Here is a 55,653-nt window from a genome sequence, read left to right as displayed (position 1 = left end):
GGAACAGCTCGCCCGGGCCCGCGAGCTCGCGGTGGACGCGCTGGACGGGGGAGCCGAGCTGAAGCGGGCGCTCGTCGAGGCCCTGGACGCGTCACGTGCGGCAGACGCCGCCTTCCTCGCCTGGGCTACACGCCATCTCGACGGCGGCTGCGGCGGGCCGATCGCCGAGGACGACGACTACCGCCTCGGCCTGTCCCACTCCGAGGAGGCCCAGGCCGCGAAGCGGCGCTTCGTCGACGTGTGGCGCCCGATCGCCGCCACCCACGGCCTGCCCGAACGCCAGGTGGACGACATCTGACCGGTCGGCGCTCCCTCGGCCGGGGCATGCCGGGGAGACCGCTCAGGACGCCGTCAGGTTTCCGCGCCGCGGCCTGTTCGGCGCGACACAACCCGACAGGGAGCCTCATATCGCTGCGATGGTGGGGAAAAGGCGCATTGGCTGACGCCGATGCGGAAACCCGATCCGTCCTTAGGAGAGCGCCGATGTGGGGAACCCCCGTACCCGAGCGGAACGCCGAGGCGGCAGGCCGCGAGCCGTCCCCGAGGAGGGCGCCGATGGCGGTCTCCGCCACCCTGGCGGTGAACGAGGAGGTCGCGCGGCGGCGGCGGGCGGGGCTGGACACCGTGCCGCTGGGGTTCGGGGAGGCCGGGGTGCCGGTGCATCCGCTGCTCAGCGCCGAGCTGGCGCGGTGGGCGGGGATGGCGGCCTACGGGCCGTGCGAGGGGGTTGAGGAGCTGCGGGTGGCCGCGGCCGGGTACTGGGACAGACGCGGGCTGGCCACCGACCCGGAGCAGGTGGTCGCGGGGCCGGGGAGCAAGGCGCTGCTGTGGGCGCTGTTGGGCGCGTGCGGAGGGGCGGTGGCGCTGGCGCGGCCGAGTTGGGTCAGCTACGCGGCGCAGGCCGCGCTGCACGGGCTGCCCGCCCACCTCGTCCCCACCGTGCCCGGCCAGGGCGGGGTGCCCGACCCCGAGCGGCTGGAGGTCACCGCCGTGCGCGCGCGCCGCGACGGGGTTCCGCTGGGCGCGGTCGTGCTGACCCTGCCCGACAACCCCACCGGAACCCTCGCCGAGCCGGGCGTCGTGGCGGCCGTCTGCGAGGTGGCCCGGGCCCACGACCTGCTGGTGGTCTCCGACGAGATCTACCGCGACCTGCTGCACGACGAGAGCGCCGCGTTCACCAGCCCGGCCGAGCTGGCTCCCGAGCGGGTGGTCCTCACCACCGGGCCGAGCAAGAACCTCGCCCTCGGCGGCTGGCGCCTGGGCGTCGCCCGGTTCCCCGCGACCGACGAGGGTCGTGCCCTGCGCGAGACGGTCGTCGCGGTGGGCAGCGAGGTGTGGTCGGCCCCCGCCCATCCCGTGCAGCGGGCGGCGGCCCTGGCGTTCACCGAGCCGCCCGAGCTGCGCGACAGGGTGCGGGCGAGCGCGCGCCTGCACGCCCGCGTCGCCGAGGCCACCGCTGACGTCTTCACCGCCGCCGGGGCGGACGTGCCGCGTCCCCAGGCGGGTTTCTACCTCTACCCCGACATGACTCCCCTGCTCGGAAACCTCGGCATCACCGGTGATCCGGCCGGGATCACGGACACCACGGTCGCGTCGACCCTGCTGGCCGGGCACGGCGTGGCCACCCTGCCCGGCTCGGCCTTCGGGGACGACCCCGCCCGCCTGCGGCTCCGCATCGCGACCAGCCTGCTCTACGGCGACGACTCCCAGCGTGAACAGGCGCTGCGCGGCGACGACCCGGCCAGGCTCCCGTGGATAGCGGCCCACCTGGACCGGCTGGCCGAGGTCCTGTCGGGACGCCCGCGCGCGTAGGAGCGGGTGTCGCCTCGGCCTCAGGGGTGGCCGACGACGAGCCGTAGCGCGCCCTGGAACTCGGGCTGGGTGCGCAGGTGGCCGTGGCGGGCGTCCCAGGTGCCGTCCTCCAGGTCGCGGCGCAGGTGCTCGACGGCGCGGGCCGCCGCGGCGTCGCCGACGACGCCCCAGGCCGACTGGGACGCGCGGACCTCGGGGTCGAGGAAGCGTTCGGGGCGGGCGTAGTAGGCCTCGGTGAAGCCGTCCACGCAGTCGATCGGGACCGGCACCGGGCGGACCTCGGCGGCGGCGCCGACGAGGGAGGCGATCGTGTCGATGGGCGGGAAGCGGCGGCCGTCGACGACGAGCAGCTCGGGGAGGTACTCGGCCAGCCACAGCAGGCCGAGGGCCGCGCCGTCGAGGGTGAGGACGACCACCGGGCCCCGGCTGACGCGGCGCAGCTCGCGCAGCCCCCGGGCGGCGTCGGGCCACTGGTGGACGGTGACCATGGCCATGGCGGCGTCGAAGGCGTCGTCGTCGAACGGAAGATCCTCGGCGACGGCCGAGACCGCCGGCGCGAGGTGGCGGGGGCGCTGGGCTCGCATGGCGGCCGAGGGCTCCACCGCGACCACGTGGCGGTCGACGGGCTCGTACGAGCCCGCACCGGCGCCCACGTTGACGACCGTGCGGGCGTCGCCGAGAGCGGCGTGGACCCGCGCCGCGATGCGGGGGTCGGTGCGGCGCTGGATGGCGTACCCGTGGCCGTGCCGTTCGTAGTCGAAGTCTCCCGCGAGCGAGTAGGCCAAGGGTGTCTCTCCGTTCGATACGGCATCGGGGACCCGAAACGAACACCGAGCTGGTACAAGATCGACTCATTATGGCATTGGGAGTGTTTTCCGTATTGTCGGGCGCCCGGGCACCGACAATACGGAGAGATCACGGCTGCGGGCGGCCGGAACGTCGTCGCAGGTGGGAGCCCGGGCAGGGTGCCTCGATCCCTGTGTCGCCTGACCAGGACCGGCCATTCACGGCGCGGCTCCGGGCGGGGGCACGTCCTTGGCGGGAGTGCCAAGTACTATCGCTCAATGACCGAAATGACCGAAACCTCGCCCGGTTGGTTGTCTCCCGAAGAGCTCCGGCAGGCACGTGCGCGGCTGCCGATCCTCTACATCGACGCCGTGCCCGTGCGCGTCGACGAAGCCGGCGTGGTCACGCATATCGGCCTGCTGCTGCGCATCGGGCCGGACGGGGCGGTGAGCCGCGCGCTGGTCTCCGGCCGGGTGCTGCTGCACGAGCGTGTCCGGGACGCGCTCATGCGCCACCTGGAGAAGGATCTCGGCCCGACGGCGCTGCCGCGCATCCCGGCGTCCCCGCAGCCGTTCACCATCGCCGAGTACTTCCCCGACGAGGGCGTCACGCCGCACCACGACCCCCGGCAGCACGCCGTGTCGCTGGCCTACGTCGTGCCGGTCGCCGGTGACTGCCGTCCCCGCCAGGACGCTCTCGACCTGGTCTGGTTCACGCCCCAGGAGGCCTCGTCTCCGATGGTGCAGCAGGAGATGACCGGCGGGCAGGGCGTCCTGCTCAAGCAGGCGCTCGCGCACGTCGGCTGCCTACCCTGACCCGCCGGGCCGGGACGGTCGTCACGGGTGCCCCAGACGTCGCGGGCCCTGGCGGGCGGCGAGTTGACCCGCCGGGCCACAGGTGGGCATGGTGAGGTGGTGACCACCGATGAGGTGCGGGACGAGGTGTCGCTCACCAATCTCGACCAGCCGCTGTTCGACGGGGCCGGCGCCACCAAGCGCGATCTGGTGGACTATCTGGACGCCGTCCGCGACCGCATCGTGCCGGTGCTGCGGGAGCGGCCGCTCTCGGTCGTGCGGGTGCGTCAGGGGCAGGACCCCTTCATGCAGAAGAACGTGCCCAAGTACACGCCCTCATGGGTGCGCACCTTCCCGATGTGGGCGGAGGCCTCGCGGCGCGAGGTGTCCTACGCCCTGTGCGACGACCGGCGCACCCTGCTGTGGTTCGCCAACCAGCGGGCGGTGGAGTACCACCCCATGCTGGTGCGCTCCGGCCGTCTCGACCGGCCCACCCACCTGGTGCTCGACATCGACCCGCCGGACGCCGACGCGTTCGGCCTGGTGATCGCCTCGGCCCACCTCGTCCGGCAGGCGCTGGCCGACTGCGGGCTGGAGGGGGCGGTCAAGACCAGCGGCGCCAAGGGCGTGCACATCTTCGTGCCGGTCGACGAGCACGAGAAGGTCGAGGACATGGCCGCCGCCACCCGGGCGATCGCGGCGCGCGCCGAACGGCTCGACCCCGTGCTCGCCACCACGGCGTTCATCCGGGAGGACCGCGGCGGCAAGGTGTTCCTGGACTCCACCCGCGCCGGCGGGGCGACGGTGGTCGCGGCCTACAGCCCGCGCGTGCGGCCGGGCGTCCCGGTGTCGTTCCCCGTGGCCTGGGACGATCTCGACCAGGTCGTCCCCGCCGACTTCACGATGCGCACCGCGCCCGGGCTGCTCGGCGAGCGCGACCCGTGGGCCGAGCACATGCCCGAGCCGCGACGGCTGCCGCCCGACCTCGTCGAGGAGGGCCACACGATCCCGGTCGCCCGGGTGCAGGCCATGCACGAGGGCAAGCGGCGCGCCCGGGCCCGCCGCGGCTGACCGCTCCCGCGCCGCCCGGGTCCCTCTTTTCGAAGAGGTCGCCGAACATCTTGACGAGGGCCGCGGCCCGGGGCCGCGAAGTGTCGGTGGCGGCGGCTACCGTCGAGGTGCGATGCGTATCCACGACATGACGGCGGGCCTGATCGGCAGGGAGCACCCTGCCGCGCTGCTGCGCGCCGAGGCCGAACGGGCCGCCGAGAGCCACGGGGGGCTGGTGCTGGTCACCGGCGAGGCCGGCATCGGCAAGACCACGCTGGTCACCAGCGCGGCCGACGAGGCTCGGCGGCTGGGGGCGCTCGTCCTGGGCGGCTCCTGCTGGGATTCCGACAGCGCGCCCGGCTACTGGCCGTGGGTGCAGGTCCTGCGCGGGCTGCGGCGCGGCGCGACGCCCGCCGAGTGGGCGGCGGCCGAGGAGGTCGGCGGCGGCAGCCTCGCCGCCCTGCTCGGCGAGGCGTCGAGCGCCGAGGCCGTCGACGGCTTCCCGTTGTACGACGCGGTGACGAGCGCGCTCGTGTCGGTGTCGCAGAGCCGGCCGGTCATGGTGGTCCTCGACGACCTGCACTGGTCCGACGTCGCCTCGCTCAAGCTCCTGCGGTTCGCCGCCCAGCACACCTGGTTCGAGCGGCTGCTGCTCGTCGGCACCTACCGCGACGTCGAGGTGGAGGCCGCCGACCACCCGCTGCGCCCGCTGCTGCCGCCGCTCGTCGCCAAGGCCACGACGATCTCGCTCACCGGCCTCGATCGCGACGACGTCGGCGCGCTCATGGCGCGCACGGCGGGCGACGAGCCGTCCGCCGATCTGGTGGCCGAGGTGCACCGGCGCACCGGCGGCAACCCGTTCTTCGTCGAGCAGACCGCGCGGCTGTGGCGCAGCGGCGGCTCGGTGACGGCGATCGCGCCGGGTGTGCGCGACACGCTGTTGCGACGGCTGTCCCTGCTGCCGAAGCCGGTCGTGGAGATCCTCACCGCCGCCTCGGTGCTCGGCCGCGAGTTCCACCGCCAGGTGCTGGCCGCCTTGGCCGCGGCTCCCGTCCCGCACGTCGACCGCCTGCTCGACCAGGCCATGGCGGCCCGGCTCGTCGCGGCGAAGGGCGGGGGCGTGTTCGCCTTCGCCCACGATCTCGTGCGCGAGACCCTGTACGACTCCCTCGATGACGCGAAGCGGCCCCGGTGGCACGCCGGCGTCGTGCGGGCGCTGGACGCCTCGGCGGAGCTCGGCGGGCGGCTGCTTCCCGCCGACCTGGCCCGCCACGCCCACCTCGCCGGCGAGCACCTCGACCCCCAGGTCGTGGTGAAGCACCTGCTGGCGGCGGCGCGTGACGCCGGCAGGCGCCTGGCCACCGAGGAGGCCATCGGGCACTACCGCCGGGCGCTCGCCGCCACCCCGGCCGACGCGCCGCGCCGACGGGTCGAGGTCGCCCTCCGTCTGGCGCACGAGCTGCACGTGTGGGCCGACCGCGTCGACGGGCGGCGCATCTTCGGCGAGGCCGTCGCGATCGCCCGGCAGCTCGACGACCCCCGGCTGCTCGCCCGTGTCGCCCTGTCGATCCACCGCACCTACGACGAGCACCTCGGGCCGGCGGGCACCGAGGTGCTGGTGGAGGCGCATGCCAGGCTCGTGGGCGGTGACGCGCCCACCGAGGGCCTGCTGGCCCGCGACCGCCTGGCGCAGGACCTGGCGATCCATCTCGCCGTCCAGGCCCGGAGTGAGGACGACGACGAGGCGCTGGCGTTCGGTCTGTGGGCGCGGCACGACACGATCTGGGGGCCGGGCACCGCGTCCGAACGGGTGGCGCTCACCGAGGAGCTGCTGGCCGTCGCGCGCCGCGGCGGCGAGGTCGAGATGGAGACCATCGCGGCCGCCCTGCGGTGGGTCGCCCTGCTCGAGCTGGGCGACCCTCGTTACCTCGACCAGTTTCGCGACTACATCGTGCTCGGTGAGCGCAGCGGCGTGCCGCGTGTCGGTCTCTCCCTGGTCATCGACCGCAGCATCCTGGCCGGCCTCATGGGGCGCTTCGAGGAGGCCGAGCACCTCGTCGAGGAGGTGCTGACGCACGGCCAGGTGCACGGCCACGAGCACCTCGAGTTCATGATCGATCATCACCGCTGGGCGTTGCGGCTGATGCAGGGCCGCTTCGACGAGCTGGACGCCGTGCACCTGGAGCTCCGGCGCACCCGGCATCCGTGCCCCGACCTGCTCGTGGCGATCGCCGAACTGCGCATGGGGAACCTCGACGCCGCGCTGCGCCACCTCGCGGAGGTCACGGCCGCCGGCAAGCCGGGCGATCGGTCGATCCAGCCCCTGTGGCTGTGCTTCCAGGCGGAGGCGGCCGCGGCCTCGCGTGATCCCCGGCTGTGTGAGATCGCACGCGCCGAGCTGCTGCCGCACTCCGGCGAGTGGGCGGTCTCCCTCTACGGGTGGGACATCCGCGGCCCCGTGGTCCTCTGGCTGGCGGTCCTGGACGCCGCCCAGGAGCGCTGGGACGAGGCCGTCGCCGGCTTCACCGCCGCCTGGCACTCGGCCGACCTGCTGAGGGCACGCCCCTGGTCGCTGGAGGCCAGGGCACGCCTGGCCGAGGCCCTGCTGGCACGCGGTGGCCCCGGCGACGCGCAGGAGGCTTCGCGGCTCCTGGAAGCCGCGGAGCCCGAGGCCGCCGAGCTGGGAATGCGCTCCCTCCTAGCCCAGATCCGCCGAACCCGCCACCTCCACGCCTCCCCCACCCTCCCCGTCCCCGGTGACCCCCAGCGCCCGGCTTCCCGTGACCCCGTGCTCCCGGCCGCCCGCGGTCTCGCCGTCCCCCCGCCCCTCGAACTCCCACACGCGGCTTCCGGTGACCTCTCGGTGCCCGCATCCCCCGGGCCCGCGCTCCCGGCCGCCGGTGACGTCGCCGCATCCCCTGAGCTGGGGTTCCTGGCCGCCGGTGACCTCGCCGTCCCCGCCACCTCCGCGCCATCGCACCCGGCATCCGGGGAGGTCGCCGTCCCCGTATCCCCTGGTCTGCCGTCCCCGGGCCGAACCCCCGGGCCGGTGACACTGCCGAAGATCACGCACGTGCCGGCGGTGGACGGTCCCGGGGCGGACGGCTCCGCGTCGCGGGGTGGGGGCGCGATCAACGAGTTCCGGCGGGACGGGGCGGTGTGGTCGCTCGGGTTCGGGGGGCGCACGGTTCATCTGCCGGACGCCAAAGGCCTGCGCGACCTGCACATCCTGCTCAGCCTCCCGGGGAGCGACGTTCCCGCCGTCCGGCTGCTCGACCCCCGTGGCGGGGAGGTCGTCGTGGCCGCACGGCGCATGGGTGGCGACCCGGTGCTCGACGACGAGGCGAAGGCGCGGTATCGGGCGCACCTGTCGCGGCTCGACGAGGAGATCGACCGCGCGGCCGAGCAGGGGGACGACCGCAGGGCGGCGGAGTTCGACAGGGAGCGCGAGGCTCTGCTCGCGGAGCTGCGCTCGGCGTCCGGCCTCGGCGGCCGCGACCGCCGCCTGGGCGACGAGGCCGAACGAGCCCGCAAGACCGTCACCGCCCGCATCCGCGACATCCTCCGCAAACTCGACACTCTCCACCCCGCCCTGGCGGCCCACCTCCGCGCCACCGTCTCCACCGGCGCCACCTGCCGCTACCAACCCCCTGACAAGACCTCCTGGCGCCTGTAGACAGGCCGACACGGCCACCGTGCCCGCGCGACGATGGGGATGGCGTCGGGCGAGGGTCGCCCTCAGAAGGCGCGCCGAAGGCACCTTTTCGAGAATGCGGCCCGGCTTGCACGAGATGAGTGCTCGAGAAGGCTGGGGCGCACGTCAGAAGCACGCGTCCTTTGACGTGACAGGCCGAGAACCGACTTCCCCGCGCACCACCTCCCACCGGCCCGGCGCCGGGACGTCGCATCGGATGGAGGGAGCGGTGATCCCCGCCCGTGGGGTCGGGCGGGGATCGGGTCTCGGGCTACTTGCGGTTGTAGAGGCGCATGGTCAGGGCGCCGAAGATGACGATCAGGAGGGCGCCGGAGGTCAGGACCCAGGTGATCTCGCCGTTGTCGGGGGTGCCTGCCATCAGGGAGCGGACGGCTGCGACGAGGTGGGCGACGGGGTTGACGCCGACGAAGGCCTGGAGGAAGCCCGGCATGGTCTCGGGGCTGACGAAGACGTTGCTGAGGAAGGTGAGCGGGAACAGCACCAGCATGCTGACGCCCATCACGGACTTCTCGCTGCGCAGCATCAGGCCGAACATCGTCCAGATCCAGGAGAACGCGAACGAGAAGCCCACCAGCAGCGCGATGCCGGCGATCACCCCGGCGGGACCGCCCGCCGGGCGGAAGCCGAGGATCAGGCCGACCGTCAGGATGACCGTGGAGGCGAGGGTGTAGCGGAGCATGTCTCCGAGCAGGTAGCCGACCATGGTCGACGGACGCCAGATCGGCAGCGTGCGGAAGCGGTCGAACACCCCCTTCTCGATGTCGCTGTTGACCGCCACGCCGGTGTACATGGTGATCATCACGACGCTCATCACCATGATGCCCGGCAGCACGAACTGCAGGTACTCGGTCGTCGAGCCGGCGATCGCGCCGCCGAACAGGTAGGTGAACATCAGCGTCATCATGATCGGGAACGCGGTGACGTCGAAGAGCTGCTCGGGCACGTGTTTGATCTTCAACATGGCCCGCCAGCCGAACGTCATCGACGCCGACAGCGCGCTCGGGCGCGGCGGGCGCGCCCCCGGGGCCAGGACGGCGCCGAGCGCCTCGGGGGCGGGGACGTAGACGGTGCTGGTCTCGGCGGTGATCGCGCTCATGCTGCGGCCTCTTCCTGCGCTGCGGTGGTACGGAACGTGATGGTCTGGAGCGCCGTGCCGCTCATGCGGCGGTCTTCTCGGCGGGGCGGTCGGTGAGGGCCAGGAAGACCTCGTCGAGGCTGGGCTGGCCCAGGGAGAAGTCGCTGACGGCGATGCCGGCGGCGGCCAGCTCGGCCAGGGCTCGGGAGGCCTGCTCGGCCGCCACGTGGTCGGCGCCGTCGCCGGGGACGCGGGCGGTGAGGGCGCTCGGGTCGGCGTCCAGCAGGACGGGGGCGTTCAGCTCCTTGGCGAGCAGCAGCTCGGCTTCGGAGCGCTGGGACGGGTCGCGCAGGCGAACGTGCACCGAGCCGGCGCCGACGGAGGCCTTGAGCTGGCCCGGGGTGCCCTCGGCGATGAGCCTGCCGTGGTCGATGACCGCGATGCGGCCAGCCAGCCGGTCGGCCTCGTCGAGGTACTGGGTGGTGAGCAGCACGGTCGTGCCGTGGGCCACCACGATGCGCACGATGTCCCACACCTGGTTGCGGCTGCGCGGGTCGAGGCCGGTGGTGGGCTCGTCGAGGAACAGCACGTCGGGGGTGTTCAGGATGCTGGCCGCGATGTCGAGCCGCCGGCGCATGCCGCCGGAGTAGGTCTTGACCTGGCGGGCGCCTGCGTCGGTGAGCCCGAACGCCTCAAGGAGCTGGGCGGCCCTGTCTCTGGCGGCCGGCTTCCTGTGGCCGAGCAGCCTGCCGAGCAGGACGAGGTTCTCCCAGCCGGTCATGTCCTCGTCGACCGAGGCGTACTGGCCGGTCAGGCTCACCAGGCCGCGGACGGCGTCCGGTTCGCGGATGACGTCCCTGCCGAAGATGCGGGCCTCGCCGCCGTCGGGGCGCAGCAGGGTGGCCAGCATCTTGACGGCGGTGGTCTTCCCGGCCCCGTTCGGGCCTAGCACGCCGTACACGGTGCCCGCGGGCACCCGCAGGTCGAGGCCGTCGACGGCGCGGTTGCCGCCGAACGCCTTGACCAGGCCGGAGGCCTCGATCGCCAGGCCGGTCTTCTCGCTTTCACGCATGTCTGAGGTCCTTCTTCGCTTTCAGGGGGTCAGGAGACGTAGGGCCGGGCGGCGCGGGCCGTTCGCAGCGCCAGGCCCCACCAGGTGAGCTGGTCGAGCAGCGTCGCGGCCGCCTGCAGCTGGTCGTCGGTGCCGCACGGCACGCCGGCGTCGTCGACGCCGGCGCCGAGCAGGTTGAGGCGAAGGCTGTCGCGCATCGTGACGGCCTGCAGCTCGGTGAAGACGCCGCGCAGGTGCTCGACCGCGTACACGCCATCGGACCGGCAGCCGTAGGCGACGAAGCCGACCGGCTTCGCCTGCCACTCGTCGTAGGCGAACTCGATCGCCTGCTTGAGGGAGGCGGGGAAGCTGCGGTTGTACTCGGGGGTGACCACCACGAACGCGTCGGCCCTGCCGACCTGCCCGGCGAAGTCGCGCATCGAGGGCGTCGGCTCCTCGGGGTACCTGCCGGGGAAGGCGTAGTCGGCGAGGTCGACGAGGTGGACGGCGAGATCGGCCCGCCGCCGCGCCCGGCCGGCGAACCAGCGGGCGATGGTCTCGCCCGCCCGCCCCTCCCTGGTACTCCCGACGATCACGGCCACGCGAAGCGGCGGCGGAGCCTGTGCGGCCGGCATCGTCGCCCCCTTTCGCCCGTTCGGATCGGTCACCCCTCAGGCGCGAGATCCGGCCGGGCATCCGCTAGATCGGATCTAGCGGATCCCGACCGGCACGAGACGGACGCGGGAGGACACGGCGCGTCCGCGAGGTCTCCCCTCGCAAGGACCGGTCCTCAGCCGCGGAAGGGGCGCGACGGGGCAGGGCGACCGGCGGCGTGCGGGATTCGGTGAGGGCGTGACCCTCGCGACGGCCGAGCCGCGTTACGGCGCCGGGGCGGCGGGGGGTGGGGAGATGGGGAGGGTGAGGATCATGGTGAGGCCGCCGGCGGGGGTCTCGTCGGGGGTGAGGGTGCCGCCCATGGCCTGGGCGAGGCCGCGGGAGAGGGCCAGGCCGAGGCCCACGCCGGTGTGGTTGTCGCGGTCGCCCAGGCGCTGGAAGGGCATGAAGACGCGGTCGTGGTCCTCGGGCGGGATGCCCGGGCCGCGGTCGACCACGCGGATCTCCACGTGCCCGCCGAGCCGGCTCCCGGTCACCAGCACCTCCCGGCCCGCGGGGCTGTAACGGGCCGCGTTGGAGATCACGTTGACCAGCACGCGTTCCAGGAGGGCCGGGTCGGCGAGCACCTCGGGCAGGCCGGGCGGGATGTCGCCGCGGATCGGGACGCCGGTCGGGCCGAGGTCGTCGATCGCCCGGGGCACGATCTCCTCCACGGCGACCGGTTCGAGCGACACCCCGAGCACGCCGGCCTGCAGGCGGCTCATGTCGAGCAGGTTGGCCACCAGGCGGCCGAGCTTGTCCAGGGACTCGTCGGCGGTGGCGAGCAGCTCGTCGCGGTCCTCGCGCGACCACCGGACGTCGCGGCTGCGCAGGCTGCCCACGGCGGCCTTGGCCGAGGCCAGCGGGGTGCGCAGGTCGTGGCTGACGGCGGCCAGCAGCGCCGTGCGCATCTTGTCGGCCTCCGCCAGCGGCTTGGCCCGCTCGGCCTCCTTGCGCAGCCGCTCGTGCCGCAGCGCGACGGCGGCCTCGGTGGCGAACGCCTCCAGCACCCGGCGGTCGGCGGCCTCCAGCAGCCGTCCCCGGGCGGCCAGGACCAGGGTGTCGTCGATGACCACGTCGGTGTCGGCGGCGGACGGGCAGCCGCAGGGGGCGCCGCCGGAGGTGGCGACGATCCGCCACGCCTCGGGATCGGAACGGTCGTCGGGGCCGGCCTCGGGGCTGCGTTCGAGCAGCGCCACCGAGGTCAGCCCGAAGGTCTCGCGCATGCGCCCCAGCAGGGACGGCACCGCGGCCTCCCCGCGCAGGACGTGCCCGGCCAGCGTCGAGAGGATCTCGGCCTCGGTGGTCGCCCTGATCGCCTCGCGCGTGCGCCGCGCCGCCAGGTCGACGATCGCGCTGACCGCGGCGGCGACCAGCGCGAACGCCGTCAGGGCGAAGATGTTCTGCGGATCGGCGATCGTCAGGTTGCCGTACGGCGAGGTGAAGAAGTAGTTGAGCAGCAGCGAGCCGCCCACCGCGGCGGTCAGGGCCGGCCACAGGCCGCCGGCCAGCGCCACGCCCACCACGAGCAGCAGGAACAGCAGGATCTCGCTCGGCAGCGACAGCGTCTCGCGGAACGGGGCCAGCACGACCGTGAGCGCGGGCAGGCCGAGCAGGGCGAGGCCCCAGCCCCACAGCCGGCGCCGGCGGGTCAGGGCGGCGCGCGACCGCGAAGGCCGCCCGCGTCCCCTCCGCGCCTCGCCGTGGGTGATCACGTGGACGTCGATCGACCCCGACCGTGTGATCGTCTCGACCCCCACGCCCCGGGACAGGATCTGGGCCAGCCGCCCGCGCCGCGACGCCCCCAGCACGAGCTGGGTGGCGTTGACGCCGCCCGCGAAGTCCAGCAGGGCGCGCGGCACGTCGTCGCCGACCACCTGGTGGTAGGTGCCGCCGAGGCTCTCGACCAGCGCCCGCTGGCGCGTCAGGCCCGCCGGGTCGCCGCCGCCGAGGCCGTCGGCCCGGGTGACGTGCACGGCGAGCAGGTCGGCGCCCTTGCCCCGGGCCGCGACCCGGGCCGCGCGCCGGATCAGCGTGTCGCCCTCGGGCCCGCCGGTCAGCGCCACCACGACCCGCTCGCGCGTGTCCCACGTGGAGCCGATGCCGTGCTCGGCGCGGTAGCGGTCGAGCTGGTCGTCCACCTCGCCGGCGACCCAGAGCAGCGCCAGCTCGCGCAGCGCGGTGAGGTTGCCGACGCGGAAGTAGTTCGACAGCGCCGCGTCGACCTTCTCGGCCCCGTACACGTTGCCGTGCGCCATGCGCCGGCGCAGCGCCTCGGGCGACATGTCGACCAGCTCCACCTGGCCTGCCCGGCGCACGACCTCGTCGGGCACGGTCTCGCGCTGCGGGACGCCGGTGATCGCCTGGACGACGTCGTTGAGCGACTCCAGGTGCTGGATGTTGACGGTGGAGACGACGTCGATGCCGGCGTCCAGGATCTCGTCGACGTCCTGCCAGCGCTTGACGTTGCGCGAGCCGGGGACGTTGGTGTGCGCCAGCTCGTCGATCAGCGCGACGCGCGGCGCCCGGGCGATGACGGCGTCCACGTCCAGCTCGGTGAACTCGGCCCCCCGGTGGACCAGCGTCCCGCGCGGGATGATCTCCATGCCTTCGAGCAGGTCGGCGGTGCGGGGGCGGCCGTGGGTCTCCACGAGGCCCACGACCACGTCACGGCCGCGTTCGCGCGCCCGGCGGCCCTCGCAGAGCATCGCGTACGTCTTGCCGACCCCGGGGGCCGCGCCGAGGTACACACGGAGCCTGCCGCGTGGCATCGCGGCGATCACCCCCTGTCGAGTGCCAGATTGAGCCGGAGCACGTTGACCGCAGGCTCGCCCATGAAGCCGAGGCCGCGGCCGGTGGTGTGCTCTTCGATCAGCGTAAACACCCTGGCGAGGGCGATGCCCCGCTCCCCCGCCACCCGGGGCGCCTGCAGCCTGGCGTAGGCCACGGAGATGTCGGGGTCGAGGCCGCTGCCGCTGGCGGTGACCGCGTCCGCGGGCACCACCGGGATGGGCGCCGAGCCCCGGACGGGGACGGTGCGGCCGGCCGCGTAGTCCTCGCCGGGCCTGCCGCACTCCACCGCCACGCCCTGGTAGCGGGCGAGGAACGGCGCGGCCGGGCAGGCCTGGTTGACGCTGACCGCGCGGGTGGGGGTGCCGGTGGCCGGGAAGACCTTGAGCACGGCGCCGACGCCGTCGGGCGTGCAGTACGGGCGTGCGCCGCTGACGCCCTCCAGCCGGCCGATCGCCGCGGAGCGGGCGCAGACCTGGGTGAGCAGCGACCGCGAGCCCTCCCTGGCCGCGTCGTCCGCCCCGGCCGGGTCGGGCAGGGTGTCGACGACGTCCTCGGGGCCGAGGTTGCTCGCCGCGGTGGCGAGCATGTCGTAGCCGGCCGCCGACGGCCGGCTCTGGAAGTACCTCCTGACCGGTTCGCCCCGCTGGTCGGTGAACGACTGGCCGACGACGGCGCTGCCCACCTGCCTGCCGCCGCTCGACAGAAGGGACCCGTCGGCCCTGCCGCCGAAGAAGGCCTGGGCGACGCCGGTAACGGCCAGCGGGTAGAGCACGCCGGTCAGCAGGGTCAGCACGATGACGGCCCTGAGTGCGGCGAGATGGCCGCGGAGCCAGCTTGGCAGACGTTCCATTACGACATCCCCGGGAGGAACTGGATGAGTAGGTCGAGCAGCTTGATTCCGGCGAACGGCGCGACGATGCCGCCGAGGCCGTAGACGTACAGGTTGCGCGTGAGCAGGGTGGACGCGCTGGAGGGCCGGTACCGCACGCCGCGCAGGGCCAGCGGGATGAGCGCGATGATCACCAGTGCGTTGAAGACGACCGCCGAGAGGATCGCCGACTGCGGGCTCGACAGGCGCATCACGTTGAGCGTGTCCAGGCCCGGGTACACCGCCGCGAACATCGCCGGGATGATGGCGAAGTACTTGGCGACGTCGTTGGCGATGGAGAACGTGGTCAGCGCGCCCCGGGTGATCAGGAGCTGCTTGCCGATCTCCACGATCTCGATCAGCTTGGTGGGGTTGGAGTCGAGGTCGACCATGTTCCCGGCCTCCTTGGCGGCCGAGGTGCCGGTGTTCATCGCCACGCCGACGTCCGACTGCGCCAGCGCGGGCGCGTCGTTGGTGCCGTCGCCGGTCATGGCGACCAGCCGTCCGCCCTCCTGCTCCCGCCTGATCAGGGCGAGCTTGTCCTCGGGCGTCGCCTCGGCCAGGAAGTCGTCGACCCCGGCCTCGTCGGCGATGGCCTTGGCGGTCAGCGGGTTGTCGCCGGTGATCATGACGGTGCGGATGCCCATGCGGCGCATCTCGTCGAACCGCTCGCGCATGCCCTGCTTGACGACGTCCTTGAGGTGGATGACGCCCAGCACGCGCGCCCCGGCCCCGCCCACCTCGCCGACGACCAGGGGGGTGCCGCCGCTGGCGGAGATGCCGTCGACCAGGTGGCCGACGTCGCCGGTCGGGTGGCCGCCGTTCTCGCGGACCCACTTCATGACCGCGGTGGCCGCGCCCTTGCGCACCCGCCGGCCGTCCACGTCGATGCCCGACATGCGGGTCTGCGCCGTGAACGGCACCCACTCGGCGTGCGCCAGCTCGCCCGGCTCGCGTTCGCGCAGCCCGTACGCCCGCTTGGCGTACACGACGACCGAGCGGCCCTCGGGGGTCTCGTCGGCGAGGCTGGCGAGCTGGGCCGCGCCGGCCAGCTCCTGGGCGCTCACGCCCTCGACGGGGACGAAGTCCGACGCCTGCCGGTTGCCCAGGGTGATCGTGCCGGTCTTGTCCAGCAGCAGGGTGCCGACGTCGCCGGCCGCCTCGACCGCCCGGCCGCTCATGGCCAGCACGTTGCGCTGCACGAGGCGGTCCATGCCCGCGATGCCGATCGCCGACAGCAGCGCCCCGATGGTCGTGGGGATGAGGCAGACCAGCAGCGACACCAGCACCACGCCGCTGACGCCGTCGCCCGTGAGGGCCAGGGAGTCCGGGACGCCCGGGTTCTGGGCCTTGGAGTAGATGGCGAGCGGCTGCATGGTGATCGTCGCGACCAGGAAGATGATCGTGAGCGCGGCGAGCAGGATGTTGAGCGCGATCTCGTTGGGGGTCTTCTGCCGGTCGGCGCCCTCGACCAGCGCGATCATGCGGTCGATGAAGCTCTCGCCGGGCAGCTGCGTGATCTTCACGATGATCCGGTCGGACAGCACCCGGGTGCCGCCGGTCACCGCCGAGCGGTCGCCGCCGGACTCGCGGATGACCGGGGCCGACTCCCCGGTGATCGCCGACTCGTCGACCGAGGCGATGCCCTCGACGACGTCGCCGTCACCGGGGATGATCTCCCCGGCCTCCACGACCACGAGGTCGCCCTGCCGCAGGTCGGCCGCGCCGACGGTGTCCCAGGCGTCGTGGTCGCCCGCGTTCCTCAGCCGCCGTGCGGTGGTGTCGCGTCTGGCGGCGCGCAGCGTGGCGGCCTGCGCCTTGCCGCGGCCCTCGGCCACGGCCTCGGCGAGGTTGGCGAAGATCGCCGTCAGCCAGAGCCAGACCACGATGGCCCAGGCGAAGAAGGACGGGTCGAGGATCGCCAGCACGGTGGTGAACACGGCGCCGATCTCGACGATCAGCATGACCGGGTTGCGCCACAGCGTGGCCGGGTTCAGCTTTCTGACGGCTTCGGGCAGGGATCGGACGAGCTGCCGGGGGTCGAGCAGGCCGCCGCCGACCCGGCAGTCCTTCTCGGGGGCTCCCGGTGATTTCACTGCTTGGGATGACATCTCAGGAAAGTCCTTCCGCGAGCGGCCCGAGCGCCAGCGAGGGGAGGAAGGTCAGGGCGACCAGGATGAGCGTCACGCCGACGACCATCCCGACGAACTGCGGCCGGTGGGTGGGCAGCGTGCCCGCCGACTCCGGCACCGGAGCCTGCGCGGCCAGCGACCCGGCCAGCGCGAGGATGAAGATGATCGGCAGGAACCGGCCGAACGCCATGCACAGGCCGAGCGCCACGTCGTACCACGGCGTGTTGACGGTGACGCCGCCGAACGCCGAGCCGTTGTTGTTGGACGCGCTGGTGAAGGCGTAGAGGATCTCCGAGAGGCCGTGCGGGCCGCCGTTCAGCATGGCCGCCAGGCCCGCCTGGTTCCCCATCGCCACCGCCGTGCCGACCAGCACCAGCACCGGGGTGACCAGGAAGTACAGCGACGCCAGCTTGATCTCGCGCGCCCCGACGCGCTTGCCGAGGTACTCGGGCGTCCGGCCTACCATCAGGCCCGCCACGAAGACGGTGATCACGGCGAGCACGAGCATGCCGTACAGGCCCGTGCCGACTCCGCCGGGCGCGACCTCGCCCAGCATCATGTTGAACAGCGTCATCATGCCGCCGAACGGGGTGAAGCTGTCGTGGAAGGAGTTGACCGCGCCCGTCGAGGTCAGCGTCGTCGCGGCGGCGAAGGTGGCCGAGCCGGGGACGCCGAACCGCACCTCCTTGCCCTCCATGGCCGCGCCGACGGCCTGCGGCACCGTGGCCGTGCTGGTCAGCTCGAACACGTTGGTCAGCACGACGCTGGCCAGGGCGATCGTGGCCATGACGGCGACGATGGCGTAGCCCTGCCTGACCTGCCCGACCATGCGGCCGAAGGTGCGCGGCAGCGAGAACGGGATCACCGTCAGCAGGAGGATCTCGAACCAGTTCGTCCAGGTGGCGGGGTTCTCGAACGGGTGCGCCGAGTTGGTGTTGTAGAAGCCGCCGCCGTTGGTGCCGAGCTCCTTGATGGCCTCCTGGCTCGCCACCGGGCCGCCGGTGACGACCTGGGCGCCGCCCGTCAGGGTGGTCACCTCGTGCGGCCAGAAGAGGTTCTGCACGACGCCGCCGGCCACGAGCACCAGCGCGCCGGCGAACGCGATCGGCAGCAGGACGCGTACGGTGCCGCGGACCAGGTCGACCCAGAAGTTGCCGATGGTGCCCGCCCTGTTACGGGCGAACCCGCGCACCAGGGCGATCGCCACCGCCATGCCGGCCGCGGCCGACACGAAGTTCTGCACGGCCAGGGCGCTCATCTGCACCAGGTAGCCCATCGTGGACTCGCCCGAGTAGGCCTGCCAGTTGGTGTTGGTCACGAAGCTGACCGCGGTGTTCCACGCGACGTGGTCGGGGACCGCGGGGTAGCCGAGCGACAGCCAGAGCCTGTCCTGCAGGCGCTGCATGGCGTACACGAACAGGATGGAGACCGCGGAGAAGGCCAGAAGGCTGCGGGCGTAGACCGGCCACCGCTGCTCGGCGTCGGCGCGGACGCCGACCAGCCGGTAGACGCCGCGCTCCACCACGTTGTGCCTGGTACCGCCGTAGACCCTGGCCATGTAGTCGCCGAACGGCCGGTGCGCCAGCGCCAGCGCGGCGACCAGGGAGACGACGAACAGCGATCCGGTCACGGTGGCGCTCATCAGAAGCGCTCCGGGAACAGCAGGGCCGCGACCATGAAGGCCACCAGGACGGCGGCCACGACCAGCCCAGCGGCATTGATCGCGCTCACAGGCGCTCCACCGCCTTGACGACGATCCCGAAGATCACGAATACCGCGATCGTCAGGGCGACGAAGATGACGTCCGCCATCCCCACTCCTCGAATCCGGACATGCTCATTCCGGCCACCCGGACAGATGGCCACGTCATCAGCGAAGCGCAGGGAAAGGCGGGGATTTACCACCTTGACGGGTTCTATACGCGCGGCGCCGAAGTCTTGACGCCGCCCCTACGGCCGCGCCACCTGGGCGGACGCGCACCGTCGCCGGAGTCTCCGGACACGGGTGCATCTGATCGGCCGGGCGGCGCGAAGGGCTGTGTGTGGAAGACGCCACCGATGATCGGTCCCGCCCGGGCCGGCCGCCCCTGACCCGGCCGACTCCCGGCACGGCGGGCCGTGCGCCGGAGTCCGGCACGGCGGGCCGTATGCCGGAGTCCGGGACGGCGGGCCGTGTGCGCGCCCCAAGGACGGCGGACGGTGCGCCGGCCCCCGGGCCGGTCGGCCGTGTGCGCGCCCCCGCCGCGCGCCGGGCGTTCCTGGTCGCGGGCACGGTGGCGCTGGGCGCCATGATCGTCGCGCAGGTGCTCTCCGGGCTTGAGCCCGCGCCGGTGCGGCTCACCAGCGTCGTGGTGCTCCTGCTGGCCGCGGCGGCCGTGGCCTACGCGGCCGCGGCGCACACCTCGCCCAGGGCTGTGGCGGCGTTCGCCGGGACGGTGGTCGTCGGGTATGCCGCTGAATGGGTCGGCATCCGGACGGGCTTCCCGTTCGGCGAGTACCGGTACACCGGCCTGCTGTGGCCCGAGCTCGGCGGCGTCCCGGTGATCGTGGCCGTGGCCTGGGGCGGCATGGGCCTCGCGTCCTACGCGGTCGCCTCCGCGGTGGCGCGCGGTACGACGTCCCGGATCGTGGTGGGCGCGCTCGCCCTCACCTCGTGGGACCTGTTCCTCGACCCGCAGATGATCCGCCTGGGCCTGTGGGCCTGGGCCGAACCCGGCCCCTACCGGGGAGTGCCCGTCAGCAACTTCGCCGGCTGGCTCCTGGTGTCCGTCCTGGTCATGGCACTGATCGGCAAGATCCTCACCAACCCCGGCCACGCCGCCCCCGGCCTGGTCGCCCTCTACACGGTAATGGCGGTCATGGAGACGATCGGCTTCGCCGCGGTGTTCACCCCGCCCGACCCCCTCGTCGCCACCGCCGGCGGCGCCTGCATGGGCACCCTCGCCTTCCTCGCCTGGAGACGCCGATGGACATCCTGACCACCCCCCGCCCGGCCCCACAAGGCCCGGTGTTCCGGGCCGGGTGCCGTACGGCGGCGCCGGCTTCGCCGCACCACGGACTCGCCCTACCGGCGCCGGAGGGGCGGGGGGCCGGAGCGGCGGGAGAGGGCCGGCCGCACCACGCTCGTGGCGGGGCACCGTCCCCACAAGTCCCGGTGCTCCGAGCCGGGCGCCGTACGGCGGCGCCGGCTTCGCCGCACCACGGACTCGCCCTACCGGCGCCGGAGAGGCGGGGGGCCCGAGCGGCGGGAGAGGGCCGGCCGCACCACGCTCGTGGCGGGGCACCGTCCCCACAAGGCCCGGTGCTCCGAGCCGGGCGCCGTACGGCGGCGCCGGCTTCGCCGCACCACCGACTCGCCCTACCGGCGCCGGAGGGGCGGGGGGCCGGAGCGGCGGGAGAGGGGGGCGACCTCGTGCGGGGTGGCGAGTCGGGGGGCGGGGTCCGGAGGGATGTCCTCGGTCGGCATGGGGGTGGCGGCGTGGCTTCGCTGGGGGTGTCCCGTGGCTGAGGTGGTTGTGGTCGGGGGTGGGGTGGGGGGCATGGTTTGTGCTCTTCTGCTGGCTCGGGGTGGGCATGAGGTGCGGGTCTATGAGCGGCTCGGCCGGCTTGGGGGGAAGCTGGCGGAGGAGCGGCGGGACGGGTTCACGTTCTCGATCGGGCCTTCGCTGCTCACGCTTCCCGACCTGTTCGGGGAGCTGGGGGTGAAGCTGGATCTCCTTGAGCTGGACGAGATCTGCCGCTACCGGTTCGCGGACGGGTCGGAGCTGGCCGCGCACCGGGAGCCGGGGCGCATGGCCGAGGCGGTGGAGCGGCTCGCGCCCGGTGAGGGGCGCAACTGGATGGGGTTCTACGACTGGGCCCGGGGGTGCCTGGAGGCGTCGCGGCGAACGTTCTTCACCGGGCCGCTCGCCCGGCGGCCGGGCGACGCGGGACTGTCCGACCTGCTCGCCGTGGCGCCCGGGCGGACGCTCGACGGGCTGGCGCGCCGCTACTTCACGGACGACCGCCTGCGCCAGTACGTCGGCCGCTACGCCACCTACGCCGGGTCCAGCCCCTACCAGGCGCCGGCGGCGCTGGGATGCATACCGGCGATCGAGCACGGCGACGGCGGCTGGTACGTGCGGGGCGGGCTGCCCCGCGTCGCCGACGCGCTCGCCGTCCTGCTGGAGGAGGCCGGCGTGGAGGTCCACCTCGGCGCCGAGGTGACCGGCGTGCTCGCCGGCCGCGACCGGGTGTCCGGCGTGCGGCTCGCCTCCGGGGAGGAGGCGCGGGCGGACGCCGTGGTGGTGAACGGCGACGCGGCGGCGCTGTACGGGCGGCTGCTGCCCGACCGGCGGCGGCTGCGCAGGATCGCGGGGCTCGGCCGGTCGTCCTCGGCGTTCCTGCTGCTGGCGGGGGTGGAGGGGCGGACCGAAGGTCTGCCGCACCATTCCGTCGTCTTCTCCGCCGACTACGAGCGGGAGTTCGCCGACATCTTCGACCGGCGGCGCCCGCCCGAGGACCCGACCGTCTACGTCGGCTGCTCGGCCGTCGACGACCCCACACAGGCCCCGGACGGCGCCGAGAACTGGGTCATGCTGGTCAACGTCCCCGCCGTCGACCCCGCCCGATGGCCGATCTCCCCCGAGGCCTACCGGGACCTGGTGCTCGAACGCCTGGCCTCCCGCGGCCACGACCTGGCGGGACGGCTGCGGTTCGTCGACATGATCACCCCCGCCGACCTGCGCGAGCGTTACGACGCCTGGGGCGGCGCGATCTACGGCACGCCCTACCGGGGCGCGCTGGCCCCGTTCCGCCGTCCGGGCAACCGCGGCCCCCGCCGGGGCCTGTACCTGGTGGGCGGCTCGTCGCATCCCGGCGGCGGCCTGCCCCTGGTGACGATGGGCGGGCGCATCGTCGCCTCCCTGGTCGAGGACGACTTCCCCACGACGGGCGGGCCGAGCCAGGCGGCGCCCGGGCCGAGGAGCCACGCCCGATGAAGCCGTCGACGATCCTCACCGCCGCCCAGGCCGTGGCCGCCCTGGCCGTGCTGACCCGCCTGGCGCGCGGCCGCGGCCGCCGCGCCCCGCTACGCGCCCCCGCCGACCCCGGCCCCGGGACCGCCCCGGCCATGACCACGGCCCGGGAGGAGCGGCACCGCGCCGAGCCCGCCCTGACCGCCGAGCCCCTTCCGGCGGGCGGCGGCCCCGAGCCGGCCCTGGACGTGAGTGCCCGGACCGGGCAGGGCATCGAGCCCTGGACGACCGGCCCGGCCGCGCCGGTCGGAGCGGCGTGGGGGGGCGCGCGTTCGCGGACGATCTCGGTGGTGATTCCGGCGCGGGACGAGGAGCACCGCATCGGGCCCTGTGTGGCGGCGGCGCTCGCCGATCCCTCGGTGGGTGAGGTGCTGGTGGTGGACGACGAGTCCGCCGACGGGACGGCGCGGGTGGCGGCGGAGCTGGGGGCGAGGGTCGTGGCGGGCCGGCCGCTGCCCGCCGGCTGGGTCGGCAAGCAGTGGGCGCTCCACCAGGGGCTCGCGGAGGCGCGCGGCGACGTGGTCGTCACGCTGGACGCCGACACCCGCCCCCGGCCCGGGCTGTTCGGCGCGATGGCGGCGGAGCTGGACGGCTGCGACCTGCTGAGCGCGGGGCCGAGGTTCGCCACCGGCGGGCCGGTCGAACAGGCGCTGCACGCCTCGTTCCTCGCGACGCTGGTCTACCGGTTCGGCCCGATCGGCTCGCCGGTGCCGCCGCCCCCGCACCGGGTGGTGGCCAACGGGCAGTGCATGGCGTTCCGGCGCGGAGCGATGCGGGCCGCCGACGGCTTCGCGCGGGTGCGCGGCCACCTCACCGACGACGTGGCGCTCGCCCGGGCGCTGGCCGGGCGAGGCTGGGCGGTGCGCTTCGTCGACGCCGGCGACCTGCTGGAGGTGGACATGCACGACTCCACGGCCGAGGTCTGGCGCGAGTGGGGCCGCACCCTGCACCTCAGGGACGTCACCGGCCGCCTGTGGCAGGCGGGCGACCTGGCGGTGCTCTGGCTGGCCGCCGCCCTCCCCGTGCTGCGGCTGGCGGCCGGACGCCCGACACGGCTCGACCTCGGGCTGCTCGGCACCCGGTTCCTGCTGACCGCCGCCCTGCGGGCCAGCTACACCCGCCCGGGGCCCGGCCTGCCGCTGTCCCCCCTGCTCGACCCGCTGACGGCCCTGCGCCTGACCTACGCGACCCTGCGCCCGGCCCGCACCTGGCGCGGCCGCACCTACGAGACGCTGGACACGACCGCCGCCCGCCTGGCGCCGCCGCGCGCCGGGCTCGACGGCGGCTGCCCGCCCGTCACGGCCCGGCCCGCCCGGGACGGCGACCGGCCAGCGCCGCCTGCCCGAAACGCAGCCCGATGAGGCACATCAGCAGGCCGGTCGCGGCCACCTGGAGCACCGGGACGAACAGCAGCTGCAGGACGGGCACGGCGAACACGCCCACCCGCGCCCCGACCGCGAACGACCGGGCGGCCAGGGCCGTGACGACCAGCAGGCCGACGGCCAGCAGGAACCCGGGCGGGCAGATCACCGCGACGCCGCCGGCGAACGCGAGGATGGACCGGCCGCCCCTGAACCCGGCGAACACCGGCCAGGCGTGCCCGGCCATCGCCGCCGCCACCGCCGCGTACACCGGCACCACGCTGTCCCCGGCCACCGTCCCGTACAGGGGCAGCAGGCCCGCGCCGACCATCATGTGCTCGGGCAGGACGCCGCCCGCGGCCACGCCCCCGGGCGCGGTGACGGCGAGGCCGGCGGTGTGGGCGCCGCTGACCAGCAGGCCGAGCAGCCCGGCCAGGGTTCCCTTGAGGAGGTCGCCCGCGAACACCGGGACGGCCGGCCGCCCGCCCAGCCGTCGCCTCATGTTCCAGAAGCCGGGGTTGCGGTCGCCGACGTCACGCGGGTCGAAGCCGTGCGTCCTGGCGACCAGCACCGCGACCGGCACCGAGCCGAGCAGGTAGCCGCCGATGACCGCGACGAGCACGGGAACCATCGCTTCGTTTCACCTCATCAGGTATCCGGACCGCGGTGGCATGCGGTACATGGCCTACGACCGGCCGGTGCTGCGCGGCACCGGCGGGCTGCTGTTCTCGCGCCTGCTGGGCACGGGCCGGGGGACGTCCATGTCCCTGGGAGCCGACCTGCGCCGCTGGGCGCTGCTGGCGGTCTGGCGCGACGAGCGCGCGCTGGAGGCGTTCCTGCGCGACTCGCCGATCGCCGCCCGCTGGCGGTCCCGGGCGCGGGAGTCCTGGCACGTGCGGCTGGCGCCCGTGGCCTCCCGGGGCCGCTGGAACGGCGTCGACCCCTTCGAAGGGGCCGGGTTCGCGGGCGGAGCCGTCCCTCCGGTGGCGGCCGGGGGGCCGGTGGCGGTGCTGACGCGGGCGTCCATCCGGCTGAGCCGGCTGCCCGCGTTCTACCGTGCGGTCCCGGCCGTGGACCTCGACCTGCGGGCGCAGGACGGCTGCCTGGCGTCGGTCGGCATCGGCGAGTGGCCGCTGGCCAGGCAGGCGACGTTCTCGCTGTGGCGCGACGCGGACGCGGTGCGGTCGTTCGCCTACAAGCGTCCCGGGCACCGCGAGGTGATCGGCCGCGTGCGGCGCGAGGGCTGGTACTCCGAGGAGCTGTTCGCCCGGTTCGTCCCCTACGGCAGCGAGGGCGGCTGGGACGGCGCCGACCCGCTCGCCTGAGCCCGGCCCCGCCGCCGTCGCGGCCGATGGGCTCACGTGGCGGGCTCGGCGGTGAGGTGCGGGCGGATGCGGCTCACGACCCCGCCCTCCGCCAGGTCGCGGGCCACCACGCAGGCCCGGGCTATGGTTCCGGCGCGGGAGGAGCCGTGCGCCACGACGACGGTGCCGTTCAGGCCGAGCAGGGCCGCGCCGCCGTGCGTGCGCGGGTCGTAGAGCCGGGCGACCTCGCGCAGCCGCTCGGGCGCGGCGATCCCGGCCGCCGCGACCAGGGCCAGCGTGGCCCGGACGGAGCCTTCGACGTTCTTCAGCACGACGTTGCCGGTGAACCCGTCGGTGGCGATCACGTCGACCGTGCCCGCCAGCACGTCGTGCCCCTCGACGTTGCCGTGGAAGCGGAACGGCGGCCAGGGCGGCGCCCCGGGCCCGTCATCCCGCGCGAGCCCGTCCCCCGAGGAGAGCGAGGCGGCCGACAGCAGCTCCTCGGCCCGGCGGGTGAGCCGGTTGCCCTTGCCGGGCTCGGAGCCGATGGACAGCAGACCCACCGAGGGGTCGGCGACGCCGAGCACGAGCCGGGCGTAGAAGGCTCCGAGCAGCGCGAACTGCGCGACCATCTCGGGGGTCGGGTCGGAGGTGGCGCCCGCGTCGACCAGGACTGCGGAGCCCCCGGCGGCCGTGGGCAGGGCCACAGCCAGGGCGGGGCGCAGCACGCCCGCGGCCCGGCCGAGCAGCCGGACCGCGCACGTGACGACCGCGCCGGTCGAGCCCGCCGAGACGAACGCCGCGCCCGCGCCGTCCCGGACGAGCCGGCAGCCCACCGCGAGGCTGGAGCCCTCGCTCCCAACCCCGGAGCCGCGCTCGGTCATGGGGACGACGTCCTCGGCGTGCACCACGCCGATCTCCCCGGCGGCGTCGTGCCTGGCCAGCTCGCGGCGCACGACGCCGGCCCGGCCGGCGAGCAGCACCGGCACGCCGTGCTCCCGCCACGCCGCGACGGCGCCGCGCACGGCCTCGGCCGGTCCGTGATCCCCACCCATCGCGTCGACGACAACGGGCTTGCCCATCACTGTCCTCCCCGGCGGCTCCGCCGGCGGGTCTTCCCGCCTCACGGCACCGGGACGGTGACGCGGCGTTCGTCCCTGCCGGCCGCGGAGGCCGCCGCCAGGTGGCGCGCGAAGATCGCCAGCCGGCGGCGGCGCGGAACACGCGCGCGGGCGGCCAGCACGTCGTGGCCGGCGCCCTCGATCTCGTCCAGGATCCCGCCGTACAGGTCGTAGGAGGCGCGGATGCACGGCCGCGACGAGGGGACGAGCAGGTCGACGCCCGCCAGCGCCTGCCGGTAGTGGTCGCGGGCGCGGCCCGCCTCGAAGGCCACCAGGTCGCGTACGGCCTGGCCGGCGCTCGCCGCCCCGAGGTCGTCCACCTCGACGCCGAACTTCTCCAGGTCCTCCATCGGCAGGTAGACCCGGCCGCGCGCCAGGTCCTCGCCCACGTCGCGCAGGAAGTTGGTGAGCTGGAACGCCAGCCCGAGCTGGCGCGCGGGCTCGCGGGCACGCGCGGCGGCGCCGGGCAGCGCTTCGAGCACCGGGAGCATCATCGTGCCGATGACGGCGGCCGAGCCCTCCATGTAGCCGAGCAGGTCCTCGTAGGTCGCGTAGCGGGTCACCGACAGGTCGGCGCGCATCGACTCCATGAACGCCATGACGTCGGCCGGGTCGACGCCGAAGGAGCGCACGGTGTGCGCGAACGCCGGGAGCACCGGGTCGTCCACCGGCGCGCCGTCCAGCGCGGCTGCGAGCCGTCCGGCCAGCGCCTCCAGCGCCGCCCCCCGGTCGGAGGTCATGTCGAAGGAGTCGACGATCTCGTCGGCGTAGCGGGCGAACCCGTACAGGGCGTGCACGTGCCGCCGCTTCCACGCCGGGAGCAGCAGGGTGGCCAGGTAGTAGGAGCGGCCGTGCTTGGCGTTGAGCATGCGGCAGCGCTCGTAGCTGGCGGTCAGCGTCATCGCCGGGCCCGCCCGTCGTGTCCGGGGGCGTCGGGCCTGCGGGGACGGCCGTGCGGGCGGCGAGGTCGGCGGGCTGTGGTGGGCGTCATCGGCGGGTCTCCAGGATGCGCTCGGCGGCCAGGCGGCCGGAGATGATGACCGGCGGCACCCCGACGCCCGGCGCGGTGTACATGCCGGCGAAGTGCAGGCCTGGGACGCGTCCGGCGCGGCCCGCCGGGCGGAACCAGGCCGTCTGGGTGAACCGGTGGTCGAGGGCGAACGGGGTGCCGGCCGAGTGCCCCATGCGCTCCCAGGCCGGCGGGTCCAGGGTGAGCCGGGGGGCCGCCGACAGGTCGCCGTAGCCCAGCGCGGCCAGGCGTCCGAGCAGCCGCTCCACCAGCTCCGGGGTCAGCCGGTCCCAGTCGGCGCCGCCGGCGGTGTTGGCGGTCGGCTCCAGCACGGTCAGCGTGGCGTGCCCCGGAGGCGCCGCGCTGGTGTCCTGGCCGGGGCAGGTGACCAGGAGGCTGGGGTCGGGCTGCGGCCGGCCCGCGGCGAGGGCGTCGAACGTGGACGCCCACTGCTCGCCGATGTGCAGCGTGTGGTGGGCCTGGCCGGCCGGGCGCCGGTCGAGGCCGAAGTGCAGCACCAGGCATGACGGCGAGTAGCGGGGGCGGCGCAGCCGCCAGTCCCCGGCCCCGGCGGGCAGCAGCCCGGCGTGGGCGCGCGGCAGGTCGCACGCCACCACGACGTCGCCCGCGGTCAGGCGCTCCCCGGTGTCCAGCCGGACGGCCGACACGCCGGAGGTGTCCGTCTCGACCCGGGTCGCCCGCACCCCGTACCGGATGACGGCGCCCGCCTTCTCGGCGACCGCCGCCATCGCGCGCGGCACGGCGTGCATGCCGCCGTCGCGCGGGAAGAAGACGCCGCCGACGGTGTCCATGTACGCCACCGCGGCGTAGATGCCCAGCGCCCGCCGCGGAGGCATGCCGACGTACAGCGCCTGGAAGGTGTGCGCCCTGACCAGCCGCTCGTCGCTGAGGTGGCTTCTGACCAGCGAGTCGAGCCGCCGGAAGCCGCCCAGCGCGGCCAGCCGGCCCAGGGCGTACGGCCGCGCCAGGGCGCGCAGGCGGGTCATGTCCCTGTCGATGAACGCCGGCCACTCGACCGCGAACATCCTGCCCAGGTGCCGGCGGAAGCGGCGGTACCGCTCGGCCTCGGCGTCGCCGCACAGCAGCCGCACCCGCTCGGTCATCGCCTCCTCCCCCGCCACGACGTCCAGCCGGGAGCCGTCGTGGTAGGCGAGCCGGTAGTACGGGTCCAGCCGTCGCAGCGGGAGCACGCTCTCCAGGTCCTCCCCCGCCGCGCCGAAGGTCTCGGCCAGCACCTCGGGCATGGTGAGGACCGACGGCCCGGTGTCGAAGCGGTAGGGCCCGAGGTTCGCCGTGCCGCAGCAGCCGCCCTGCACGTCACGCGCCTCAACCACCACCACGTCACGCCCGGCCGACGCCAGGCGGATCGCCGCGGCCAGCCCCGCGAGCCCCGCCCCGATCACCACGACCGGTCGGGCGGCGGGCGTCACGCGTGCCCGCCGGTGGCCACGCCCGAGGGGCCGCCGGGCGCGGCCATAGCGTCCGCGGGGACGGCGGCGCCGGGCGCCGGGGCGGCCATCAGGCGGTCCTGCCGGTCGCCGCGTCCGCGAGGTCGGCGAGCGCGGCCCTGGCGTCCGGCGGGATGCCGGTGCCGTCCAGCGCGTCCACCGCCGAGGCGGCCAGCAGGGAGATGCGGCGTTCGACGGCGTCCAGGGCGCCGGTGGCGACGATCAGCTCGCGGGCCGCGGCCACGTCGGCCTCGTCGCGGACGTTGTCGAGCAGGGCCGCGCCGTACGCGTCCGCGTGCTGGCGGGCCTTGGCCGTCAGGTAGGTGCGCTTGCCCTGGCGCAGGTCGGCTCCGGCGGGCTTGCCGGTGAGCGCCGGGTCGCCGAACACGCCGAGGACGTCGTCGCGGAGCTGGAACGCCTCACCCAGCGGCAGCGCGTAGGCGCTCAGGACGGCGCGCAGCCCGGGGTCGCCTCCGGCGATGGCGTGGCCCAGGTGCAGCGGGCGCTCGACGGTGTACTTGCCGGACTTGTAGGTGGCGACGCGGGTGGCCTCCTCGGCGCCCCCGGCGCCGCGGGCGGCGTAGGCGACGTCGAGGTACTGGCCGCCGATGATCTCCACCCGGAGCCGGGTGAACACCTCCAGCGCCTCGGCCAGCCGGGGGCCGGCGCCCAGCAGGGCGGCGTCGGCCCAGGTGAAGGCCAGGATTCCGAACAGGGTCGCCATGGACTCCCCGAACCTGCCGGGGTCGCCCCACCAGCCGAGCCGCCGGTGGCGTCCGGCCAGGGCCAGGTGGGCGGTCTCCCGGCCGCGCCGGGTGCCCGCCTCGTCCATCACGTCGTCGAGGATCATCGCGCCCGCGTGCAGCAGCTCGACCGCGCAGCCGGCCGCGAGCACGGCGTCCTGGTCGTCTGGGGAGCCGCCGGCGGCCCGGTGCCCCCAGTACACGAAGCGGGGCCGCAGCCGCTTGCCGCCATCGCGGACGAAGTCCGCCAGGTGGCGGCGCAAGGTGTCCTGGCCGTCCCGGCCCAGGAAGGACAGCCGGTCCATCTCCTGCTCCAGCAGCTCGCCGAGGCGTTGATCGACCAGCTCCCGCAGCCCGGCGGCGTCCCGTGTCGCCATCACCATCGGCGTAGCTCCTTTGATCAGATGTACACACCTTCGGGACGGATACGGCTTTCGGATGCACACACGATGGAGAGCCCGGCCGGGGTGTGCCCACCCGCCGGCGCGGGGACGTCATGGACACGGATCCCCCACGGATGCATCCGGTCGAAGACAACCACCGAAGGTACATTCACCGACATTTCACCCAGCGGGGACGATCATGCGTGCAGACGAAGCCACGGCGGCAGCCGAGAGCCCGGCACCGCGCGAAGAACCCCGGCCGCTCGGCGCGGACGGCGCCGTAAGGCCCCGGCTCGCGGTGTCGAGCTGCCTGATCGGGGAGCTTGTCCGCTTCAACGGCGGCCACAGCCGCGACCGGTTCCTGTCCAACGCGCTGGGCGGCCACGTCGACTGGGTCCCGGTGTGCCCCGAGATCGAGATCGGCCTCGGCAGCCCGCGCGAGCCGGTGCGCCTGGAGCGCTCCCCCTGCGGGGTGCGGCTGATGAGCCGCAGGACCCGCAGAGACCTCACCGCTCCCATGCTCGAGCTGGCGGCGACGCGGGCCGGCGCGCTGGACGTGGACGGCTACGTCTTCAAGTCCAAGAGCCCGACCTGCGGGACCCACGGCATCCCCGTGCACGGCGAGGGCACGTCCGTCGACCGGCACGGCCGGGGGATGTTCGCCGAGGTGATCATGGAGTCCCACCCGCTGCTGCCGGTGGAGGACGAGGGCCGCCTGCACGACGACGTGCTGCGCGAGGCGTTCGTCGAGCGGATCTTCGCCCACGCCCGGCTACGGGCCTTCCTCGACAGCGCCTGGCGGCCGGGTGACCTGGTGGCCTTCCACGCCCGCCACAAGATGCAGATCCTCGCGCACGACCCGGCCGCCTACGGCACGCTCGGCCGCCTGGTCGCCAGGGCGGGCACCCTGCCCAGGGATCTGCTCGCCGCCGGCTACGCCCACGGCTTCGCCTCGGCGCTGGCCACCCGGGCGTCGATCGGCCGCAACGTCAACGTGCTGCACCACTGCCTGGGCATGATCAGCGAGAGGCTCGACCCGGCGCGCCGCGCCGACCTGCTGGAGGTGATCCACGCCTACCAGTCCCGCCGGGTGCCGCTCAGCGTCCCCCTGGCCCTGCTGCGCCACCACTCCCTGGCGGCCGACGCCGAGTACGTGCGCGACCAGACGTACTTCTCGCTCTACCCGGACGACCTGGGCCTGCGCAACCACGTCCCCGCCTGACCATCCCAGCCGGGACCGCGCCCAGGGCGCGGGGCCTTCCGTGAAGGACGACGGCCCGTACCCCCTTCTCGCCGGGCCGGCGAGAAGGGGGCGGGGGACTTGAGGACCGCCATCGTGTACGTCATCCTCCCCGCCGTCGCTGATGGGCCTGGGATTGTTCGGCGGTTCGCCAGGCGGTGACCGGAAACTCGTCCCGATACCGTCGAACTGGTCACGCGAACTGCCCGTAGCTCTAGATGAGCGACCATCGCCGTAGTGGCGATGGGTTGCGATTCCCCAGGCAAGAAGGGATCGGGCAGAGATGCGACGCGCGCGTATCGCCTCGGTCGCCACCGTGGTTCTCAGCCTCATCGTGCTTCAGACGACCACGGGCTGCTCCGGAGACTCCGGCAGGCCGGACGCGGCCGCCACCGGGCCGGCGCCGAGCGCCCTGCCGGCGGAGGAGCTGGTGCCGCAGATCATCGCGTCGCTGCAGGCGTCCGATGCCGAGCCCGAGCCCGAGGTCGCCGCCTCTTCGGCGCAGGTCCTCGAGGACGGTGCGGCGCCGCAGGACGGCGCGGCCCCGGCGGACGGGGCCGCACCGACGGACGGGACGGCGTCCCAGGACGCGGCGGCGCAGGCGACGATCTCGACGCCGTGGGGTCCGCTGAGCCCGGCGGACCGTGATCTGGTGGTCAAAGTACGTCTGGCCGGCCTCTGGGAGATCCCGACGGGCAGGCAGGCCGCGCGACGCGGCTTCCGGGCCGTCACCAGGAAGAACCTCGGGGAGATCGCCCGGCAGCACGAACTTCTGGACGCCGAGGTTCGGGACGTGGCGGCGCAGCTTCGCGTGCCGCTGCCCGATGAACCCAACGAGGACCAGAAGGGATGGATGGCCGAGATCTCCGCCAAGAAGGGACTCGCCTACGACGAGCTGGCCGTCACGCGCCTGCGGCTGGCGCACGGGAAGATCTTCCCCGCCATCGGCGCGGTCCGGGCCTCCACCCAGAACACTCTGATCCGCGGCTTCGCCGAGAGCGCGGCGAAGTTCGTGAACACCCACATGGGTCTGCTGGAAGGCACCGGCCTGGCCGGAGACCACGCCCTGCCCCCCGCCCCGACGGTGAGCGCGGTCCCTTCGACGGTCCCCTCGGGAGAGCCCGCGCCGAGCGCGCCGCCCGCGACCTCGCTGCTCGATGACATCGAGGAGAGTCACCACTCCACCGACGCCCAATGACCTCGTCGTCGGGCACGCCACCCTCGCAAGCATGGCGCCGCGCACGGTGACGCCGGGCCGCTGAGGAACTTCGCGGCCTGACCCGCCAGTACGGCACGTTGCCGGCCTTCGACGAGACTCACGCCAGTGTCATCGGGCCCAGCGGGGCGACCGCGCTGCGGGGGCTGCGGCTCACCCGCGCGTGCACGGACACGCCGCCGGACGCAGCCGTCAGCCTTTGTCGTGTGGGCTACTCCCGCGTAACAGAGCGTGAATCACCTTCTAAGCCGGGACGTGCGGATATGTCCCCAGAACCGGCGCAGCCTTCCTCCGGAACGGCCACCGGAACTGTCGGTGACCCGTGCCATAGTGCTGCCACCAAGAAGCTGAAGGGCCCGAGCCAGGAGGTCAACGTGGCGCAGTCGGTGTTGCTCGCGATCGGAACCCGCAAGGGGCTGTGGCTGGCCCGCAGCCGTGACGACCGGGCGGGGTGGGAGGTCACCGGCCCGCACCGTCCCATGACCGACGTCTACGCCGTGGCGATCGACACCCGCGGTCCGGCGCCGCGCATCCTGGCCGGGGTCACCAGTGAGCACTTCGGCCCGAGCGTGGCCGTCAGCGACGACCTCGGGGCCACGTGGCAGGAGCCCGAGCATCCACCCGTCGCGTTCCCGGCCGAGACCGGCGCCGCGCTCACCCGCGTCTGGCAGCTCGCGCCCGGCCCGGCCGGCGCGCCCGAGGTCGTCTACGCGGGCGTCGAGCCGTCGGCGCTGTTCAGATCCACCAACGGCGGGGTGACCTTCGAGCTGGTCAAGAGCCTGTGGGATCACCCGCACCGCGAGCACTGGACCCCCGGTTACGGCGGCATGGCGATCCACACCGTGCTCCCCCACCCCTCCGACGAGAAGCGCGTCACGGTCGCCATGTCCACCGGCGGCGTCTACTGCACCTCCGACGGCGGCGAGAGCTGGGAGGCCGCCAACAACGGCGTCCGCGCGCACTTCCTGCCCGATCCGTATCCCGAGTTCGGCCAGTGCGTCCACAAGGTGGCCGTCCATCCCGAGCGGCCCGAGCAGCTCTTCCTGCAGAACCACGGCGGCGTCTACCGCAGCGACGACGCCGGCGCGAGCTGGTCGTCCATCGCCGAGGGCCTGCCCAGCGACTTCGGCTTCCCCATCGTCGTGCACCCGCACCGGCCCGGCGTCGTCTACACCTTCCCGCTCTCCGCCGACCTTCGCCGGTTCCCGCCCGAGGGCAGGTGCCGGGTGTACCGCAGCGAGGACGCCGGTTCCACCTGGAGCCCGCTGACCGCCGGGCTGCCGCAGGAGGGCTTCTGGACGACCGTGCTGCGCGACGCCTTCTGCGCGGACGACGCCGACCCCGCGGGCCTGTACCTCGGGTCGCGGTCGGGCGAGGTCTACGCCAGCCGCGACGAGGGCGACAGTTGGGGGCTGGTCGCCCAGCACCTTCCCGACGTGCTGTGCGTCCGCGCGGCCGTGGTCTAGGGGTCCGCGATGCGGGTGACCGTGCTGCTGCCCGGCGTGCTGCACGCCGATGCCGACGGCCGCTCCCGGCTCGACGTCGAGGTGGCCGAGGGCGCCACGCTGACCGCGGTGCTCGACACCGTGGCCGGCCTCTACCCCGCTCTCGACCGCCGCCTCCGCGACGAGCAGCGTGGCCTGCGCCGTTACGTCAACTTCTACGTCGGCGGCGAGGAGTGCCGCCGTCTCGACGGCGCGGCCACCCGCCTGGCCGACGGCGCCGAGGTCCACGTCATCCCGTCCGTGGCCGGCGGCTGAGGGGCTCCGCGGTGCTGGCGGGGCCGGTGATGTTACGGGTGCGGGGCGGCGGGTAGGGCCGAACACGAGTTCGACGGAGGGAGAGGACCATGGACAGAGGACCGCTGGAGAAGGACCCGGAGGACTGGGCCACCGGTGACGAGCCGATGACCGCCCCGCAGGAGTCCTACCTGCAAACGCTGGCCCGCGAGGCGGGCGAGGAGGTCCCTGCGGACCTCAGCAAGGCCGACGCCTCCAAGCTGATCGACGAGCTCCAGTCCCGCAGCGACCGCCTGAACCCGTCCTGACCTGCCGCCCCGCCCCGGCCACCTGGCCGGTGGCGGTGGCGGTCAGAACCGCCGGGCCACCCACCCCCACCGCGCCGCAGCGCGGGTGCGGGGTGGCCGTACCGCGGACCTGGGCTCGGCGCGCCCCGGAGAAGCGGGGCCCGCGCCGGTGGTCGGCGCGGGCGTGGAGGGCTGTACCGGTCGCCTGGTTTGGCCGGTCACCGGGAGCGGCGGGCGGGGGTCAGGGGCGGCGGCCTACGCCGGTGGTGAGTTCGTGGAGGCGCATCTGCAGGTTGTCGGGCTCCAGGGGCGGGGTGTCCATGCCGGCGCCGCCCTGCATGCCGTCCAGGAGTTCGCGGATGGCCTGCAGGGAGGTGTGGCGCGGCTCCCAGCCCAGCTCGGTGCGGGCGCGGGTGACATCCATCACCGGGATCTGCAGGGCCATCTCCACCAGGCCGGGTGAGGCCGGCACCAGGCGCAGGCGCCAGCCGGTGGCGACGGCCGTTCGGGCCAGCCAGGGCGACACCGGCACCAGGCGGGTCTTCAGCAGGCCGGCCAGCTCGACGGGGTCGATGACCGGGTCGGCGGCGAGGTTGAAAGCCCCCGACACCGGGCGGGTGACGGCCAGCCGGTACGCCTCGCCGGCGTCGTCCGAGTGCAGGGCCTGGAACCGCAGGCCGGGGATGTCGGGCATGAAGGGGATCCAGCCGGGGCGCACCAGGCGCTGGGGCAGCAGCGGGCCGGCGAACAGCCGCCGCTGCCCGCTGGCCGACTCCCGCTTGAAGATGAACCCGGGGCGCATGCGCACCACCCTGACCCCGGGGTGGTCGCGCTCGAACAGGTCGAGCAGCCGCTCGACGTAGGCCTTCTCGCGCCCGTACGCCGCGCCCGGCCAGCCGTGGGTCGGCCAGCTCTCGTCCACCGGGGAGTCCTTCGGTCCGGGCGAGTACGCCCCCACCGAGGAGGCGTACACCAGCGCGGGCACGCCGGCCTCGGCTACGGCCTCGAACACCCGCCTGCTGCCCAGCACGTTGCCGCGCCACGTGACCGTCGGGTCGTGCGTGGGCTGGAACAGCCAGGCCAGGTGCACCACCGCGTCGGCGCCGGAGAAGACGGCCGTGAGGTCGGCGTCGGTGACGTCGGCCGCGCGCCACTCGGTCTTGCCCGGCGCCCAGCCGGGCAGCCGGCGCGCGATGCCGACGATCGAGGTGACCTCCGGATCGGCCTCAAGCGCGGAGACGACACTCGTGCCCACGTTGCCCGTGGCCCCAACGACGATGACTCGCATGACAGGACCGCTCCCCCTTGGGCCCCCGTCGAAACACGGGAACCCAAGGAGGATGGTCACGACCCGCAGAACTCGACCCGCGAACCACGACCCGCGAACGAACCTCGACCCGCGAACCACGACCCGCGAACGAACCTCGACCTGCGGAACGCGGCGAACCGCGAACCGCGAACCGCGAACCGCGAACCGCGAACCGCGCCGCGAGCCTCGACCCGCGTACGTCAGTCGCGGCCCCGGCCGGTGACCGCGTCGCGGATTCGGTCGACCAGGCCGGTGCCGGGGGCCAGGAGCTTGTTGACGGGCGGGGTCACCGGGGCGGACGGGTGCGGACGGGTCGGGGCCACCTTCTTCATGGTCTGGATCTTCCTGCCCAGGCTGACCAGCTCCTCCACGTCGGCGTACTGGACGAGCTGGGGGAACAGGCGGCTCTCCTCCTCCCGCACGTGCTCCCGGACGGTGGCCGTGAACCTGTCCAGCAGCGGGTCGAAGGCCGGGTCGCCGACGTCGGTGCGTTCCAGCTCCTTCATCAGGCGCTCGGCCTCGGCATGCTCGGCGATGTCCCGGTCGGCCAGCAGGTCGCCGCCGGGGATCAGCTTGCGGGCGGCCGGGTACAGGTAGGCCTCCTCCGCGACCGAGTGCCTCACCAGCTCGATGATCACCTGCTCGGTCAGGTCCTTGCGGCGATCCCTCTCATCCGTGCCACGCAACCGCTCAAGCTCGGCGAGCATCACCTCGATCTCACGGTGGTCGGTGGTCAGGACGGTGATGACATCACCGCCGTGCTGCATCATGGAACTCCCCTCCTCTGCCTCGGGCTCCCGGGTTCGCTCGGCGGTACCCCGATCTTCCGGTGGGAAACGCGACCCGCACCGCCGCCGGGCGGCGGCGCGACCGCCGTCACGACGGGCGGTGGGCGCCCGGCGCCGCCGACCGCAACCGGAGCGGGGCCCGGCTACTCCGCATGGCGGCGTTCGCGTCCGAGACCGAGCGCCTCGGCGATGTCCCCGATGTTGCGGAACTCGCGCGCGTCCGGCAGGGAGCGGACCGCCGCCACCACGGCGTCGGGCACCGCCGGGTTCCGTTCGACGTGCCGGAGCAGGGCGGCCGGGTCGGCCGGGTAGGCGGCGTCGCTCAGCCACTTGGCCAGGTTGCTCCGCCGCTCGACGTCCGCGGCGGACATCCCGGGCGCCACTCCGGGCTCGTGGCCGGGGGCGTATTCGCGCGGGGAGAGGTCGGCCTCGGGGTCCTGGACGGGCTCCGGCTCCATCCACTCCTCGGCGCGGCTGGTGCCGCCGCCGCGGACGATCCCCTCGGTCTCGTGCTTGATCGCCTCGTCGAGGCGACGGCCGTGCTTGTCGCTACCGCGTTCCATGATCATGGGTTCCTCCCGAGCCGCTGCGATATGGCCGAGGATCCACGGGGAGGCGCCCGCGAACCCGCAGGTCGCCGCCGGGACTGGCTCGGCGGCGGGATCGCGCCTCATACCCCCTCTGAACTGAGCAAACATTCTCAGTAAACGACCGGCCGCGATCCGGGCCGGCGGCGGGGTCTTCGGCGCGGCGCCCGCCGGCCGGGACTCCTCCGGCGCGGCCGGGTCCGCGATCCCCCGCCACCGGGCGGACGGTCCGGGGCCCCTGGCGCCGACGGGGCCACGAGCGCCCGCAACGGTCGCCCGGCGAGGGTGTGAAAGATCGAACCCGCTGCTTTGCAGGGCCGGGCCGAGGAGTTGTGTATGGCCCAGGTTGCGGGGTAGGCGGCCAATAGCCAGCGGAAACAGTATCCCCCAGCCCTCGGGAGGCGTCATGGACGTCGCACACTCGCGCAACACGCGCACACCGCTGCAGACGGCGGCACTCGTCGTGGGAGCGGTCTTCCTGCTCGTCGGGATTCTCGGTTTCATCCCCGGCGTCACCACGAACATGGACCAGATGCAGTTCGCGGGACACCAGTCGGACGCCATGCTGCTCGGCGTGTTCGAGGTGTCGATCCTGCACAACGTCGTGCACCTGCTCTTCGGCGTCGCCGGAGTGGTACTCGCCAGGACGTGGTCGGGCGCGCGCTCGTACCTGATCGGCGGAGGCGCCGTTTACCTGCTGTTGTGGGTATACGGCCTCCTGGTCGGGCATGACACCGCTGCCAACTTCGTCCCGTTCAACAACGCCGACAACTGGCTGCACCTGGTACTCGGCCTCGGCATGGCCGCGCTCGGCTTCCTGCTGAGCCGCCGGTCGGCGACCCGCGGCCGGCTCTGACCGGCCCCGTCACAAGGTCCCGGCGCGGCGCCGCCGCGCCGGGACGGCTTCACGGCAACACCGAATCGCTCGAAGGAGTCGACGATGACGACCGCACGAGAGATCATGACGCCCAACGCCGAATGCGTGAACGTGGACGAGTCCGTCCAGGACGCGGCGGAGAAGATGTCCCGCCTGGACGTCGGCTCGTTGCCCATCTGCGGCACCGACAACCGGCTCAAGGGCATGCTCACCGATCGTGACATCGTGGTGAAGGTCGTGGCGCACGGCCGCGACGCGAAGGCCTGCCTGGCGGGCGAGTTCGCCCAGGGTGAGGCCGTCACCATCGGCGCCGACGACGACGCGTCCGAGATCCTGCGGACCATGGCCGCGCACAAGGTGCGCCGCCTGCCCGTGATCGACGGTCACGACCTGGTCGGGATGGTCGCGCTGGCCGACGTGGCCCGCGCCCTGCCCGACGCGCGCGTGGGCGACCTCATGGACGCCCTGACCTCCGACTGAGCCGCCGGGACCGGCGATACGGCGGCCCTCACGCGCAAGCCCCGGTCACCCTCGTGCCCGGGGCTTCCCGCGACAAGGGCCGCGCGCGGGCCGTCCGCGAACCGTCATCGACACAGAGAGAGGCACCATGAAGGCCGTCACCTGGCACGGCAAGCGCGACGTGCGGGTCGAAGAGGTCCCCGACCCGGCGATCAAGGAACCCACCGACGCCATCATCAAGATCACCGCCACCGGCATCTGCGGGTCCGACCTGCACCTGTACGAGGTCATGGCCCCGTTCATGGGCGACGGCGACATCCTCGGGCACGAGCCCATGGGGATCGTTCAGGAGGTGGGCGCCTCGGTGACCCACATCGCCCCCGGCGACCGGGTCGTCATCCCGTTCAACATCTCCTGCGGCCACTGCCACATGTGCGACATGAAGCTGTTCGCGCACTGCGAGACCACCCAGGTGCGCGAGCACGGCACCGGCGCCGCCCTGTTCGGCTACACCAAGCTGTACGGCGAGGTCCCCGGCGGGCAGGCGGAGTACCTGCGGGTGCCGCACGCCGACTTCGGGCCGATCAAGGTGCCGCACGGGCCGCCCGACGAGCGGTTCGTCTACCTGTCCGACGTGCTGCCCACCGCCTGGCAGGCGGTCGACTTCGCCGGCATCCCGGCGGGCGGCAGCGTCACGGTGCTCGGTCTCGGCCCGATCGGGCAGATGTCCGCCCGGGTCGCCAAGCACCTCGGCCACCGCGTCATCGCCGTCGACCTGGTGGCCGAGCGCCTGGAGATGGCCCGCCGCCACGGCATCGAGGTCGTCGACGCCCGCGAGGCCAAGGACGTCGTCGCGGCCGTGCGCGAGCTCACCGCCGGTCGCGGCACCGACTCCGTCATCGACGCGGTCGGCATGGAGGCGCACGGCTCCCCTGTGGCCAAGGCCGCGCACACCGCGACCGGCCTGCTGCCCGACGCCGTCGCCGCCAAGCTCATGACCACCGCCGGGGTCGACCGTCTGGCCGCGCTGAACCAGGCGTTCGAGATCGTGCGGCGCGGAGGCACCATCTCGATCTCCGGCGTCTACGGCGGCATGGCCGACCCGTTCCCCATGCTGCGGCTGTTCGACAAGGGCGTCACCCTGCGCATGGGCCAGGCCCACGTCAAGCGCTGGATCGACGACCTGCTCCCGCTGGTCACCGACGAGGCCGACCCGCTGGGCGTGATGGATCTGGCGACCCACCGCATGCCGCTGGAGCAGGCGCCGCACGGGTACGAGATCTTCCAGAAGAAGCAGGACGGGGCCATCAAGATCCTTCTGGTTCCGTAACCCGCGTTCCGGCGGGGGACAGAAGTCGAGCCGCGCGGTTTCGGTCATGCCGCGCGGCTCGGCGTCGGGCGGGCTCGGCCCGCGTCGTTCAGGGACGTGAACGCGCCGGGCCCGAGCCGACCAGCCGGGTGCCGCGCGACCCGGTGACGCGGACGCGGCGGCGGGCGCGTTTGCGCGCCGCCTCCGCCCGGCGCTCGTCGGGGTCGGTGCCGCCCCAGATGCCGTATTCCTGGCCGGTGTCCATCGCGTAGTCCAGGCAGGTGGCCTGCACGGGGCAGCGGTGGCACACGGCCTTCGCCCGTTCGAGCTGCGTGTGGCCGGGGCCTTTGGCGGAGATCGGGAAGAAGAGCTCGGGGTCCTCACTGAGGCAGGCCGCTCTGCGCAGCCAGGCCACGTCCGGCATGACGGGGTTATGGAGGCTCATGATGATCCCATGGCAGTCGGAGAATTCGGTCGTTATACAAGGGTTAGTAGAGTCGCGTGCCCACTTGCGGGGCCTTAACACTAATTTGTGGGCAATCAGGGAGGTTTTTGACGGAGTCTGGTGATTTCCCCGCGCTAGTGGACCGCCAGGCTGCGGCGAGGCCTGGGGCCGATACTGGGAGCGGCGACGGGACGGGAGCGCCGGAGGGCACCGCTCCCGCCGTGGGCGGCGCGGTGGGCCCGATCGGGCCGGGCGCCGCGCGTGTCCGCAACGCGGAGGGCACGCACGTCGGACACGCCGAGCCGGCGGCCGCTGTGGGCCATCGTCTCCGCGCGACTGATGCGGCGTGGGACATGCAGGTCAAAAAGGTCGGACGCAACGGCCTGGTCTCTTCCGCCATCGGCCTCGGTGGCCTGGCGCTGACCGGCGCCTACGGGCGGGTGGAACCGGCGGAGTCCTTCCGCACGGTCGGGCACGCGCTCGACCTGGGCGTCACCTTGATCGACCTCGCCGTGCCCGGCGCGGGCGGCGCGCGGGGCACGGTGGAGCGTCTGGTGGGCAAGGCGGTGTCCGGCCGCCGCGACGAGGTGCTGATCACCTCCTGCGGCGGGCCCGCCCGGCCCGAGCGGTCGGTCGAGGCGTCGCTGCGGCGGCTGCGGACCGACCGCATCGACGTCTACTCCCTGCATCTCGGGGGGACGGCACGGGTGGAGGAGACGGTCGGCCGGATGGCCAGGCTGGTCGCGGACGGCAAGGTCGGGAGCCTCGGCCTCTGCGGCCCGACGGCAGGCCAGCTCCGCCGGGCGCACGCCGTCCACCCGATCGCCCTGGTGGCGAGCGAGTACTCCCTGTGGGACCGGCGCGTGGAGGAGAGGCTGCTGCCGGCCGCGCGGGAGCTGGGGGTGGGCTTCTCCGCCTGCCGTCCGCTGGGCCGCGGGTTCCTCACCGGCCGGGTCGTCTCACCCGAGCAGTTCGAGCCCGGTGACCACCGGCTCGCCGACCCGCGGTTCGAGGCCGGGAACCTGGCCGTCAACCGCAAGCTGCTCCCGGCGGCCGAGTACGTCGCCGCGCAGCTCAACCTGGGCCTGGGCAGGCTCGCGCTGGCCTGGCTGCTCAGCCGGGGCGACGACGTCGTCGCCGTGCCGAGCACCCGCTCGCGGATCCACCTGGAGATGAACGCCGCGGCGGCCGGGGTCAGGCTCACGCCGGAGCTCGGCGCCTCGCTGGCCGCCGCCTTCCCGGCCCAGGCGGTGGCCGGGGGCGGCCGCCGCCGCCCGCCCTGACCGGGCCGTCCGCCGTCCGCGGCCGGCCCGGTCAGGGCGCTCAGTGGATCGGGCGGCTCAGTGGTCGGCGCCGCGCGGCCGCTGGGGGGCGGGGATGCGGTCCTGCGGTTTGATCAGGGACGCGCTGACCGCCTTGTTGACGGCGTCGATGCGTGACACCGCGCCCAGCTTCACGAAGATGTTGCGCAGGTGGCGCTTGACGGTCGCCTCGGTGAGCGAGAGCCGGGCGGCGATCTGCGTGTTGCTCAGCGCCTGCGCGGTGAGCTCCAGGACCTGGCGCTCGCGGTCGGACAGCACGGTCGTGGACTGCCCCTCGACCTGCGCCAGGCTCTCGCGCGAGACGGCGAGCACCACCCTGCCGTCGTCGCCGCGCACGCTGCGGATCGCCGAAAGCAGCTCCTCCCTGGACACGCTCTTGAGCAGGTAGCCCCGGATGCCCACGGCCAGCAGGCTCTTGAGCAGGTGCGGGCCGTCGTACATGCTCAGGATGATCACCTGGGAGTCCGGGCAGAACTGGCGGATCCGGGAGACCGTGGTCGTGACCTCCTCACCGGGGATCTCGATGTCGAGCAGGACGACGTGCGGCTGCCGCTCCACCGCGAGGGAGACCGCCGCGTGGCTGGTCCCCGCCTCGCCGACGACGGTCATGTCGCCCTGGGCATCGAGTATCTCTTTGAGCCCTTCGCGGACGAGGGCGTGGTCGTCCACGACGAGGACCGTCGTGGGGCCATCGGATCCGTTCATGTTCAACGTCCCTGAAGAGGTATTACGAGCTCCGCGTGGGTGCCCCGGCCGGGCCGGGACATGATCGTGATCGTGCCTCCCATCAGCTCCGCGCGCTCCCGCATGGTCGACAGTCCCATGCCTCCCGAGGCGGGCACGTCGTCCACGTCGAACCCGCCTCCGTTGTCGTCGACGGACCCGCGCAGCTCGTGCGGGGCGATCTCGACGCTGACCAGGATCATCTCGGCCCGGCCGTGGGCGACCGCGTTGCGGATGGCCTCCCGGATGACCAGGAAGGACTCGTCGCGCACCGTGGCGGGCGCCCACGTCTCGTCCCCGTTGACGTACAGCCGGAAGCCCATGCCCTGCGGCAGGGTCTCCAGGTAGTTGAGCAGCGCCTTCTCCAGGCTCTTCAGGGGTTCCTGGAGTCGCAGCTCGGAGGTCACCGCCCGCAGGCTCTGCATCGCCTCGCGCACCCCCTGCTGCGCCGCGGCCACGCGGTTGAGCGCCTGGGCGGAGTCCTTGTCCTCGTAGAACTCGTGCGCCTCCAACTGGCGCTGGGCCACGCTCAGACCCAGGCCGACGCGGTCGTGGAGCTCGCGCGCGATGCGGCGCCGCTCCTCGATGTGGGACTCGTGGATCTTGTTCAGCAGGTAGCCGGAGTAGGTGGTCAGCCCGCCGCCGAGCCTCTGCATGGTGCTCTCGTTCAGCGCGAGGGAGACCAGGCCGAAAAGGTCGACCGCATGCTCGTCACGTTCCAGGTCACGGCGCACGGCGTTGACCACGGCGCTGAAGAACCCGGCGGCCGTGCGCAGCGACTCGCGCGGGTGCATGCCGCTGGCGGCGCGGGTCACGCCGCTCTCGTACGACATGCGCTTGTGGCTGTCGTCCAGGCGGACCTCGCCCGACCTCAGGCTCTCGATGACGTCGGTGAGGATCTGGTCGGCGTGGACCAGCACCTGCCGGGCCGCCACGGGGTCGCCCGCGATGATGCTGCTCATGGACGCGAGATCGGTCTCGTAACAGGAGATGATCTCGGTCCGGCAGGCTTCCAGACGTGCCGCGAGGGCGTTCGCCGCCTCTGCACGAGATCCTCCGGCCACAGGTCCCTCCGCGAAGCGCGCAACACGTGCACCCACTTTAATCCGGACAAGTCACGCCGGAAAGGCCGATAGGCCTCACCGTGTCACCATGGTTCCGGACTCGCCTCGCGACACAATACAACAGGAGCATCCGATCCAGACAGTTCGCCTGATCAGAATACATCGGTACATCTTTCGATATTCCCGACTACACCTTCGGATGACCCGGCTTGAAAGCGCCTAAAAGGATCAATACCGTGTGTTTAGCCCCGAAAAGATCGATAACTGACTCTGCATACGCCCCGGTCAGGCTGGGAACGGTGACGCCGCAGGCTCCACCCGGACCACTCTAGCCGAGAAAGAGGCGGATTCATTTCGGTCTTCCGTTAGAGCAGCATATTGAGACGTCCGGCGAGGGACTCATGAGGCGTCGAACCACCATGGGCTCGCCGGCGAACCGGCACCAGGAACGGACAAGGAAGCGGCCTCGGGAGGCAAACTCCCGGGAATTCCTGAATGACCGTTCTTTTCGACAATTCGTCAACCGGGAGGTCACGATGAGACCTGCCTTGGCCGAGAGCGTCCAGCCGTCACCGACGGCCGTGGACACCTCTCCCGCCCCGGCCTCAAGGCGGTGTACGACCCTCCTCGCGCCGGTCACCGTCACTCCGACGAAGCCACTGACGCCGAGCCACGTGAAGTTCCTGCTGTGGATGGACGTGTTACAGCGGGCCGGCGCCTGCCTCGGCGAGGTGACCTGCCTGTACAACCACCGCACGTTCGCGCTCACCCGGCAGGTGCTCGGCTTCTGGGAGTACCTCGACCGCGCCCACCCCGGCGCCGACTACAGCGGCATGGGCGAGGAGGAGATCGGCGCGCTCTACGTCGCCTCCCACGCCGCGCCCTGCACCGCGAGCGCCGCCGCGCTCCGGCCCTACGCGGAGGCCGTCGAACGCGACGGCTGGTTCCACCCCGCCTCCCGCCGCCTGCTGGACATCTGGCAGGAGCAGTACCGCGTCATCGGCCTCCTGGACCCGCTGCTCGGCCGGCGCCCGGTGGAGTCGCTCGGCGAGGAGGAGGTGGTGGGCCACCTCCTGGACGCCGGGCTCTGCCTGGACCTGCGGCACTGGGGCGGCCCGGTCTACCTCGACCTGTCGGCCCACGGGCTGCCGCTGCGGCAGCTCGTCGACGCGGGCGGGCGGCCCAACTTCCTGATGTGCGCGCTGAAGGAGCTGCTCCCGCTGGCCTCCCGGCACGACCGGGTCGTCCTGGCCTCCGACGCCGACCTCTCGCCCGACTACCGCCTGCTCGCCCGCACGCTCACCCACTTCGGCGGACGCGTCTCCCACCTGCCGGTCACCCGCGTCCCGATTGCGGGCGTGACGGCGTCCAGCCGCCACGGCGGGTGGCAGGGGTACACGCTGGGCGCGCTGATCGACCGCTTCGTGCCCGAGCACGGCCCCGACGCCTTCCGCCTCGGCCTGCGCCTCTACCTGGTGGCCGGCCTGGGCAAGGGAAGCGGCCAGTCCTTCAGCGACGATCACCTGCGCCGGCAGCTCGCCCGGGCCGCGCGGCTGCTCGCCCAGGCCGGGCCCGCCTCGCCCGCCGCCGGCCCCTCCCCCGCCCTGTGCGAGTTCCTGCTCACGCGAACGGCGCCCGAGGGGTACGTCGACCCCTACCGGCTCACCAGCTCGCTGCTGGACCGCCACCGCAGCGTCCCGCTGCCGGAGCTGCTCGGCACGGTGTACCCATGACCGCCGCCATCCTTCCGCGGAGCGACCCGGACGCCCGGGGCCGGAACCGCCCGCCGGACCGGCAGGAGCGGCAGGCGCTGCTGCGCGACCTGTACGACGAGCGGGTGGACGCCTGCACGGGCGGGCTGCCCGCCGTACGCGACCTGTCGGTCATCGTGGTGCTCGCCACGCTGGACCCGGCGGCGTTCGCCAAAGGCGCCCTGAAGTTCGCCCTCGGCCTGCGGCCCGCCCGGGCCGAGGACTGGATGCGGGCCTACACCCGGACCGCCTTCCTGGCCGGCAACCCCGCCAACCTGGGCGCCCGCTTCGGGTTCGACCACCTCACCCCGGACGGGCACGCGGCCTGGACCGCCCCCGCCGACCCGGGAGAGCACGTCGGCCTGCGGCGCCTGCTGCGCGCCTTCAGCGGCACCGCGCCGCTCGAACTGCCCGCCCGGGTGGACCTGGACGTGCCGGGCGCCTCCCCCACCGGCGCCGCCCACGACCTCTACGTCGTGACCTCCGGCACCGTCGGGACCTACCTGGTGCACCTGCACCACACCCTGGCCGAGGCGGCCCTGCGGGGCATCCTTCGCCCGGGCGACCGGCTGCGCCTGCGGCACGTCCGCGACCTGGGCGGCATGGGAGGGCGGCCCGCGTACGCGCGGGTGCTGCCGGTCCCGGCCGCGCCCGGCCGGCTGCGGCCGGTCACCTGGCTCACCGCCGAGGACGCCGTGCCGGGCCCGCGCCCCGACTTCTCCCACCACCTGCGACACGCTCGGAAAGGTAGGGCGGCATGACGGATTTCAGCGTGCTTCTCGGGCCGGATTACGTGGGCAAGACCACCGTGCTCCGGGAGCTCGCGGAGCGCGGGGTGAACGTCGCCGCCTGCGACGACGCGCGATTTCCCGTTCTCGGCGCCCTGCGCCTGCTCTGGCTCGGCGAGGTGCTGCCCGAGCTCGGGCGCCGCTACTCGCGCACGATGGCGATGGCCGTGCTGAACCCGCTGGTGGTGCACCTGCGCGACCAGGTCGAGCTGCTCGCGGCCGACGGCCCGGTCGTCGTCGACTCCTACTACTACAAGCTGCTGGCCAAGCTGCGCATGGCCGACGCGCTGGCCGTGGGCACGGCGTCGGCCTGGCGCGAGCTGCCGCGCCCCTCGCGCGTGGTGTTCCTGGACGCCGACCCCGAGTGCACGTGGGCGCGCACCCACGACGGCGCGGACCTCAACCCCCTGGAGCACTACGGCAGGCGCCCGACCCGGGAGGCGTTCGTGCGCTACCAGCGCGACCTGCGCGCGCACCTGCTGAACACCGCGAGCGGGGTGCCGCTGACGGTCGTGGACGCCACGGCCGACCTGGACTCGGTGGTGGCGGCCGTGGAGGCCGCGCTGGGCGTCCGCGTCCCGCAGGGGCAGCCGGCATGAGCGCGCCCGACCTGCGCGAGGTGTCGCGGACCGGCCTGGTCACCGCGGCCCTGCGCGCCGCCGAGACCCGCCGCGCCGACCGCCTGTACGCCGACCCGTACGCCGAGCACCTGGCCGGGCGGGACGGGATCGCGCTCGCCGGCGAGCTGCAGGAGTTCTTCGCCCGCAGCGGCGAGGTCCCGCGGCTCACGGCGTTCAACGCGATCAGGACCCGCTTCTTCGACGACCGGCTGCTCGCGAGCGCCCGCGCCGGCGTCCGCCAGGCGGTGATCTGCGCCTCGGGCATGGACACCCGCGCGTACCGGCTGCCCTGGCCGCCGGGGGCGCGCGTGTACGAGCTGGACTACCCCGAGGTGCTCGCCGCCAAGCACGAGGCGCTGACGGGCCTCGGCGCGGCGCCCCGCTGCGACGGGCACCGGCTGGTGGGCGCCGACCTGGCTGCGCCGGGCTGGGGCGAGCGCCTGGTCGAGGCCGGGTACGCGCCCGGGGAGCCGTCGGTGTGGATCCTGGAGGGCCTGCTGTACTACCTGGACGAGCCCGACGTGCGCACGCTGCTCGGCCGGATCGCCGCGCTGACCGCGCCCGGCGCCACGGTGGCGGCCAACGTCGCCGCCGCCTCGACGCTGCGGGCGCCCGCGCTCCAGCCGATGCTGCGGGTGTTCCGCGACTGGGGCGCGCCGTGGGTGTTCGGCGTGGACGACCCGGCGGCGCTGTGGCGCGAGTACGGCTTCGCGGCCGAGGTCGTCCGCCCCGGCGAGCCGGGAGCGCACTTCGGGCGCTGGAGCGAGGCCGACGCGACCGCCTCGCTGACGGTGCGCCTGCTGTTCGTGGACGGCACCCGCTCCCCCTGACCCCGCCGGGCCGGGCGGCCGGTCTCCCGCCGCGGGCGTGCGGCCGGTCTCCCCCCGCGGGCGTGCGGCCGGTCTCCCGCCGCGGCGTGCGGCCGGTCTCCCCCCGCGGGCGGGAGCCGGTCAGCCGCCGGGATCGGTCAGGCTGACGTGGCGGGTCTCCGGGGCGAAGAGCACCGCCGTGAACGCCACCGCGCCCAGCGCCACGACCATCAGCGCGATGGGCCACGTGGCGCCGCCGTAGCCCTGGAGCAGGGCCGCGGCGGCGAACGGCGTCGGCCCGGCGATGACGGCCGCGCTGGACTCCCGCGCCAGGGCGAACCCGCTGAACCGGTAGCGGGTCTCGAACAGCTCGGCGAACAGCGCCGCCTGGGCTGCGACCATCGCGCCCAGCGCGCCCGCGACCAGGGCCAGCGCCGTCACCACGAGCACGGGGTCGCGCGTCTGCACCAGCCAGAACAGCGGGAAGGCGAACGCCATCAGGAAGGCCGAGCCGCCCAGCCACACCGGGCGGCGGCCCACCCGGTCCGACAACGCCCCGCACAACGGGACGGCGGCGATGGCCACCAGCGAGGCGACGATGTTCGCCACCAGCCCGACCGCGGACGGCAGGCCCAGCGCGCCGGTGAGGTAGGACAGCACGAAGACCTGGACGAGGTAGTACAGCGCGACCATCGGCCCGTTGGCGGCGGTCGCGATCAGCACGCTGCGCGGCCGCCTGCGGACCACCTCCAGGATGGGGAAGCGCGCGGGCCGGTCCTGCGCGCGGAACCGGGTGAACGCCTCGGTCTCCTCCACCGCGAGCCTGAAGTACAGCCCGACGAGCACCGTCACCGCGCTCAGCAGGAACGGCACCCGCCACCCCCACGAGGCGAACTGCGCGGCCGGCAGCAGCGACACCGCGGTGAAGGCGAGCGTCGCCAGCAGGACCCCCAGGAAGAACCCCGTGCCCGGCAGGCTCGCCCGCAGGCCCCGCCGCCGCGTGCCGCCCGACTCGGCGACCACCAGGATCGCGCCGACGTACTCGGCGCCCGCGCCGAACCCCTGGAGCAGCCGCAGCAGCACCAGCAGCGCCGGGGCCAGGACGCCGACGGTGTCGTAGGTGGGCAGCAGCCCGATGCCGGCGGTCGCCAGCCCCATCAGGACGAGTGTGAACACCATCATGGGCGAGCGGCCGACCCGGTCGCCGAGGTTGCCGAGCACGAGAGCGCCGAGCGGGCGCACGAAGAACCCGACGGCGAACGTCGCCAGGGACGCCAGCAGCGCCGTCGCCTGGCCCGTGGGCGGGAAGAACAGCTCGCCGAACAGCAGCGCCGCGCCCAGCCCGAACAGCGCGAAGTCGTAGGACTCGATGACCGTCCCGACCACGCTGGCGGCCTCCACGCGCCAGAGCCCTCGCCGACGGCCTTCCTGCGCACGGCGTCCCGTCACCACCATGAGGACTCCTAAAGCGGCCCGTGCCCGCGGGCACCGGGGAGCGGTCCAGACCTCAACAGTCACTCACCTCGACGGCGCGGCGATAAATACAACTTTCGATACCCCACGCCCCCTTTCGACACCTCCGGCCGAACATTCGATCATCGGCGCATGACTTTGGTGGGATCCGCCGCGCATTCTCTTGTCGTGCTATGGAATGGCTGACTAATCTCGCAAATACCTGCGAGCCCACCAATGGAGCAAACCCGGAGAGATTCGCCGTCAACGGAGAATCAGATGATCGAATTCAGGGCGCTCGGGGCGTTGGAGATAAGGACCGATATTCGGGTCTGCACCCCCACAGCGCCTCGGGTTCGCCAAATTCTCGCCCTGCTCCTCATGCGGGCGAACCAGGTGGTACCTCTCGATCTGATCATCGAAGAGTTGTGGGACGACTCTCCGCCGAAGACCGCGGTGACCACGGTCCAGACCTACATCTACCGTCTTCGTACCAACATCCTGCGCAAGACCATGGGCACGGCCGGGCACGCGATGCTGCCGACCATGGCGCAGGGCTACCTCCTGCGGGTCGAGCACGGCGCCCTGGACACCGAGGTGTTCCGCCGGCTGGTCACGCGGGGCCGCGTCCACCTGGAGCAGGGCCGCCACGACGAGGCGGCCCACGACCTGCGGGACGCGCTGGCGATGTGGAGCGGTCCGCCGCTGGCGAACGTCCGGCTCGGCCCCCTGCTGCAGACCCACGTGGCGCTGCTGGAGGAGGACCGGCTGCGCGCTCGTGAGCTGCGCATCTCGGCCGACCTGATGCTCGGGCGGCACCGCGAGCTGATCGGGGAGCTGCGGTCGCTGGTGGCCGCGCACCCGCTGAACGAATGGCTGCACGGCCAGCTGATCACCGCGCTCGGCCGCGCCGGACGGCGCAGCGAGGCGCTCCAGGCGTACCAGAACCTGCGCATCATCCTGAAGCGCGAGCTCGGGCTGGAGCCGTCGGCCGAGGCCGAGCGGCTGCAGGCCGAGGTGCTCAGGGCCGCCGGCCACGCCGGACGCACCGATGTCCCGCTAAGTATCCGCTAGGTACGTGGGGCATCCTCTCAACAGACCAACGGACAAGGTCGACGCTGGAGGCGCGATGCGGCTGCTCGCCTCGCCACTCCGCCCGCCTGGGGCGGCCCGCCACGGAACGCGCGGACTCCGCGTGTGGATCCCGACACCCGCCGCCGTCACCGTCCCGCGCCACGTGCCGGTGCTGGGCCTCCCGCGCCCGTGGACGGTGTTCACCCCCGGCCCCGCCGACGGGCTCGCCGCCCTGGTGAGCGGCTGGGCCTCCGCCGGCGGCGGCACCGTCGCCGTCCTGCCCGACGCCTTCACCCGGCCCTGCGCCGCCACCCTGCTGGACGCCGTACGCCACGCCTCGCGAGGCGGCGCCCCCCTGGTGCTGCTGCACACCGGGGCCGGCGGCGAGGGGCTGCTGCGCACGCTGCGGCGCGAGGCGCCCGAGCTGGCGCCGCTCGCGCTGGAGGTGGCGCCGTCGGCGGCGGCGCTGGCCGCCGCGCGCGACCTGGCCATGACCGCGGCCACGTCCGGCCGGGCCGGCACGGGCGAGGTGGCGGTCGACGCCGACGGCCTGGCCTGCTCCACCTCCTGGACCCGGGGCGCGCTGCCCCGCGAACCGCCGCCGCTGCGCCCCGGCGACCTGGTGGTCGTCACCGGCGGGCTCGGCGGGCTCGGCCGCACGGTCGCGCGGCGGCTGGCCGAGCGGCTCGGCGTCCAGCCCGTCCTGCTCGACCACATCGACCCCACCACCTCCGGCGCGCACGGCTCCCTGTCGGCGATGCGCGCCTCCGGGCTGCCGTTCGTCCACCTGCCGGTGGACGTCACCGACGGGGAGGCGGTCCGGGCGGTGCTGCGCGGGGTCACCCGCAGCAAGCCCGTCTCGGCCGTCGTGCACTGCGCTGGAACGATCGAGGGCGGCATGGTGCGCGGCCTGGAGCCCGCAGACCTGCTCCGGCTCGCCGCCCCCAAGGTGGAGGGCCTGCGCGCGATCATGTCGGCCGCCGACCCCCGCCGGCTCAAGGTGGTGCTGGCCTTCGGCTCCATCCTGGCGCGGGCACCGCACCGGGGCGTGGGGGCGTACGCGCTGGCCAACGAACTGCTCAGGCGCGAGGTCGACCGGCTGGCCCGCACGGCCCCCGGCCCGCGCTACCTCACCGCCGAATGGTCCATCTGGGACGGCGCCGGCGTGGCGGCCGAGACCGGCGCCGTCGCGACGGCGCGGCTCGCCGGATACGTCCCGATCAGGCTCGCCGAAGGGCTGGCAGCGGTGGAACGCCTGCTCGCCTGGCGGGGACCCGGCACCAGCGTGCTCCTCAGCGAGCAGCCGCCGGAGGGCAACACACCGAAGAAAGGGCAGCCATGAAAGAGCGTGAGTCGGGCCGGGGGACGGCCGTGGTCAAGGTCCGCGTGGACCGCCCGGTGGCGGCGGCCTGGGCGGCCCTCACCGAGGCCGCCGGGCTGGGCAAGTGGTTCGGCGCCGCCGACTCCCCGCTGGAGGAGGGGACCGCCACCAGGGTCGACTTCGGTGACGGCGACTTCTTCGCCGTCCGCACCGACCTGGTGCGGGCCCCGCACCTGGTGGAGTTCCGCTGGCGGTTCCTCGGGTTCGGGCCCGAGTGCTCCATCCGCTGGCGGCTGCGCGAGACCCCGTGGGGATGCGAGATCACCGTCACCGACCACGAGCCGCGCCGTGACGACGACGGCGTGCGCGAGATGACCGAGGGCTGGACCGACTTCCTGGGCCGCCTGGGCGCCTACCTGACCACCGGCGAGCAGAGCCGCTACGTCTGGCGCGGGGACGTCGACGGGTCGCTCGACCTGCCGCCGGGGCCGCGCAGCCCGCTCGCGCCCGACCTCGTCCACCAGTGGCTTCCCATCGCCACCGACGGCTTCCGGCCCCGCTGGTTCTTCGTCGTCGACGACGAGGGCCCGCGCCGCTTCGAGATCGCCGACTGGCGGGACGACGGCGAGCGCGAGCTCGACTTCAAGGTGCTGCTCCCCGGCGCGCTGCGCCCCACCGAGTGCTCCGTCCGGCTGCGCCCGGTGGGCGACGTGCTGCGGCTGAGCTTCCGGCACGGGGGGTGGCGCTCGCTCGGGCTGCCCGACGAGCGCGCGCGGGGCCTGCGTGCCAGGTTCGCCTCGGCCTGGGTGGCGGGGATCGGCGATCTCGGCCGGCGGAGGGACGGCGCCCGATGATCGACGCAGACACGATGCCGCCGAGCCTTCCGCGCGACCGCCTTCCGGCGGAGTCGACCGCCGAGATCAGAGCACGTTCCATCACCTCAGCCATCGTCGCCATGCGAGAGAACCTCGGTGAGCCCCAGGAGCTGACCGACGCCGCCCGTGCCGCCCTCATGAGTCCGTTCCACTTCCACCGGGTGTTCCGAATGATGACGGCAGCGACCCCCGGCCGGTTCCTCACGGCCATGCGGATGGCGGAGGCCAAGCGGCTTCTGCTGGAGACCGACCTGAGCGCCACGGAGATCAGCATCACCGTGGGCTACTCCAGCTTCGGCACCTTCACCAGCCAGTTCAACCGGCTCGTCGGCATGCCCCCCGGGCGGTTCCGCACGTGCGCGGCCCCGCTGGCCGACGTCCCGGTGCGGCTGCTGCTCGACCAGCTCCCCCAGGCCGAGGACGACGGGCGCGGCCCGTGCGGGTGGCTCAGCAGCCGTCCCGACCACTCCCCGGGCATCGCCGTGGTGGGGCTCTTCCCCTCGGCCATCGCCCAGGAGATCCCCAAGTCGTGCGCGGTCATCGAGCCGCCCGGCCGCGTCGCGCTGCCGCCGGTGGCCCGCAGGGGCGCGTACGCGGCGCTGGCCGTGAGCGTGGAGGCCTCGGCGACGGTGTTCGAGGTGCTCACCGAGAGCGCCGCCGCGGGCCTGTACGTGGGCGCGGCGCCCGAGCCGATCGAGATCCGGGGGCCGGGCATGCCGATGCCCACCGACTTCTTCATCGCCCTGCGCGAGCCGCGCATCACCGACCCGTCGGTGCTCACGGCCTTCCCGCTGCTCGCCGCCGGCGGCGGGCCGCCTCGCTCCGGCCGCCGCGCCACCTGACGCCCGGCCCGAACCCTCCCGTCCGGCCACGCGCGCCGGCACCCGCCCGGCGCGCGGCCGGCTTTCGCGTGCCCTGGGCCGCCGAGCCGGGCCGGCGCGGCCGCGCCTCCGGCCCTCAGGGCACGCGCATTCCGCATACCCATTCCAGGCATCATTTCATGGCGCACAGTTCGCCGTATAACCACTTCTACCAATATCGATATCGACCCTTCTTCTTCCAGATTGCTGATCACCCCTTTCATAAGCCGCAAATGGTGAGAAGTCGCGGGGGCGGCCGGTTTTTTAGTGTGATGACACAAGGCCAGCGAATACGAAGGAAGGACGTGAGATGGCGATCGACCTGTGTAACAAATCGCCTGCCACGCTCGCGGAGAACGCGCCGGGGACATGGAGCGACGCCCTCACGTCGTCCAGCACCCCGCCGATCCTCCTCGACGACCTTGAGCAAGAGCAGAGCAAGGCGCTCAACTTCGCCTACCGGGCGACGCTGAGCAACGTCGACCCGCGTTTCGTGGCCGGCGACCCCGCCGCCTGGGCGAGCGACTTCGGCTACGCCCTCGACCGCGTGGCGGTCCGCCTGGACAACCGGACCAACTCGGTCCTGCGGGAGCAGGCGCTCAAGCACCCCGACCCGGCGCTGCGCGAGCAGGCCCTGTTCGAGTACGCCGACCGCGACCACCCGGACGCGATCGAACTGCTCGTCCAGGCCGTCAAGAACGACACCGACCGGCAGGTCCGCTGGGACGCCCTGTGGGCCATCGAGAAGCTGGGCGGGCCGCAGGCCGTGGCCGCGCTGTCGGGCTTCCTGAAGGACGACGACCCGGAGATCGCCGAGTGGTCGAAGCTGTTCATCAGCGAGCTGCAGACCGGCGACCCGGCGTTCGACGGGCGGTCGGCGGTGCTCACCCCCGGGCGCACCTTCGACGAGACGCTCTTCCTGCTCATCCACTGCGACCTGTACGTGCGGCTGGACGACTCCAACCAGCACTGGGGCAAGATCTCGCTCGCCCCGCAAGGGCTGGCCCGCATCTACGGCCAGGCGCACGCCTGCCCGAACGTCGAGACCCGCGAGCGCAAGCTCGTGATCGCCAAGACGATCGAGGGCCTGCACGCCGACGGTTCCCCGCACGTGGACAACTACCTGTTCCGCGGCTTCACCGACCGGACCCGGCGCGACCGCGGCAACTTCTTCTTCGAGTCGCTCGTGCCCCGGCCGTTCTTCAAGTCCGGGCACGCGGACGACCCGTCCCAAGGCATCCGCGAGGCCAACATCGGGTTCGCCCGGCACGGCACGTGGTACCTGGAGCCGACCTTCCAGATCAGGGAGTCGCCGGCGATCCGCTACGTCCGCGGCCGCTTCCAGGGCTGGGGTTACGTCAACCTGGCGCGGGTGGCGGGCAAGCCGCTGGAGGAGATCCTGCTCCCCGGCAACGGCGTGCTGTCGACGCTGCACGACCCCGAGGTCGGGCCGATGACCAACGCGTTCATCCTCGGCACCTTCAAGGGCAAGCTGAACGACTGGGACGGCGACGGCCGCATCGACCTGAACTCCCGTGACGTCTACTCGACCACCGAGGGCGAGATCGACACCGACATGGACGGCATTCCGGACGTGCCAGGCCTGACCTGCTGCGACTGGACCCAGCACCCTCGTCCTTGAGTCCCCCGCAGTCCTGACATCGAAGGAAACCACCATGTCTGCCGCAACCTCCGATCCAAAGATCGTCTACGGTCCGAAGGTCAACCTCGACGGCGTCGAGAACAAGTACGCCGGGACGCCGGTCGTCCCGTGGACGCCGCCGCAGCCCGGAATCGACAACCTCGGCCTCTACTCCGTGGACACCTTCGCGGTGCCCGGCGTGGGCGAGTTCACCGTCCCCTTCGACGGCTGGGTCCGCGTGGTGCGGTCCGAGCCGACCGACGCCGAGTGGGCGGGCGCCGAGGTCTACACCAACCTCATCGAGATGAAGATGGTCGGCGAGTCCGAAGAGCTCGGCACCATCACCGTCACCCTCAACCCCGACTGCCTGTCGGCGGGCCAGATCCGCACGCCGTTCGACCCGTACGCGGGTGAGGGCCCCTCGGCCAAGGCGTGCCGCATGGCGGTCGGCTGCATCTTCGACGTGCCCAAGCTGGGCATGAAGCTCTACAACAAGGAGCCGGTGATCCTCACGATCGACGACGTGCGGTCGATCCCGCCGGCGGGCGCGCCCGGCAAGGGCCAGATCTACCGCATGCTGCCGCTGTACGACATGGCGCACCCCGAGCGGGAGCCGGTGGCCTACCTCACCAGCCTCCGCTTCAACATGGGCGGCTACCTCGTCAAGGAGGAGATGTAGCCTCCCGCCTCGGCGGGCGGGCCGGGAGCATGCCCCCCCTTTCCCCCGGCCCGCCTTCCGGCGCCCTTCCCCATCCCCGTCCCCGCCGGCCCGTTGACGATTGGACGACACGATGTCCGCCTCACCGACCACGCAGCCCGGACCTCCCACGCCCAACGGCCGGCAGGCGTCCAGACCCCAGCCGGTCTGGCTGGCGATGCCCGACATCACCGCCGCCACCCTGCCCCCGCTGCTCAGCGTGGTCGCCCGTCCCGTCTCCCAGGACCGGTGGGAGCGGCTGGTCAGCGAGGTGACGGTGCCCTACTCGGCCGCCGAGGTGTGGAGCGCGCTCACCGAGCCCAAGTCGCTGGGCCGGTGGTTGGCCAAGACCAACGGGCGCTGGGCCAAGCAGGGCAAGGAGTCGATCCTCGACTTCGAGGACGGCGAGTTCTTCCTGTGCAGGACCGAGGCCGTCACCGCCCCGGACGGCGGCAGGACCGGCACCCTGCGGTACCTGTGGCGCTGGGTGGGCATCGGCCCGGCGACGTCGGTCACCTGGGAGGTGCGTCCACGCGGGCCCGAGGCCACCACCGTGCTCGTCACCGAGGAGGCCGTCAACCCGCCGTCCGACTGGCGCTCCTGGAACGGCATGGGCTGGCCGGGCATCCTGGAGCAGCTCGCGGCCCACCTGCGCAGCGGCACCGACAACCGGTGGACGTGGCGGCGGATGGGCCCCTACATCCAGGCGGAGCTGCCGCTGTCGGCGTTCGAGGCGTGGGAGGCGCTGACCAGCCCCGGGGCCGTGAAGCACTGGCTGCAGCGCACCACCGGCTCGCTGGCCGTCGGCGACCCGATGACGGTGATGATGGGCGACGCCAGCGGCACCGTGCGGCTCGACGTCACCAAGGCGGTCGAGGCCGCCCAGGAGTTCCCCTCCTACATGCCGTACGTGGAGTTCACCCTCGCCCGGCCCGCGTGGGACGAGGCGCTCGGCGGCCGGCTGTGGATCGAGCACGCCGGGCTCGGGCGGAGCCTTCTGCAGGTCTTCCACCACTCGTGGGAGGGCCTGCGGATCATCGACCCGCTGCCGGAACGACGACTGATCACCAACTTCTGGATGCTGGCGTTCCGCCGCGCGCAGTCGATGTTCGGTCCCCCCGCGGGCGCGCCCATGGGCCCGCACGGATGGTCCACCTGATCGGCTGCCGGAGCGACGAGATGTTCGAGAGGTTCACTGACCGCGCACGGCGTGTTGTCGTCCTGGCCCAGGAAGAGGCCCGGATGCTCAACCACAACTACATCGG

Annotated in this window: 51 protein-coding genes (1 of these 51 only partly in view); 29 read left to right on the top strand and 22 right to left on the bottom strand. The window is 73.6% G+C overall.

Annotated elements, in window-relative coordinates; all coding sequences use genetic code 11:
* Nucleotides 1–298, top strand: partial view of a hypothetical protein gene (locus PYR91_RS29920; RefSeq protein ID WP_279785209.1) — the 3' end only. Its footprint begins 500 nt before the window's first position; 298 of the gene's 798 nt are visible here — the last part of the coding sequence; the start codon falls outside the window, past its left edge; the stop codon is at nucleotides 296–298.
* Nucleotides 299–555: 257 nt separating this feature from the next.
* A complete protein-coding gene (locus PYR91_RS29915) occupies nucleotides 556–1,812 on the top strand; it encodes a pyridoxal phosphate-dependent aminotransferase (protein ID WP_279785207.1) in 1,257 nt (418 codons plus the stop codon).
* Between the two features lie 20 nt (nucleotides 1,813–1,832).
* On the opposite strand, the gene PYR91_RS29910 is transcribed toward PYR91_RS29915, so the two are convergent.
* Nucleotides 1,833–2,597 carry a methyltransferase domain-containing protein gene (locus PYR91_RS29910; protein ID WP_279785205.1) on the bottom strand — a complete coding sequence of 255 codons (765 nt, stop codon included), beginning with the start codon at nucleotides 2,595–2,597 and terminating at the stop codon, nucleotides 1,833–1,835.
* Nucleotides 2,598–2,876: 279 nt separating this feature from the next.
* Here PYR91_RS29910 and PYR91_RS29905 point away from each other — a divergent pair, with 279 nt between their 5' ends.
* The 3 genes from PYR91_RS29905 to PYR91_RS29895 all read left to right on the top strand — a co-directional run bounded on the left by PYR91_RS29905 (nucleotide 2,877) and on the right by PYR91_RS29895 (nucleotide 8,118).
* On the top strand, nucleotides 2,877–3,413 hold the full coding sequence (locus PYR91_RS29905) for an NUDIX hydrolase family protein (RefSeq protein WP_279785203.1): 537 nt from the start codon (nucleotides 2,877–2,879) through the stop codon (nucleotides 3,411–3,413).
* A gap of 99 nt (nucleotides 3,414–3,512) precedes the next feature.
* A complete protein-coding gene (ligD, locus tag PYR91_RS29900) occupies nucleotides 3,513–4,463 on the top strand; it encodes a non-homologous end-joining DNA ligase (RefSeq protein ID WP_279785201.1) in 951 nt (316 codons plus the stop codon).
* Between the two features lie 112 nt (nucleotides 4,464–4,575).
* Nucleotides 4,576–8,118: an AAA family ATPase gene (locus PYR91_RS29895; RefSeq protein WP_279785199.1), complete on the top strand. Its 3,543-nt coding sequence runs from the start codon at nucleotides 4,576–4,578 to the stop codon at nucleotides 8,116–8,118.
* A gap of 289 nt (nucleotides 8,119–8,407) precedes the next feature.
* Here PYR91_RS29895 and PYR91_RS29890 read toward each other — a convergent pair whose 3' ends face one another.
* From PYR91_RS29890 to PYR91_RS29850, 9 genes are all read right to left on the bottom strand, one after another.
* Complete coding sequence (locus tag PYR91_RS29890) at nucleotides 8,408–9,253, bottom strand: ABC transporter permease (protein WP_279785197.1); 846 nt, start codon at nucleotides 9,251–9,253, stop codon at nucleotides 8,408–8,410.
* 61 nt (nucleotides 9,254–9,314) lie between these two features.
* A complete protein-coding gene (locus PYR91_RS29885) occupies nucleotides 9,315–10,304 on the bottom strand; it encodes an ATP-binding cassette domain-containing protein (protein WP_279785195.1) in 990 nt (329 codons plus the stop codon).
* A 29-nt stretch (nucleotides 10,305–10,333) separates the two neighbouring features.
* Complete coding sequence (locus PYR91_RS29880) at nucleotides 10,334–10,918, bottom strand: NAD(P)H-dependent oxidoreductase (protein WP_279785193.1); 585 nt, start codon at nucleotides 10,916–10,918, stop codon at nucleotides 10,334–10,336.
* Between the two features lie 243 nt (nucleotides 10,919–11,161).
* Nucleotides 11,162–13,708 carry a DUF4118 domain-containing protein gene (locus tag PYR91_RS29875; RefSeq protein WP_279785191.1) on the bottom strand — a complete coding sequence of 849 codons (2,547 nt, stop codon included), beginning with the start codon at nucleotides 13,706–13,708 and terminating at the stop codon, nucleotides 11,162–11,164.
* A gap of 8 nt (nucleotides 13,709–13,716) precedes the next feature.
* Nucleotides 13,717–14,580, bottom strand: a complete 864-nt coding sequence (locus tag PYR91_RS29870) for a potassium-transporting ATPase subunit C (RefSeq protein WP_279785189.1) — start codon at nucleotides 14,578–14,580, stop codon at nucleotides 13,717–13,719.
* Complete coding sequence (kdpB, locus tag PYR91_RS29865; protein WP_279785187.1) at nucleotides 14,580–16,709, bottom strand: potassium-transporting ATPase subunit KdpB; 2,130 nt, start codon at nucleotides 16,707–16,709, stop codon at nucleotides 14,580–14,582. The genes PYR91_RS29870 and kdpB overlap by 1 nt, the downstream gene beginning before the upstream one ends.
* Before the next feature lies 1 nt (nucleotide 16,710).
* Nucleotides 16,711–18,372 carry a potassium-transporting ATPase subunit KdpA gene (gene kdpA, locus PYR91_RS29860; RefSeq protein WP_279785185.1) on the bottom strand — a complete coding sequence of 554 codons (1,662 nt, stop codon included), beginning with the start codon at nucleotides 18,370–18,372 and terminating at the stop codon, nucleotides 16,711–16,713.
* Entirely contained in the window at nucleotides 18,372–18,461 is a 90-nt protein-coding gene (locus tag PYR91_RS29855) for a potassium-transporting ATPase subunit F (protein WP_279785183.1), read from the bottom strand. Before PYR91_RS29855 ends, kdpA begins: the two co-directional genes overlap by 1 nt.
* A complete protein-coding gene (locus PYR91_RS29850) occupies nucleotides 18,458–18,634 on the bottom strand; it encodes a hypothetical protein (protein ID WP_279785181.1) in 177 nt (58 codons plus the stop codon). The genes PYR91_RS29855 and PYR91_RS29850 overlap by 4 nt, the downstream gene beginning before the upstream one ends.
* A gap of 323 nt (nucleotides 18,635–18,957) precedes the next feature.
* On the opposite strand from PYR91_RS29850, the gene PYR91_RS29845 reads away from it, so the two are divergent.
* From PYR91_RS29845 to PYR91_RS29835, 3 genes are all read left to right on the top strand, one after another.
* Nucleotides 18,958–19,707, top strand: a complete 750-nt coding sequence (locus tag PYR91_RS29845; RefSeq protein WP_279785180.1) for a carotenoid biosynthesis protein — start codon at nucleotides 18,958–18,960, stop codon at nucleotides 19,705–19,707.
* Between the two features lie 471 nt (nucleotides 19,708–20,178).
* Nucleotides 20,179–21,708, top strand: a complete 1,530-nt coding sequence (gene crtI / locus PYR91_RS29840) for a phytoene desaturase family protein (RefSeq protein ID WP_347943667.1) — start codon at nucleotides 20,179–20,181, stop codon at nucleotides 21,706–21,708.
* Nucleotides 21,705–23,105 carry a glycosyltransferase gene (locus PYR91_RS29835; RefSeq protein WP_279785178.1) on the top strand — a complete coding sequence of 467 codons (1,401 nt, stop codon included), beginning with the start codon at nucleotides 21,705–21,707 and terminating at the stop codon, nucleotides 23,103–23,105. The genes crtI (PYR91_RS29840) and PYR91_RS29835 overlap by 4 nt, the downstream gene beginning before the upstream one ends.
* Here PYR91_RS29835 and PYR91_RS29830 read toward each other — a convergent pair.
* The gene (locus PYR91_RS29830; protein ID WP_279785176.1) at nucleotides 23,041–23,736 is read right to left on the bottom strand and encodes a glycerol-3-phosphate acyltransferase; all 696 of its coding nucleotides are present in this window, start codon (nucleotides 23,734–23,736) and stop codon (nucleotides 23,041–23,043) included. The genes PYR91_RS29835 and PYR91_RS29830 overlap by 65 nt on opposite strands.
* A gap of 49 nt (nucleotides 23,737–23,785) precedes the next feature.
* On the opposite strand from PYR91_RS29830, the gene PYR91_RS29825 reads away from it, so the two are divergent.
* Entirely contained in the window at nucleotides 23,786–24,430 is a 645-nt protein-coding gene (locus PYR91_RS29825; protein WP_279785174.1) for a spheroidene monooxygenase, read from the top strand.
* A 32-nt stretch (nucleotides 24,431–24,462) separates the two neighbouring features.
* Here the strand turns inward: PYR91_RS29825 and PYR91_RS29820 are convergent, their stop codons facing one another.
* The 4 genes from PYR91_RS29820 to PYR91_RS29805 form a co-directional block, all read right to left on the bottom strand.
* Entirely contained in the window at nucleotides 24,463–25,491 is a 1,029-nt protein-coding gene (locus PYR91_RS29820) for a phosphate acyltransferase PlsX (RefSeq protein WP_279785172.1), read from the bottom strand.
* A gap of 41 nt (nucleotides 25,492–25,532) precedes the next feature.
* Nucleotides 25,533–26,432: a phytoene/squalene synthase family protein gene (locus PYR91_RS29815; protein ID WP_279785170.1), complete on the bottom strand. Its 900-nt coding sequence runs from the start codon at nucleotides 26,430–26,432 to the stop codon at nucleotides 25,533–25,535.
* A gap of 85 nt (nucleotides 26,433–26,517) precedes the next feature.
* Nucleotides 26,518–27,990 carry a phytoene desaturase family protein gene (crtI, locus tag PYR91_RS29810; protein ID WP_279785168.1) on the bottom strand — a complete coding sequence of 491 codons (1,473 nt, stop codon included), beginning with the start codon at nucleotides 27,988–27,990 and terminating at the stop codon, nucleotides 26,518–26,520.
* A gap of 88 nt (nucleotides 27,991–28,078) precedes the next feature.
* Nucleotides 28,079–29,134, bottom strand: coding sequence for a polyprenyl synthetase family protein (locus PYR91_RS29805; protein WP_279785166.1), 1,056 nt, complete (start codon nucleotides 29,132–29,134; stop codon nucleotides 28,079–28,081).
* 199 nt (nucleotides 29,135–29,333) lie between these two features.
* On the opposite strand from PYR91_RS29805, the gene PYR91_RS29800 reads away from it, so the two are divergent.
* The 5 genes from PYR91_RS29800 (at nucleotide 29,334) to PYR91_RS29780 (ending at nucleotide 33,637) form a co-directional block, all read left to right on the top strand.
* Nucleotides 29,334–30,356 (top strand): DUF523 and DUF1722 domain-containing protein, encoded by a 1,023-nt coding sequence (locus PYR91_RS29800; RefSeq protein WP_279785164.1) that lies wholly within the window; start codon nucleotides 29,334–29,336, stop codon nucleotides 30,354–30,356.
* Between the two features lie 301 nt (nucleotides 30,357–30,657).
* Entirely contained in the window at nucleotides 30,658–31,572 is a 915-nt protein-coding gene (locus PYR91_RS29795) for a DUF4142 domain-containing protein (protein ID WP_279785162.1), read from the top strand.
* A gap of 392 nt (nucleotides 31,573–31,964) precedes the next feature.
* Nucleotides 31,965–33,056 (top strand): exo-alpha-sialidase, encoded by a 1,092-nt coding sequence (locus PYR91_RS29790; protein ID WP_279785160.1) that lies wholly within the window; start codon nucleotides 31,965–31,967, stop codon nucleotides 33,054–33,056.
* 9 nt (nucleotides 33,057–33,065) lie between these two features.
* On the top strand, nucleotides 33,066–33,350 hold the full coding sequence (locus tag PYR91_RS29785) for a MoaD/ThiS family protein (RefSeq protein WP_279785158.1): 285 nt from the start codon (nucleotides 33,066–33,068) through the stop codon (nucleotides 33,348–33,350).
* 89 nt (nucleotides 33,351–33,439) lie between these two features.
* Nucleotides 33,440–33,637: a DUF3072 domain-containing protein gene (locus tag PYR91_RS29780; protein WP_279785157.1), complete on the top strand. Its 198-nt coding sequence runs from the start codon at nucleotides 33,440–33,442 to the stop codon at nucleotides 33,635–33,637.
* 220 nt (nucleotides 33,638–33,857) lie between these two features.
* On the opposite strand, the gene PYR91_RS29775 is transcribed toward PYR91_RS29780, so the two are convergent.
* From PYR91_RS29775 to PYR91_RS29765, 3 genes are all read right to left on the bottom strand, one after another.
* Complete coding sequence (locus PYR91_RS29775; RefSeq protein ID WP_279785155.1) at nucleotides 33,858–34,904, bottom strand: NAD-dependent epimerase/dehydratase family protein; 1,047 nt, start codon at nucleotides 34,902–34,904, stop codon at nucleotides 33,858–33,860.
* A 221-nt stretch (nucleotides 34,905–35,125) separates the two neighbouring features.
* Complete coding sequence (locus PYR91_RS29770) at nucleotides 35,126–35,695, bottom strand: hemerythrin domain-containing protein (RefSeq protein WP_279785154.1); 570 nt, start codon at nucleotides 35,693–35,695, stop codon at nucleotides 35,126–35,128.
* A gap of 161 nt (nucleotides 35,696–35,856) precedes the next feature.
* The gene (locus tag PYR91_RS29765; protein ID WP_279785152.1) at nucleotides 35,857–36,276 is read right to left on the bottom strand and encodes a DUF2795 domain-containing protein; all 420 of its coding nucleotides are present in this window, start codon (nucleotides 36,274–36,276) and stop codon (nucleotides 35,857–35,859) included.
* Between the two features lie 430 nt (nucleotides 36,277–36,706).
* On the opposite strand from PYR91_RS29765, the gene PYR91_RS29760 reads away from it, so the two are divergent.
* From PYR91_RS29760 to PYR91_RS29750, 3 genes are all read left to right on the top strand, one after another.
* A complete protein-coding gene (locus PYR91_RS29760) occupies nucleotides 36,707–37,156 on the top strand; it encodes a DUF4383 domain-containing protein (protein ID WP_279785150.1) in 450 nt (149 codons plus the stop codon).
* An 84-nt stretch (nucleotides 37,157–37,240) separates the two neighbouring features.
* On the top strand, nucleotides 37,241–37,657 hold the full coding sequence (locus PYR91_RS29755; protein ID WP_279785148.1) for a CBS domain-containing protein: 417 nt from the start codon (nucleotides 37,241–37,243) through the stop codon (nucleotides 37,655–37,657).
* A gap of 127 nt (nucleotides 37,658–37,784) precedes the next feature.
* Nucleotides 37,785–38,966: a glutathione-dependent formaldehyde dehydrogenase gene (locus PYR91_RS29750; RefSeq protein ID WP_279785147.1), complete on the top strand. Its 1,182-nt coding sequence runs from the start codon at nucleotides 37,785–37,787 to the stop codon at nucleotides 38,964–38,966.
* 88 nt (nucleotides 38,967–39,054) lie between these two features.
* On the opposite strand, the gene PYR91_RS29745 is transcribed toward PYR91_RS29750, so the two are convergent.
* Complete coding sequence (locus tag PYR91_RS29745; protein ID WP_279785425.1) at nucleotides 39,055–39,369, bottom strand: WhiB family transcriptional regulator; 315 nt, start codon at nucleotides 39,367–39,369, stop codon at nucleotides 39,055–39,057.
* 374 nt (nucleotides 39,370–39,743) lie between these two features.
* Here PYR91_RS29745 and PYR91_RS29740 point away from each other — a divergent pair, with 374 nt between their 5' ends.
* The gene (locus PYR91_RS29740; RefSeq protein ID WP_279785146.1) at nucleotides 39,744–40,673 is read left to right on the top strand and encodes an aldo/keto reductase; all 930 of its coding nucleotides are present in this window, start codon (nucleotides 39,744–39,746) and stop codon (nucleotides 40,671–40,673) included.
* Nucleotides 40,674–40,730: 57 nt separating this feature from the next.
* Here PYR91_RS29740 and PYR91_RS29735 read toward each other — a convergent pair whose 3' ends face one another.
* Both PYR91_RS29735 and PYR91_RS29730 read right to left on the bottom strand, forming a co-directional pair.
* A complete protein-coding gene (locus PYR91_RS29735; protein ID WP_279785145.1) occupies nucleotides 40,731–41,417 on the bottom strand; it encodes a response regulator transcription factor in 687 nt (228 codons plus the stop codon).
* 2 nt (nucleotides 41,418–41,419) lie between these two features.
* Nucleotides 41,420–42,397: a sensor histidine kinase gene (locus PYR91_RS29730; protein WP_279785143.1), complete on the bottom strand. Its 978-nt coding sequence runs from the start codon at nucleotides 42,395–42,397 to the stop codon at nucleotides 41,420–41,422.
* Between the two features lie 776 nt (nucleotides 42,398–43,173).
* Between PYR91_RS29730 and PYR91_RS29725 the strand changes: the two genes are divergently transcribed.
* The 4 genes from PYR91_RS29725 to PYR91_RS29710 are packed head-to-tail and all read left to right on the top strand — an operon-like array spanning nucleotide 43,174 to nucleotide 46,488.
* Nucleotides 43,174–44,232: a hypothetical protein gene (locus PYR91_RS29725; RefSeq protein WP_279785141.1), complete on the top strand. Its 1,059-nt coding sequence runs from the start codon at nucleotides 43,174–43,176 to the stop codon at nucleotides 44,230–44,232.
* Nucleotides 44,229–45,011 (top strand): DUF6182 family protein, encoded by a 783-nt coding sequence (locus tag PYR91_RS29720; protein WP_279785139.1) that lies wholly within the window; start codon nucleotides 44,229–44,231, stop codon nucleotides 45,009–45,011. The genes PYR91_RS29725 and PYR91_RS29720 overlap by 4 nt, the downstream gene beginning before the upstream one ends.
* A complete protein-coding gene (locus PYR91_RS29715) occupies nucleotides 45,008–45,637 on the top strand; it encodes a hypothetical protein (protein WP_279785137.1) in 630 nt (209 codons plus the stop codon). Before PYR91_RS29720 ends, PYR91_RS29715 begins: the two co-directional genes overlap by 4 nt.
* The gene (locus PYR91_RS29710) at nucleotides 45,634–46,488 is read left to right on the top strand and encodes an SAM-dependent methyltransferase (protein ID WP_279785136.1); all 855 of its coding nucleotides are present in this window, start codon (nucleotides 45,634–45,636) and stop codon (nucleotides 46,486–46,488) included. Before PYR91_RS29715 ends, PYR91_RS29710 begins: the two co-directional genes overlap by 4 nt.
* 120 nt (nucleotides 46,489–46,608) lie before the next feature.
* Here the strand turns inward: PYR91_RS29710 and PYR91_RS29705 are convergent, their stop codons facing one another.
* Complete coding sequence (locus tag PYR91_RS29705) at nucleotides 46,609–47,922, bottom strand: MFS transporter (protein WP_279785134.1); 1,314 nt, start codon at nucleotides 47,920–47,922, stop codon at nucleotides 46,609–46,611.
* A gap of 234 nt (nucleotides 47,923–48,156) precedes the next feature.
* On the opposite strand from PYR91_RS29705, the gene PYR91_RS29700 reads away from it, so the two are divergent.
* From PYR91_RS29700 to PYR91_RS29670, 7 genes are all read left to right on the top strand, one after another.
* On the top strand, nucleotides 48,157–48,993 hold the full coding sequence (locus tag PYR91_RS29700; protein ID WP_347943659.1) for an AfsR/SARP family transcriptional regulator: 837 nt from the start codon (nucleotides 48,157–48,159) through the stop codon (nucleotides 48,991–48,993).
* Nucleotides 48,994–49,114: 121 nt separating this feature from the next.
* Nucleotides 49,115–50,335, top strand: a complete 1,221-nt coding sequence (locus PYR91_RS29695; protein WP_279785131.1) for an SDR family NAD(P)-dependent oxidoreductase — start codon at nucleotides 49,115–49,117, stop codon at nucleotides 50,333–50,335.
* Entirely contained in the window at nucleotides 50,332–51,168 is an 837-nt protein-coding gene (locus PYR91_RS29690; RefSeq protein WP_279785128.1) for an SRPBCC domain-containing protein, read from the top strand. The genes PYR91_RS29695 and PYR91_RS29690 overlap by 4 nt, the downstream gene beginning before the upstream one ends.
* Complete coding sequence (locus PYR91_RS29685; protein WP_279785126.1) at nucleotides 51,165–52,031, top strand: AraC family transcriptional regulator; 867 nt, start codon at nucleotides 51,165–51,167, stop codon at nucleotides 52,029–52,031. The genes PYR91_RS29690 and PYR91_RS29685 overlap by 4 nt, the downstream gene beginning before the upstream one ends.
* A gap of 328 nt (nucleotides 52,032–52,359) precedes the next feature.
* Entirely contained in the window at nucleotides 52,360–53,691 is a 1,332-nt protein-coding gene (locus tag PYR91_RS29680) for a HEAT repeat domain-containing protein (RefSeq protein ID WP_279785123.1), read from the top strand.
* A 34-nt stretch (nucleotides 53,692–53,725) separates the two neighbouring features.
* Nucleotides 53,726–54,370, top strand: coding sequence for a DUF6073 family protein (locus PYR91_RS29675; protein ID WP_279785121.1), 645 nt, complete (start codon nucleotides 53,726–53,728; stop codon nucleotides 54,368–54,370).
* 112 nt (nucleotides 54,371–54,482) lie between these two features.
* Nucleotides 54,483–55,547, top strand: a complete 1,065-nt coding sequence (locus PYR91_RS29670; protein WP_279785119.1) for an SRPBCC domain-containing protein — start codon at nucleotides 54,483–54,485, stop codon at nucleotides 55,545–55,547.
* Nucleotides 55,548–55,653: the final 106 nt, after the last annotated feature.

Origin of the sequence: Sphaerisporangium sp. TRM90804, from assembly GCF_029846175.1 — a bacterium.
Taxonomy (GTDB): Bacteria; Actinomycetota; Actinomycetes; order Streptosporangiales; family Streptosporangiaceae; genus Sphaerisporangium.
Note: the sequence above shows the minus strand (reverse complement) of the source record. Positions and strands in the feature narration are given on the sequence as shown.

What these genes read in the sequence shown, in the direction of transcription:
- PYR91_RS29875 (WP_279785191.1), bottom strand. Translation starts at nt 13,708, where the DNA reads ATGCCACGCGGCAGGCTCCGTGTGTACCTCGGCGCGGCCCCCGGGGTC.
- PYR91_RS29685 (WP_279785126.1), top strand. Translation starts at nt 51,165, where the DNA reads ATGATCGACGCAGACACGATGCCGCCGAGCCTTCCGCGCGACCGCCTT.
- PYR91_RS29805 (WP_279785166.1), bottom strand. Translation starts at nt 29,134, where the DNA reads ATGGTGATGGCGACACGGGACGCCGCCGGGCTGCGGGAGCTGGTCGAT.
- kdpA (WP_279785185.1), bottom strand. Translation starts at nt 18,372, where the DNA reads ATGAGCGCCACCGTGACCGGATCGCTGTTCGTCGTCTCCCTGGTCGCC.
- PYR91_RS29680 (WP_279785123.1), top strand. Translation starts at nt 52,360, where the DNA reads ATGGCGATCGACCTGTGTAACAAATCGCCTGCCACGCTCGCGGAGAAC.
- PYR91_RS29815 (WP_279785170.1), bottom strand. Translation starts at nt 26,432, where the DNA reads ATGACGCTGACCGCCAGCTACGAGCGCTGCCGCATGCTCAACGCCAAG.
- PYR91_RS29710 (WP_279785136.1), top strand. Translation starts at nt 45,634, where the DNA reads ATGAGCGCGCCCGACCTGCGCGAGGTGTCGCGGACCGGCCTGGTCACC.
- PYR91_RS29745 (WP_279785425.1), bottom strand. Translation starts at nt 39,369, where the DNA reads ATGCCGGACGTGGCCTGGCTGCGCAGAGCGGCCTGCCTCAGTGAGGAC.
- PYR91_RS29760 (WP_279785150.1), top strand. Translation starts at nt 36,707, where the DNA reads ATGGACGTCGCACACTCGCGCAACACGCGCACACCGCTGCAGACGGCG.
- PYR91_RS29835 (WP_279785178.1), top strand. Translation starts at nt 21,705, where the DNA reads ATGAAGCCGTCGACGATCCTCACCGCCGCCCAGGCCGTGGCCGCCCTG.
- PYR91_RS29740 (WP_279785146.1), top strand. Translation starts at nt 39,744, where the DNA reads ATGCAGGTCAAAAAGGTCGGACGCAACGGCCTGGTCTCTTCCGCCATC.
- PYR91_RS29705 (WP_279785134.1), bottom strand. Translation starts at nt 47,922, where the DNA reads ATGGTGGTGACGGGACGCCGTGCGCAGGAAGGCCGTCGGCGAGGGCTC.
- PYR91_RS29720 (WP_279785139.1), top strand. Translation starts at nt 44,229, where the DNA reads ATGACCGCCGCCATCCTTCCGCGGAGCGACCCGGACGCCCGGGGCCGG.
- PYR91_RS29885 (WP_279785195.1), bottom strand. Translation starts at nt 10,304, where the DNA reads ATGCGTGAAAGCGAGAAGACCGGCCTGGCGATCGAGGCCTCCGGCCTG.
- PYR91_RS29915 (WP_279785207.1), top strand. Translation starts at nt 556, where the DNA reads ATGGCGGTCTCCGCCACCCTGGCGGTGAACGAGGAGGTCGCGCGGCGG.
- PYR91_RS29770 (WP_279785154.1), bottom strand. Translation starts at nt 35,695, where the DNA reads ATGATGCAGCACGGCGGTGATGTCATCACCGTCCTGACCACCGACCAC.
- PYR91_RS29690 (WP_279785128.1), top strand. Translation starts at nt 50,332, where the DNA reads ATGAAAGAGCGTGAGTCGGGCCGGGGGACGGCCGTGGTCAAGGTCCGC.
- PYR91_RS29750 (WP_279785147.1), top strand. Translation starts at nt 37,785, where the DNA reads ATGAAGGCCGTCACCTGGCACGGCAAGCGCGACGTGCGGGTCGAAGAG.
- PYR91_RS29870 (WP_279785189.1), bottom strand. Translation starts at nt 14,580, where the DNA reads ATGGAACGTCTGCCAAGCTGGCTCCGCGGCCATCTCGCCGCACTCAGG.
- PYR91_RS29780 (WP_279785157.1), top strand. Translation starts at nt 33,440, where the DNA reads ATGGACAGAGGACCGCTGGAGAAGGACCCGGAGGACTGGGCCACCGGT.
- crtI (WP_347943667.1), top strand. Translation starts at nt 20,179, where the DNA reads ATGTCCTCGGTCGGCATGGGGGTGGCGGCGTGGCTTCGCTGGGGGTGT.
- PYR91_RS29880 (WP_279785193.1), bottom strand. Translation starts at nt 10,918, where the DNA reads ATGCCGGCCGCACAGGCTCCGCCGCCGCTTCGCGTGGCCGTGATCGTC.
- PYR91_RS29895 (WP_279785199.1), top strand. Translation starts at nt 4,576, where the DNA reads ATGCGTATCCACGACATGACGGCGGGCCTGATCGGCAGGGAGCACCCT.
- PYR91_RS29830 (WP_279785176.1), bottom strand. Translation starts at nt 23,736, where the DNA reads ATGGTTCCCGTGCTCGTCGCGGTCATCGGCGGCTACCTGCTCGGCTCG.
- PYR91_RS29670 (WP_279785119.1), top strand. Translation starts at nt 54,483, where the DNA reads ATGTCCGCCTCACCGACCACGCAGCCCGGACCTCCCACGCCCAACGGC.
- PYR91_RS29735 (WP_279785145.1), bottom strand. Translation starts at nt 41,417, where the DNA reads ATGAACGGATCCGATGGCCCCACGACGGTCCTCGTCGTGGACGACCAC.
- PYR91_RS29755 (WP_279785148.1), top strand. Translation starts at nt 37,241, where the DNA reads ATGACGACCGCACGAGAGATCATGACGCCCAACGCCGAATGCGTGAAC.
- PYR91_RS29730 (WP_279785143.1), bottom strand. Translation starts at nt 42,397, where the DNA reads ATGAGCAGCATCATCGCGGGCGACCCCGTGGCGGCCCGGCAGGTGCTG.
- kdpB (WP_279785187.1), bottom strand. Translation starts at nt 16,709, where the DNA reads ATGTCATCCCAAGCAGTGAAATCACCGGGAGCCCCCGAGAAGGACTGC.
- PYR91_RS29765 (WP_279785152.1), bottom strand. Translation starts at nt 36,276, where the DNA reads ATGGAACGCGGTAGCGACAAGCACGGCCGTCGCCTCGACGAGGCGATC.
- PYR91_RS29890 (WP_279785197.1), bottom strand. Translation starts at nt 9,253, where the DNA reads ATGAGCGCGATCACCGCCGAGACCAGCACCGTCTACGTCCCCGCCCCC.
- PYR91_RS29715 (WP_279785137.1), top strand. Translation starts at nt 45,008, where the DNA reads ATGACGGATTTCAGCGTGCTTCTCGGGCCGGATTACGTGGGCAAGACC.
- PYR91_RS29905 (WP_279785203.1), top strand. Translation starts at nt 2,877, where the DNA reads ATGACCGAAATGACCGAAACCTCGCCCGGTTGGTTGTCTCCCGAAGAG.
- PYR91_RS29800 (WP_279785164.1), top strand. Translation starts at nt 29,334, where the DNA reads ATGCGTGCAGACGAAGCCACGGCGGCAGCCGAGAGCCCGGCACCGCGC.
- PYR91_RS29675 (WP_279785121.1), top strand. Translation starts at nt 53,726, where the DNA reads ATGTCTGCCGCAACCTCCGATCCAAAGATCGTCTACGGTCCGAAGGTC.
- PYR91_RS29700 (WP_347943659.1), top strand. Translation starts at nt 48,157, where the DNA reads ATGGAGCAAACCCGGAGAGATTCGCCGTCAACGGAGAATCAGATGATC.
- PYR91_RS29820 (WP_279785172.1), bottom strand. Translation starts at nt 25,491, where the DNA reads ATGGGCAAGCCCGTTGTCGTCGACGCGATGGGTGGGGATCACGGACCG.
- PYR91_RS29795 (WP_279785162.1), top strand. Translation starts at nt 30,658, where the DNA reads ATGCGACGCGCGCGTATCGCCTCGGTCGCCACCGTGGTTCTCAGCCTC.
- PYR91_RS29785 (WP_279785158.1), top strand. Translation starts at nt 33,066, where the DNA reads ATGCGGGTGACCGTGCTGCTGCCCGGCGTGCTGCACGCCGATGCCGAC.
- PYR91_RS29775 (WP_279785155.1), bottom strand. Translation starts at nt 34,904, where the DNA reads ATGCGAGTCATCGTCGTTGGGGCCACGGGCAACGTGGGCACGAGTGTC.
- PYR91_RS29825 (WP_279785174.1), top strand. Translation starts at nt 23,786, where the DNA reads ATGGCCTACGACCGGCCGGTGCTGCGCGGCACCGGCGGGCTGCTGTTC.